At 49.6% G+C, this 57,671-nt stretch carries 42 protein-coding genes and 2 pseudogenes (2 of these 44 running past the window's edge); 30 read left to right on the top strand and 14 right to left on the bottom strand.

Features of this window, described 5'->3' with window-relative positions:
• The 3 genes in view from serS to CFREI_RS12675 are tightly spaced (at most 59 nt apart) and all read left to right on the top strand, a layout consistent with a single transcriptional unit that may run on beyond the window.
• A protein-coding gene (serS, locus tag CFREI_RS12685) for a serine--tRNA ligase (protein WP_027012881.1) crosses the window boundary here: on the top strand, positions 1 to 691 show its 3' portion. Its footprint begins 578 nt before the window's first position; the window shows 691 of its 1,269 coding nt (coding positions 579-1,269); its start codon lies beyond the left edge, outside the window; the stop codon is at positions 689 to 691.
• A 56-nt stretch (positions 692 to 747) separates the two neighbouring features.
• A complete protein-coding gene (locus tag CFREI_RS12680; RefSeq protein WP_027012882.1) occupies positions 748 to 1,575 on the top strand; it encodes a Cof-type HAD-IIB family hydrolase in 828 nt (275 codons plus the stop codon).
• 59 nt (positions 1,576 to 1,634) lie between these two features.
• Complete coding sequence (locus CFREI_RS12675) at positions 1,635 to 1,898, top strand: hypothetical protein (protein ID WP_027012883.1); 264 nt, start codon at positions 1,635 to 1,637, stop codon at positions 1,896 to 1,898.
• 13 nt (positions 1,899 to 1,911) lie between these two features.
• Here the strand turns inward: CFREI_RS12675 and CFREI_RS12670 are convergent, their stop codons facing one another.
• A complete protein-coding gene (locus CFREI_RS12670) occupies positions 1,912 to 3,765 on the bottom strand; it encodes an N-acetylmuramoyl-L-alanine amidase (RefSeq protein ID WP_027012884.1) in 1,854 nt (617 codons plus the stop codon).
• Positions 3,766 to 3,916: 151 nt separating this feature from the next.
• Between CFREI_RS12670 and glf the strand changes: the two genes are divergently transcribed.
• The 11 genes from glf to CFREI_RS12615 all read left to right on the top strand — a co-directional run bounded on the left by glf (position 3,917) and on the right by CFREI_RS12615 (position 22,502).
• Positions 3,917 to 5,083 (top strand): UDP-galactopyranose mutase, encoded by a 1,167-nt coding sequence (gene glf, locus CFREI_RS12665; protein ID WP_027012885.1) that lies wholly within the window; start codon positions 3,917 to 3,919, stop codon positions 5,081 to 5,083.
• Positions 5,084 to 5,653: 570 nt separating this feature from the next.
• Complete coding sequence (locus tag CFREI_RS12660; protein ID WP_027012886.1) at positions 5,654 to 7,597, top strand: glycosyltransferase; 1,944 nt, start codon at positions 5,654 to 5,656, stop codon at positions 7,595 to 7,597.
• Positions 7,598 to 7,611: 14 nt separating this feature from the next.
• The gene (locus CFREI_RS12655; RefSeq protein ID WP_027012887.1) at positions 7,612 to 8,097 is read left to right on the top strand and encodes a phosphatase PAP2 family protein; all 486 of its coding nucleotides are present in this window, start codon (positions 7,612 to 7,614) and stop codon (positions 8,095 to 8,097) included.
• The gene (locus tag CFREI_RS12650) at positions 8,098 to 9,045 is read left to right on the top strand and encodes a decaprenyl-phosphate phosphoribosyltransferase (RefSeq protein WP_027012888.1); all 948 of its coding nucleotides are present in this window, start codon (positions 8,098 to 8,100) and stop codon (positions 9,043 to 9,045) included.
• Between the two features lie 129 nt (positions 9,046 to 9,174).
• Positions 9,175 to 10,197: an alpha/beta hydrolase gene (locus CFREI_RS12645; protein WP_027012889.1), complete on the top strand. Its 1,023-nt coding sequence runs from the start codon at positions 9,175 to 9,177 to the stop codon at positions 10,195 to 10,197.
• A 343-nt stretch (positions 10,198 to 10,540) separates the two neighbouring features.
• Entirely contained in the window at positions 10,541 to 12,466 is a 1,926-nt protein-coding gene (locus CFREI_RS12640) for an alpha/beta hydrolase-fold protein (protein WP_027012890.1), read from the top strand.
• Positions 12,463 to 12,945 carry a DUF732 domain-containing protein gene (locus CFREI_RS12635; RefSeq protein WP_027012891.1) on the top strand — a complete coding sequence of 161 codons (483 nt, stop codon included), beginning with the start codon at positions 12,463 to 12,465 and terminating at the stop codon, positions 12,943 to 12,945. The genes CFREI_RS12640 and CFREI_RS12635 overlap by 4 nt, the downstream gene beginning before the upstream one ends.
• Before the next feature lie 5 nt (positions 12,946 to 12,950).
• Positions 12,951 to 13,859: a cutinase family protein gene (locus tag CFREI_RS12630; RefSeq protein WP_027012892.1), complete on the top strand. Its 909-nt coding sequence runs from the start codon at positions 12,951 to 12,953 to the stop codon at positions 13,857 to 13,859.
• 73 nt (positions 13,860 to 13,932) lie between these two features.
• Positions 13,933 to 15,783 (top strand): FadD32-like long-chain-fatty-acid--AMP ligase, encoded by a 1,851-nt coding sequence (locus tag CFREI_RS12625; protein ID WP_027012893.1) that lies wholly within the window; start codon positions 13,933 to 13,935, stop codon positions 15,781 to 15,783.
• 395 nt (positions 15,784 to 16,178) lie between these two features.
• Positions 16,179 to 20,957, top strand: coding sequence for a polyketide synthase Pks13 (gene pks13 / locus CFREI_RS12620; RefSeq protein WP_027012894.1), 4,779 nt, complete (start codon positions 16,179 to 16,181; stop codon positions 20,955 to 20,957).
• Positions 20,958 to 20,960: 3 nt separating this feature from the next.
• Positions 20,961 to 22,502, top strand: coding sequence for an acyl-CoA carboxylase subunit beta (locus CFREI_RS12615; RefSeq protein WP_027012895.1), 1,542 nt, complete (start codon positions 20,961 to 20,963; stop codon positions 22,500 to 22,502).
• Positions 22,503 to 22,749: 247 nt separating this feature from the next.
• Here CFREI_RS12615 and CFREI_RS12610 read toward each other — a convergent pair whose 3' ends face one another.
• From CFREI_RS12610 to trmB, 5 genes are read right to left on the bottom strand one after another with little or no spacing between them, the layout of a single operon-like run.
• The gene (locus CFREI_RS12610) at positions 22,750 to 23,106 is read right to left on the bottom strand and encodes a DUF3054 domain-containing protein (protein ID WP_027012896.1); all 357 of its coding nucleotides are present in this window, start codon (positions 23,104 to 23,106) and stop codon (positions 22,750 to 22,752) included.
• Between the two features lie 3 nt (positions 23,107 to 23,109).
• Positions 23,110 to 24,198 (bottom strand): lysylphosphatidylglycerol synthase transmembrane domain-containing protein, encoded by a 1,089-nt coding sequence (locus CFREI_RS12605; RefSeq protein ID WP_035112202.1) that lies wholly within the window; start codon positions 24,196 to 24,198, stop codon positions 23,110 to 23,112.
• Positions 24,195 to 26,495, bottom strand: a complete 2,301-nt coding sequence (locus tag CFREI_RS12600; protein WP_027012897.1) for an MMPL family transporter — start codon at positions 26,493 to 26,495, stop codon at positions 24,195 to 24,197. The genes CFREI_RS12605 and CFREI_RS12600 overlap by 4 nt, the downstream gene beginning before the upstream one ends.
• Positions 26,496 to 26,498: 3 nt before the next feature.
• A complete protein-coding gene (locus tag CFREI_RS12595; RefSeq protein WP_027012898.1) occupies positions 26,499 to 27,164 on the bottom strand; it encodes an NYN domain-containing protein in 666 nt (221 codons plus the stop codon).
• A complete protein-coding gene (trmB, locus tag CFREI_RS12590) occupies positions 27,165 to 27,932 on the bottom strand; it encodes a tRNA (guanosine(46)-N7)-methyltransferase TrmB (protein ID WP_027012899.1) in 768 nt (255 codons plus the stop codon).
• Positions 27,933 to 28,285: 353 nt separating this feature from the next.
• Between trmB and CFREI_RS12585 the strand changes: the two genes are divergently transcribed.
• On the top strand, positions 28,286 to 30,115 hold the full coding sequence (locus CFREI_RS12585) for a phosphoenolpyruvate carboxykinase (GTP) (RefSeq protein ID WP_027012900.1): 1,830 nt from the start codon (positions 28,286 to 28,288) through the stop codon (positions 30,113 to 30,115).
• Between the two features lie 35 nt (positions 30,116 to 30,150).
• Here the strand turns inward: CFREI_RS12585 and CFREI_RS12580 are convergent, their stop codons facing one another.
• Positions 30,151 to 30,867: a class I SAM-dependent methyltransferase gene (locus CFREI_RS12580; RefSeq protein WP_035112203.1), complete on the bottom strand. Its 717-nt coding sequence runs from the start codon at positions 30,865 to 30,867 to the stop codon at positions 30,151 to 30,153.
• Between the two features lie 29 nt (positions 30,868 to 30,896).
• On the opposite strand from CFREI_RS12580, the gene CFREI_RS12575 reads away from it, so the two are divergent.
• Positions 30,897 to 31,991, top strand: coding sequence for a glycosyltransferase family 4 protein (locus CFREI_RS12575; RefSeq protein WP_027012902.1), 1,095 nt, complete (start codon positions 30,897 to 30,899; stop codon positions 31,989 to 31,991).
• Here the strand turns inward: CFREI_RS12575 and CFREI_RS13455 are convergent.
• Together CFREI_RS13455 and CFREI_RS12570 are read right to left on the bottom strand one after the other, a co-directional pair.
• Positions 31,969 to 33,249 (bottom strand): annotated as a pseudogene (locus CFREI_RS13455) (MmpA family trehalose lipid delivery protein); the annotation flags it as partial. The gene CFREI_RS12575 and the pseudogene CFREI_RS13455 sit on opposite strands and share 23 nt — an antisense overlap.
• Positions 33,246 to 33,842: a DUF3068 domain-containing protein gene (locus CFREI_RS12570; protein WP_027012904.1), complete on the bottom strand. Its 597-nt coding sequence runs from the start codon at positions 33,840 to 33,842 to the stop codon at positions 33,246 to 33,248. The pseudogene CFREI_RS13455 and the gene CFREI_RS12570, both read right to left, overlap by 4 nt.
• Positions 33,843 to 33,866: 24 nt before the next feature.
• Here CFREI_RS12570 and CFREI_RS12565 point away from each other — a divergent pair, with 24 nt between their 5' ends.
• The 3 genes from CFREI_RS12565 to CFREI_RS12555 all read left to right on the top strand — a co-directional run bounded on the left by CFREI_RS12565 (position 33,867) and on the right by CFREI_RS12555 (position 36,520).
• Entirely contained in the window at positions 33,867 to 34,919 is a 1,053-nt protein-coding gene (locus CFREI_RS12565) for an acyltransferase family protein (RefSeq protein ID WP_084170767.1), read from the top strand.
• 9 nt (positions 34,920 to 34,928) lie between these two features.
• Complete coding sequence (locus CFREI_RS12560) at positions 34,929 to 35,495, top strand: ABC transporter ATP-binding protein (RefSeq protein ID WP_027012905.1); 567 nt, start codon at positions 34,929 to 34,931, stop codon at positions 35,493 to 35,495.
• Between the two features lie 341 nt (positions 35,496 to 35,836).
• The gene (locus CFREI_RS12555) at positions 35,837 to 36,520 is read left to right on the top strand and encodes a hypothetical protein (RefSeq protein WP_156907768.1); all 684 of its coding nucleotides are present in this window, start codon (positions 35,837 to 35,839) and stop codon (positions 36,518 to 36,520) included.
• 926 nt (positions 36,521 to 37,446) lie between these two features.
• On the opposite strand, the gene CFREI_RS12550 is transcribed toward CFREI_RS12555, so the two are convergent.
• Both CFREI_RS12550 and CFREI_RS12545 read right to left on the bottom strand, forming a co-directional pair.
• Positions 37,447 to 40,323, bottom strand: coding sequence for an alpha-(1->3)-arabinofuranosyltransferase domain-containing protein (locus CFREI_RS12550; protein ID WP_035112205.1), 2,877 nt, complete (start codon positions 40,321 to 40,323; stop codon positions 37,447 to 37,449).
• A gap of 17 nt (positions 40,324 to 40,340) precedes the next feature.
• On the bottom strand, positions 40,341 to 40,538 hold the full coding sequence (locus CFREI_RS12545) for a DUF2613 domain-containing protein (protein WP_027012909.1): 198 nt from the start codon (positions 40,536 to 40,538) through the stop codon (positions 40,341 to 40,343).
• A gap of 259 nt (positions 40,539 to 40,797) precedes the next feature.
• Between CFREI_RS12545 and CFREI_RS12540 the strand changes: the two genes are divergently transcribed.
• A complete protein-coding gene (locus CFREI_RS12540) occupies positions 40,798 to 42,423 on the top strand; it encodes a VanW family protein (RefSeq protein WP_027012910.1) in 1,626 nt (541 codons plus the stop codon).
• Between the two features lie 19 nt (positions 42,424 to 42,442).
• Here CFREI_RS12540 and CFREI_RS12535 read toward each other — a convergent pair whose 3' ends face one another.
• Positions 42,443 to 43,951 carry an HAD hydrolase family protein gene (locus CFREI_RS12535; RefSeq protein WP_035112206.1) on the bottom strand — a complete coding sequence of 503 codons (1,509 nt, stop codon included), beginning with the start codon at positions 43,949 to 43,951 and terminating at the stop codon, positions 42,443 to 42,445.
• A gap of 222 nt (positions 43,952 to 44,173) precedes the next feature.
• Here CFREI_RS12535 and CFREI_RS12530 point away from each other — a divergent pair, with 222 nt between their 5' ends.
• The 9 genes and pseudogenes from CFREI_RS12530 to CFREI_RS13400 all read left to right on the top strand — a co-directional run bounded on the left by CFREI_RS12530 (position 44,174) and on the right by CFREI_RS13400 (position 54,936).
• Positions 44,174 to 45,898: a glycerol-3-phosphate dehydrogenase/oxidase gene (locus CFREI_RS12530; RefSeq protein ID WP_035112207.1), complete on the top strand. Its 1,725-nt coding sequence runs from the start codon at positions 44,174 to 44,176 to the stop codon at positions 45,896 to 45,898.
• A 5-nt stretch (positions 45,899 to 45,903) separates the two neighbouring features.
• Positions 45,904 to 46,644 carry an MIP/aquaporin family protein gene (locus CFREI_RS12525; protein WP_027012911.1) on the top strand — a complete coding sequence of 247 codons (741 nt, stop codon included), beginning with the start codon at positions 45,904 to 45,906 and terminating at the stop codon, positions 46,642 to 46,644.
• Between the two features lie 21 nt (positions 46,645 to 46,665).
• The gene (gene glpK / locus CFREI_RS12520) at positions 46,666 to 48,201 is read left to right on the top strand and encodes a glycerol kinase GlpK (protein ID WP_027012912.1); all 1,536 of its coding nucleotides are present in this window, start codon (positions 46,666 to 46,668) and stop codon (positions 48,199 to 48,201) included.
• 792 nt (positions 48,202 to 48,993) lie between these two features.
• On the top strand, positions 48,994 to 50,823 hold the full coding sequence (locus CFREI_RS12515; RefSeq protein WP_169719159.1) for a VaFE repeat-containing surface-anchored protein: 1,830 nt from the start codon (positions 48,994 to 48,996) through the stop codon (positions 50,821 to 50,823).
• Positions 50,824 to 50,853: 30 nt separating this feature from the next.
• Complete coding sequence (locus tag CFREI_RS12510) at positions 50,854 to 51,426, top strand: hypothetical protein (protein WP_027012914.1); 573 nt, start codon at positions 50,854 to 50,856, stop codon at positions 51,424 to 51,426.
• A 5-nt stretch (positions 51,427 to 51,431) separates the two neighbouring features.
• A complete protein-coding gene (locus CFREI_RS12505; RefSeq protein ID WP_290246092.1) occupies positions 51,432 to 52,064 on the top strand; it encodes a lanthionine synthetase LanC family protein in 633 nt (210 codons plus the stop codon).
• Positions 52,065 to 52,078: 14 nt separating this feature from the next.
• Positions 52,079 to 52,975: an ABC transporter ATP-binding protein gene (locus CFREI_RS12500; RefSeq protein ID WP_169719160.1), complete on the top strand. Its 897-nt coding sequence runs from the start codon at positions 52,079 to 52,081 to the stop codon at positions 52,973 to 52,975.
• 43 nt (positions 52,976 to 53,018) lie between these two features.
• A complete protein-coding gene (locus CFREI_RS12495) occupies positions 53,019 to 53,708 on the top strand; it encodes a hypothetical protein (protein ID WP_156907770.1) in 690 nt (229 codons plus the stop codon).
• A 7-nt stretch (positions 53,709 to 53,715) separates the two neighbouring features.
• A pseudogene (locus CFREI_RS13400) lies at positions 53,716 to 54,936 on the top strand (cysteine peptidase family C39 domain-containing protein).
• Between the two features lie 387 nt (positions 54,937 to 55,323).
• On the opposite strand, the gene CFREI_RS12485 reads toward CFREI_RS13400, so the two are convergent.
• On the bottom strand, positions 55,324 to 56,925 hold the full coding sequence (locus CFREI_RS12485) for an ATP-binding cassette domain-containing protein (protein WP_156907771.1): 1,602 nt from the start codon (positions 56,923 to 56,925) through the stop codon (positions 55,324 to 55,326).
• 342 nt (positions 56,926 to 57,267) lie between these two features.
• Here CFREI_RS12485 and CFREI_RS12480 point away from each other — a divergent pair, with 342 nt between their 5' ends.
• On the top strand, positions 57,268 to 57,615 hold the full coding sequence (locus tag CFREI_RS12480) for a hypothetical protein (protein ID WP_027012920.1): 348 nt from the start codon (positions 57,268 to 57,270) through the stop codon (positions 57,613 to 57,615).
• Here the strand turns inward: CFREI_RS12480 and CFREI_RS12475 are convergent.
• On the bottom strand, positions 57,612 to 57,671 hold the final stretch of the coding sequence (locus CFREI_RS12475) for a metalloregulator ArsR/SmtB family transcription factor (RefSeq protein ID WP_205618463.1). 687 nt of this gene lie beyond the right edge of the window; the window shows 60 of its 747 coding nt (coding positions 688-747); its start codon lies beyond the right edge, outside the window; the stop codon is at positions 57,612 to 57,614. The genes CFREI_RS12480 and CFREI_RS12475 overlap by 4 nt on opposite strands.

Here is a 57,671-nt window from a genome sequence, read left to right as displayed (position 1 = left end):
TCCGCCGGTATTGGTTCGTCCAGAGGTTATGGCCGGCACTGGATTCCTTGGCGCACATTCGGATGAAGTGTATTACCTCCCAGAAGATGATTTGTATCTTGTGGGTACTTCTGAGGTGGCCTTGGCTGGCTACCATCAAGGCGAAATTATTGACCTTTCTGCTGGGCCAAAGCGGTATGCAGGGTGGTCTTCATGTTTCCGGCGTGAAGCGGGTTCGTATGGTAAGGATACTCGCGGTATCCTGCGTGTTCATCAGTTTGACAAGGTGGAAATGTTTACGTGGTGTAAGCCGGAAGAGGCCGCCGCTGAGCATCAGCGTTTGCTAAATATGGAACGGGATATGTTGGCTGCCGTAGGCGTGCCATATCGGATTATCGACGTCGCGGGCGGCGATCTTGGCTCCTCAGCTGCACGTAAGTTCGACACCGAGGCTTGGGTGCCTACCCAAAACACCTACCGAGAACTCACCTCAACCTCGAATTGTACGACGTTCCAGGCGCGGCGTCTGCAAGTGCGGTACCGCGATGAGCAGGGGCGTCCGCAGGTGTGTGCGACGCTGAACGGTACCCTGGCCACCACACGCTGGTTGGTCGCGATTCTGGAAAACAACCAGCAAGCTGATGGTTCTGTTGTGGTGCCTGAAGCGTTGCGTCCGTTTATTGGTCGGGAAATCCTGGAGCCAATCAGCTAGTAACCGCCCAAACACCCCGCCGGGATTTAGGTGTGGTGTTTGGTGAAGGAGGAGTCTTGGGTTCTTCTGAGTGTACGGTTCCATTGCTGGTGGCGAGCGATATTGATGGCACGCTCATCGACGATAATGAGCGTATCCCACGGCGCGTTCGGTCTGCTGTAAACCGTATGATTCGCGCCGGCACCGTCATGGCGTTGGCTACCGGGCGCCCCGCCCGCTGGATGAAGCCGGTGCTGGACCAACTCACTGTGCGGCCAGTGTGCGTTTGTTCAAATGGTGCGGTAATTTACGACGCCGCGCGCGACCAAATTCTCCAACAACATGTTTTGCAGCCACATATTATGCGGCGGATTATCGACGCCGCGCGCTTAGTCACCGATGTTGGTATTGCGGTCGAACGAAGCGGCGAATCTGCTTTTGCTCCGGAGCATGAGCTTTTTATTGTTGCTCCCTCATATGCTCATGCCTGGGATGCTGATGAATATGGTCACGCTTCGGAAGTTGAAGTAGTAAGCCAACCTGCCGTAAAACTTCTACTACGCAATGATGCCTTAACCGCCGCCCAGCTTTACGCGTTGATTAAACCACTTGTTCCAGAGAGCATGGCTCATATTACTTACTCAATGAACGAAGGGTTGTTGGAGGTCTCGGCCCCCGGGATTAATAAGGCAACTGGTGTGGCTGAGCTGGCTAAATATATTGGTGTTTCGGCGTGTGAAGTGCTGTGCTTTGGGGATATGCCAAATGATATTGAAATGGTGAAGTGGGCGGGACATGGTGTTGCCATGGAAAATGCCCACCCTGATTTAAAAGCGGTTGCCAATGAAATCTGCGGTTCGAATAATAATGCGGGTATCGCCGATGTATTAGAACGCTGGTTTTGATATAAGTAGTGCTACTTTGGGTCTAGTTTTGGTGTGCCCCAACTATTACGCTAAAGGATGTGACCAATAGTTTTTTACGTATCCTCGGCTGGGTAATGGTGGGGTTGGTTATGGTGGCTTCTATCCAGCTGACGATAACCGTCTACGAATCCGAGAATGAAAGCTGGTTTTGGCAGTTTTTGGTTATTGCGTTATTCCAGGCAATAACTTTTTTTCTGCTCCATCACATTGATAAAGTAACTGGGGCACGTCCGATATTTTCTAACGCATTAATGCTGTCTTCGATTTGGTTGATGATCTTTATGATTGTTACGGAACTGTAATTCCGAAAGCACTTTATGCAGCGTGTATTTCCACATTCCCATCGACTGGATTGAAGGTGATATAGCCGCCTTGAAAATCCACTCGAATAAGATCTCCGGCTAAATATTCTTCACTGATCGGTAAACCTAGATGCCCAGAATCAAATCCTTGCGCGGCCCAGGCATCGCCGATTTTGCCCCAAACTGCGTGCGTACCAGCCTCGGGTGAAGAGACGATCATACCGTTCTCAAAGGGCACATACTCAACTGCGGAATTACGTTCGCCAACGGGGGTTGCTGTGTGTACGCCTCCACGCGGCTGTCCCAGTATCGGCCCGACAGCGTCTGTTACTTTTCTCCAGGTAGCCGCGAATTTATCATCGCCAGCAAGGTTAATAAGTGTTTGCACGGTGGCAGGTATGTCCTTGAGTTGCAGCCCCTGAATGATATCGATGTTCCCCATTTTAGTGACGTCGCTAGGCAAACGTCCTTCAGCAGCCAACAAACCAACACCGGCAGCCAGGAGTGTGCCTAAAGCATTCGCGGTATTTTGCGATTTCAATACGTTGGCGAGTGGCGCGGCTGAAGGAGCTGCAGAGGCGGCTTCCGCAGCGGGTTCAGCTGCTGCAGTTTTTGATGTAGTGGCAGCTGTAGTTGTGGTTTGCGTTGCAGTTGTGTCTTTTGTGTCCTTGGGCGCGTTTGCGTGGGTGGTTGCTTCGGTGGTTAAGGCATCACCACTTACGTTTCCAATGGAATCGTACTTGCGCTTGGCAATGTCGCGAATAGTATCCATTTTTGCGTATGCGAAAGAGCCAGGGCACGCAGTATTACCGACGTCGCGGTGCGCAAAAATATTCGGAAGGGTTACGGATTGGCCGTACGGGTATTTGGAGAAGCTGGTCCCTTCGGAATAGTGAAGATCTTGTCCAGTCGGATCAAAGTCGCCTACTTTTGCTCGCCATCCGGCCATTTCGCCTACGGCATTGATCATGGCTCCAGTGGGTTCCACTTCCTCATAGTTGCCCAACATTGAGATCGCCCAAGTGTTCTCATTGAATCCACCTGCATGAGCACCTTGAACGGGTTTACTTAGGCCTCCAAATCGACCTTCGTAAATAGTCCCGTACTTATCCACCAGCGAGTGGTAGCCAATATCGCACCAACCTAATTGTTGAGCATGATACTGGTAAATGCCACGAACAATGCCAGCTGCTTCCGCTTGCGTGTAATTGTTCGAACCTGCGGTGTGATGAATGGTAATCGCATTTGTTTCACTATCGTATGTGGGTGAGCCGCAGCGAATGGACTCATCAGCGCGCCATCCAGCACGGGTCACAACATTTGGCATCCCATCACTTTCGGCAGTTAGTGCGATACCGCCTTCATCGGCTTTGCCGTCGATAAACACTGCCTCGATGCCGGCAGGATCTCCGACATTATGTACTGCTACCTGTACTTTCTTTGTGGCTTCCAGGTAGATCGGTTCAGTACCGGTATTTGCGCCTATGTTTTCATTGAGTGGTTCGGCATCGTACCACGGTCCCCATGATCCATCATCTTTTTGGGCGCGGAAAAACGCGGCGAGGTTTCGATCGCCTTGCCAAGAGAGGGCAAAAATAGAAAATGGTTCTTCACGGGAGAATTCTTTGACACTGCGTGGTCCAGCGGTTTCGCCTTGCGCAATGATTGCCGAATCTTCGACGACGACATTATCTCCACCGTCGAAACTTGTTGTGTTGATATCGGCTGAAATTGGGCTTTGGCCAGCATCTTGAGTTTTTTGGATGCCACCGACGCTGAGCACTACGGATACAAGCAGGGTAACTGCAAGGATCGCAGCAAGGGCTGGTCGGTGGGAGACCGCTAATAAGCGGCGGCGTTGCAGCATGTGGAGACACTCCCTGAGATTGAAACAATGTTACGTTATTAAACTTTAGTGGCTAATGCTATCAGTGGTACAGGTGTTGCAAAAGTGAATATTGCGGCGTGTCTTAAAGAATTGCCGTGCGCTGGGAGAATTCACGCGATACTCTCAACACATGACCGAACAAAAATATGACTTGATTGTTGTTGGCTCCGGGCTTTTTGGATTGACCATTGCTGAGCGCACAGCGTCACAGCTTGGCAAACGAGTGCTTATACTGGAAAAGCGCCACCACTTGGGTGGAAATGCCTACTCAGAAGCAGAACCGACTACCGGTATTGAAATCCACAAGTACGGGGCACACCTGTTCCACACCTCAAATAAGCGCGTGTGGGACTATGTTCGTCAATTCACCGACTTCACTGGCTACCAGCACCGTGTTTTTGCCATGCATAAAGGCACCGCATACCAGTTTCCAATGGGTTTAGGTTTGATAAATCAATTTTTTGGAAAGTACTACAGCCCTGATGAAGCCCGAGAGCTAATCCGTCAACAAACTGATGGCCACAATCCAGCTGATGCCCAAAACCTCGAAGAAAAAGCCATCTCTTTGATCGGTCGTCCCCTATATGAAGCATTTGTTCGAGATTACACGGCTAAGCAGTGGCAAACGGATCCGAAAGAGCTGCCTGCCGGAAATATCACTCGCTTGCCGGTCCGATATAACTTTGACAACCGCTATTTCAGTGACACTTATGAAGGCCTCCCGGTAGATGGCTATGCGGCTTGGCTAGAACGCATGGCGGATCATGAGCTTATTGAAGTCCGCCTTAATACTGATTGGTTTGAAGTCCAAGATGTAATCCGAGCCGAGAACCCCGATGCTCCAGTGGTGTATACCGGCCCCCTGGATAGGTATTTTGATTATTCTGCTGGCACGCTTGGTTGGCGTACCTTGGATTTTGAAACAGAGGTTCTGGAAACGGGTGACTTCCAGGGAACTTCAGTAATGAATTACAACGATGCAGATGTTCCCTATACTCGTATTCACGAGTTTCGGCATTTCCATCCAGAGCGTACCGAGTATCCCGATAATAAAACGGTAATTATGAAGGAATATAGCAGGTTCGCAACTGGGGATGATGAGCCATACTATCCAATTAATACGCCTGCAGACCGCGATATGCTTTTGAGGTATCGCGAGTTAGCCGAAGCTGAAACCGCTGAGCGTAAGGTTTTCTTTGGAGGGCGGTTAGGTACTTATCAATATTTGGATATGCACATGGCAATCGCATCAGCACTCAGCATGTTCGACAATAAATTACGGCCCATTTTGGGTTAAGTCACCTACGAAGTTTCTCGACGCCGCGCTTTGTGCAGGTCTTACACAATTAGCGAGGTATGAGCTGAGTCTCATGTGATACAAAAAGGGGCAACTTTTTCCAAAAGTTGCCCCTTTTGTATCAACCAGCAATTTTTGACCTGGGGTTTTCGGAACCCAAATGATACAAAATGGAGGACTTTTAAAAAAAGTAGCCCTTTTTGTATCACCTGCCTAAAGTTGACTTAGGTTTTCGGAATCACCTAGTAGCTAAACTTATATTCCGTGCGTTGGCTTTAGGGCGTGATTGGATAAGTGGTTGTGATCTCCTGATTTATCCGGGTGAAAGCTTCACCACAGCTAGGCTGCGTAGCACAGGAACGTTGTAGGGTTTGTGTTGTGTCATCATTTTGGAAGTTATAAGGGTTGCAGAGGCTACGGGAATATTTTTGTAACCGGCTTTTTGGCGAATCATTAGGTTTTCGGTGGGGTGTTGATTGTTCCAGCCCCACTTTCCTGGGTGGCTTAAGTACTTTATAGCTTTATGGCGGCTACGCTGAATGGGTAACTTAACAGAAAGGCTGATTTAGGATGAGTAAGGCGATCGAGCAGCTGCAGCGTGTGTTGCTGCCTAAGCGTGGTGAACCACATGATGTGCGGATGCTGTACTTGATTGAGGCGGATCGCAATAATGCTCGTGCTCGTTGGGTTGATCGCACGAGTGTAACTATTCCTAGTGGCTGTGAAGTGAGTTTTCAAACGTATTTTAATGCGTTTCCGGCGAGTTATTGGCGGCGGTGGTCGCAGTTGAATGCGGTTATTTTGCGTGTCGAGGTCGAAGGTGCGGCTCGTGTGGATGTGTATCGTTCGAAAATCGATGGTGCGCGTATTGGGGTGCAAGGTGGTCTTGTTGAAGATAATGCCATTGAGTTTGAGCTTTCATTAGATCCTTTTGAGGATGGCGGTTGGTATTGGTTTGATATCACTGCTGAAACGGATACCACTATTACAAAGGCTGGTTGGTTTGCTCCGGTCACTCCGGAGGCACAGACGTTGCCGAATGGTGATCAGGTTGGTCCGTTTGAGCCGCGTGTGACTGTTGGTGTTCCTACGTTTAACCGTCCCGCCGATGCTGTGGCGGCATTAGAGGCCCTGGCAAGTGATCCAGAGGTCGATGCTGTGATTGACGCTGTGATTATGCCGGATCAGGGTACAAAACATCCTGCCGATGAGCCGGGATATTCTGATGTGGCTAAGCATTTTGAAGGACGGCTATTCGAGTTCCGCCAAGGAAATCTTGGTGGTTCGGGCGGTTATTCTCGCATTATGTGGGAGGCGTTGGGGGATGGTTCTGCTGGCGCGAAAGAGTCTCCATACATTCTTTATATGGACGATGATATCGCCATCGAGCCCGACTCCATTCTCCGTGCTCTCCAGGTAGCGCGTTTTGCTAAAACCCCGATGCTTGTTGGTGGCCAGATGCTGAATCTGCAGGAGCGTAGCCACTTGCATTCCATGGGGGAGGTTGTGGATCGTTCCATATTTATGTGGACCCATGCACCACATGTGCATTATGACCATGATTTTGCCAAGATGCCGCTGGATTATAAAGGCAAAAAAGACGATAAGCCGAAGGATAAGAACTCCAAGGATCTGCACCGTCGGATTGATGTTGATTACAACGGTTGGTGGATGTGTATGATCCCGCGCCTTGTAGCTGAAGAAATCGGCCAACCATTGCCACTGTTTATTAAGTGGGATGATGCTGAGTATGGTTTGCGTGCTGCAAAGGCTGGTTATCCAACGGCTACTTGGCCGGGTGTGGCTATTTGGCATATGGCGTGGTCTGATAAGGATGATGCCATTGACTGGCAGGCGTATTTCCATTTGCGGAATCGTTTGATTGTGGCGTCGATGTATCACGACGGTCCTGTTGATGGGATTGTTCGTTCGATGCTTAAGGCGACGATTAAGCATTTGATGTGTTTGGAGTATTCGACCGTTCGTATTCAGAACGAGGCGATGCGTGACTTCCTTGCTGGGCCCGAGCATCTTTTCGATATTTTGGATTCTTCATTGCCGCGTGTTGCGGAGATTCGGAAGCAGTATCCGGATGCTGTGGTGCTGCCTACGGCGGCGGAATTGCCGAAAGCGACCGGAATTCCAGGCGTTCCCACAAAGGATATTGGGGGTCGGCTTGGGCCGTTGAAAAAGGCATTGTGGCTGGCAAAGGGGTTAAAGCATTCGTTTGGTAAGGAAAATCCGGCGCATCATAAGACACCACAGGCGAATTTTGCACCGATTGAGGCGCGGTGGTTTAGTCTTTCGCGTGTCGACGGCGCGACCGTTACTACCGCTGATGGGCGCGGTGTTGTGTATCGCCAACGTGATCGTGCGAAAGCCAAGGAATTGTTCTTGGAGTCGCGGGAGTTACAGCGCCAGGTGAAAGAGCGCTTCGATGAAATGCGGGAACGGTATCGCGCAGCGCATCAAGAACTAACCAGCCGTGAAGCTTGGGGAAAGGTATTTCAGTGACCAAAGGTGACCCTTTGCATGAGGCACGGGTACTTATATGTCTGCAGCGTATAGTGCCAGAAGCCACACTTCCGATTGCTCGCGGCATGAGTTTTTTTGGTGAGCACGCGGCGGGCTGGCTTGCAATGGGCCTGGTGGGCGCGGTCGTCGATAAGCGACGGCGTGGTGCATGGTTGCGTTTAGCTGTGGCTGCGTTTGTAAGCCATGCGGCGTCGGTGGTGTTGAAGCGCATTGTGCGACGTCCAAGGCCGGATAACAGCGAAATTTCCATCGGAGTTTCCACTCCCAGTAAGCTCAGTTTCCCAAGCTCTCATGCGACCTCAACTACGGCCGCACTGGTGAGCCTTAGTAAGCTGACGGGCTGCCGCGCTCCACTTATTGGAGTGCCGTTAATGATGCTTTCGCGGATGATCCTGGGTGTGCACTACCCCACGGATGTGGCAGCAGGTGCGCTTTTAGGTGTGCTTACCGCGAAATTGGTGCAGGAAAGGCAGAAGTAAATGACCCAGCCGATCGGCTCCGAACCACATACCGAAGGCCTGGACACACATACGAAAAAGAAGCCTCCGAAAAATCTTTTGGATGGCATGGTGAAAGCCCTGCGGCCAAAGCAGTGGGTGAAAAACGTTTTGGTGTTGGCGGCCCCGGCAGCCGCTGGCAGCTCAGCATTGCTCAACCCGACCACTCTTATCGACGTCGCGATCGCCTTTGCTGTGTTCTGCATGGCTGCATCATCCATTTATCTTGTCAATGATGCACGCGATGTAGAAGCCGATCGGGAACATCCAACAAAACGTTTCCGCCCTATTGCTGCGGGCGTTCTACCCGTACCTATGGCGTACTGTATGGCAGTTGCACTCATTGTTGGAGCCTTAGGTGTGTCATGGTTGGCCACTTCCGGCAGAGATCTTTGCGTGGTGGTGGGAATCTATATCGCGCTGCAATTGGGATATTGCTTTGGTTGGAAACATCAACCAGTAATCGACATTGCGCTTGTTTCCTCAGGCTTTATGTTGCGCGCAATGGCTGGTGGTGTTGCGGCTGGAATCATGCTTTCGCAATGGTTCCTATTAGTAGCTGCTTTCGGTTCGTTATTTATGGCTTCAGGAAAACGTTATGCAGAGATTCTGCTAGCTGAACGTTCCGGCGCAAAAATCCGTAAGTCTCTTGAGGGTTACACAGCTCCCTATCTACGATTTGTTTGGACTTTGTCGGCTACAGCCGTGGTTATGTCTTATGCATTATGGGGTTTTGATATGCACGGGGGTGTTTGGTACCAAGTGTCGATGGTGCCCTTTACCGTGGCAATTCTTCGCTATGCAGCTGATATAGATCGGGGTGACGGGGGTGCCCCTGATGAATTGGCACTTTCAGACCGTACTTTGCAGGCATTAGCCCTGCTGTGGGTGGTTTGTATAGTCCTTGCCGTATATGTGAATCCGGCTTAAGACACCCCGTAAAAACACTTGCATCTAGCTTTGTGTGAAATAAGGATGTAACATTTTGAAAAAGCTGGGGCGATAGTCCCAATGTCAATGCGCAATCGAGTACTGGGAAAAACCCGACCGAGGAGAACCATGACCATCATGAACCGACTTCGCGCAGTCGGCCGTGGCGCCACCGTAGCTGCCATGGCCATAGCTGCAGCAGCAGGACTCGCCGTCGCTGGCAGTGGTGTCGCACAAGCCGATACACGCGGCACACTCCGTCCTGATGCAACAGGAACTTGTGACTGGGATGCAGCACAGCACTGGGTACAGCGCTGTGACGTCTGGTCTGAGTCGATGGGCCGCAATGTGCCTGTCCTGGTGCAGCCCGCTCGCGCAGGTGGTAACGCTGGTTTCTACCTTCTGGACGGTATGCGGGCTGACGATAACTTCACAGGTTGGACTGTTTATTCAAACGCACAACAAGCTTATGTGGACTCCAACATCACCTTAGTGATGCCTGTGGGTGGCGCTGGCTCTTTCTACTCTGACTGGGATAACTCAGCAGCGTTCTCTTCGGAGCCAGTCACGTATAAGTGGGAAACCTTCCTAACCTCCGAACTGCCAGGTTACCTGCAGCAACACTTTGGAGTTTCCCCGACCAATAACTCCATCGCGGGTCTTTCCATGGGTGGCACAGCTGCCCTCAACCTTGCTGCACGTCATCCAAACCAATTCCGCCAAGCCCTTTCATTCTCTGGCTATTTGCACACCACTGCGCCAGGTATGCAAACCCTCCTGCGTCTCGCTCTTTTGGAGACCGGTGGCTTTAACCTGAACGCAATGTATGGCAGCATCACCAACCCACGCCGTTTTGAAAACGATCCTTTCCTGAACATGGAAGGCCTCCGTGGCGCTGATGTCTACATTTCTGCTGCTACCGGTTTCTGGGGCCCAGAAGATGCGAACCTGCCACTTGACCAGCGCTTTATGGGAGCGGGTCTGGAATTCCTTTCGCGGAATACTACCCTTGAATGGGAAAAGCAAGCGCGCTCCATTGGTTTGAATCCAACGACGCACTACCCACCAACCGGTGTGCACAACTGGCGCCTTTGGACCGACGAACTATGGCGTACCCGTGACCGTGTTCTGGATGTTATGAACGCACGCTAACAAAACCTATTTTGTTATAAACCGCACCTTTGGGTGCGGTTTTTGCGTTTGTATGGCTGTGGCGATCCTTGAAAAGGGCGAATAGCAGTATTGCGGATAAGAGATGTGATCAAATTCTTAGAAAGTATTGAGTCTGCGACCCGCCTCAGTACGAACTTTCGGTAGCGTCAAAGAATCCTAAGGTTATTGTGGGCAATTAGATGGTGCGCTGAACACCTGTGTCACTTAAATTTAAAAAATTAACGTTGGATACCGTGTGTCACACCAACAACAACTTTAAAGTTGTACTTAAACTAGGTCCCATCGTGTGCAAGTAATTTTTCACTTAAAGGACACCATTTTTATGCGCCACTCACGCTTTGCTCGTCGTATATCTCGTATAGCTGCTCTTTTGGTACCTCTTACGCTCTTGGCGCCAACCCCAATTGCGGCCGCACAAACTTCTGCCCCAAGCGCAAACTTGGCCCCTAGTGATGGCATAACTGGATACCTTGAAGGTGGTGAGGCGCCGCAACGGACGCCTATCCGTACTGATCATCCAGATATTGGTGGTTTACCAAGTGGTGTTGATGTTGACCGAGTGGAATGGCTTACTGATCGAAGAATCGCGGTGTATATTAAGTCTGCCGCAATGCCGGAAAAACCGATACAGGTCCAAATACTCTTAGCTAGAGACTGGCATTCCAATAAAAACGCTAACTTCCCAGAAGTATGGGCACTTGATGGTTTGCGTGCATTGGAAGAAGAAAACGGGTGGACCCTCTACACAAACATTGAAGAATACTTTGCGGATAAAAACGTGAACGTTATTCTGCCTGTTGGTGGCGAATCTTCCTTCTACACTGACTGGGAAAAGCCAGATAATGGCAAGAACTACAAGTGGGAAACATTTCTGACCCAAGAACTCCCTGCAGTGTTAAAGAATGGTTATCGTTCGAATGGTCAACGAGCGGTATTTGGCATTTCAATGGGCGGTACGGCGGCAATGAACTTGGCGCAACATCGCCCAGACATGTTTAACTTTGTTGGTTCATTCTCAGGTTATTTGGATACAACCTCATCGGGTATGCCTGCAATGATTGATGCAGCGATGAAAGATGGCGGTGGATATAGCGCTGAAGCTATGTGGGGTCCATATGGCTCCCAACGTTGGATTGACAATGATCCTAAGCAAGGCATCGAAGCATTAAAAGGAAAGACCGTATATGTTTCGGCAGGTTCTGGTCGCGACGATTATGGTGAGCCTGGTTCTGTAGCTGATCGCCCTGCGGAAGTATCTGGTATGGGCTTGGAAGTAATTTCACGCATGACCACGCAAACATTTGTCGATCGTGCGAAAAAGGCGAACGTGCCAGTTACCGCTATGTTCCGCCCATCGGGTATCCATAATTGGCCTTATTGGCAGTTTGAATTAACTCAAGCATGGCCGCATATTGCCGATAGCCTTGCTATCGAAGAGAAAGATCGAGGCGCAGAATGCACCGCTGGTGGTGCTATCGGTGAAAAGACAAAAGATGGTGCTTTTGGTTCCTGTCTGAACAATGAATACGACGTTCCAGGTGGTCGTGCACAGGACTTTAGAAATGGTCGAGCATATTGGTCCGATAAAACCGGTGCACACGTTCTTATTGGCCGGATTGCTGCTCATTATTCCGAAATTGGGGCAACGGAATCCTGGCTAGGGTTCCCAGTAACTGGCGAGCTGACTGCGCCAGATGGTGTCGGCCGCTTTGTGAATTTTGAGCATGGGGCTATCTATTGGACGCCGGAAACCAATGCGCATGCCATTCCAACCGATATGAAGGAAGCTTGGGGTCGGTTGAAGTATGAGCAGGGTGTGTTAAAGTACCCGACCTCTGATCCAAAAGATATAAGTGGTCATTTGGTGCAGCAATTCCAAGGTGGTTACGTGATCCGTACCAAGGATCAAGATGCTTTTACCGTTCAAGGTATTATTGCTCAAAAGTATGGCGAACTTGATACTGTGAATTCCCAGCTTGGCGCACCAAAGTCCAATGAAAAGCCAGTGAATGGTGGCGCAATGCAAGAGTTTGAACACGGAAAGATGTACTGGAGCCCGGAAACTGGCGCGCACTTTGTGCTTAATGGCGATATTCAAAAGGCTTGGGATGCCAAGGGTGGCGAGCAAGGTGAGTTTGGGTTCCCGATATCGGATCAAGAAAAGATTCCTGCTGGTGGCGAAATGGTGACATTCCAGCGCGGGGTAATCAAACAGGTTAATGGCCGTATCGTTGAGGAGAAAAAGTGACCAAGCGTTTTGCCATCGTGGTGATTGCCGCTGCGGGTTTACTCGCAGCATGTGGCGGCGCCACTTCAGATGAGACAACTTCCGCTTCAAGTACGACATTGAGCCGGGCCTCTACAAAGCCGTCGGCATCTTCGTCGGTGCCAGATGAGTCCAAAGATTCCAGTGCGCAGTCTAGTGAGCCGAGTGTTCAGGACCGCGCGGCTCAGGAAATTTCTTCCTTGCCCGAGATCACTCCAGAGCGTTCTTCTGAGGATAAGGATTACTTGGGAACCTTAAAGGATAAGAACGTTAAGGTTGAAGGAATTGAGGATCAGCTGATTGCTGCGGCGACAGAAGTATGCCGCGCAAATGAGCTTGGGCAGCAAAGTTTTACTGTCGACGCCGTGGCCGGTCAGCTTATTGAGCAGGGTCGAAGCTCTCAGTCACCTGAGGAAGTGGCGAAGATAATTGCGGATGCCGCGAAAAGCGCGTACTGCTAGAGCTCATGAAGAAAGTCCTGCCTACCGTTATTGGGCTGATTATCCTAATAGCACTAACGTTGCTTTTAGTTCGGTATCTCGTAGAGCGGCCGAAAATCGAACCGCCTGCTCCACAACCACCTGAAGTGATTCAACCTGAGTGGTGCCCAAGCGTCGAAGTGATAGCTGCGCCGGGCACCTGGGAATCCAGCGCAACGGATGATCCAATCAATCCGATGGCAAACCCAACATCGTTTATGTTGACAGTCACGCAGCCTTTGCAGGAGCGTTTTTCTCCTGATGATGTAAAAGTTTGGACTGTGCCATACACTGCGCAGTTCCGAAATATTAATGCGATGCATGAAATGAGCTATGACGCATCACGGAATGAGGGAAGCGCGCGTGTAGAGGAAGAAATGCGGAAAACCCATGGGGAATGCCCACTCACTGATTTCGTGTTAATTGGTTTTTCTCAAGGGGCTGTATTCCTTGGAGACATTACGTCTGTAATTGGTACGGGCGCCGTTACGAACATTGTGCCAGCTGAACGTATACGTGGTGTGGCATTGGTTGCGGATGGGCGTCGAGAAGCAAATGTTGGGCAGCATATTGGTAATCCTGTAGGTGGCGTTGGGGCTGAGGTTGCGTTACACCCTGTAAATGCCTTGGTGCAGCCAATTGTGCCTGATGCGACGATGCGTGGGGCGCGCCCAGGCGGTTTTGGATCTATTAATGATCGAACTGTGGAAATTTGTGCTCCTGATGACCATATATGTGATGCACCATTGAACGTATTAAATGCATTTGAACGTGCCCAAGGGCTTATCGCGGCAAATGGTATTCACGCTCAATACGCAACAAACCCAAATGTTATTCCCGGTACCACAACTTCTGCATGGTTAGTTGATTGGGCAACTGATTTGATCAACAAATAAGCGAATTCCCTTGTATGTTCACTAGGGAAAGCATTAGACTTCACTAAGTATCTCAAAAAGACTTAGGAGCAACATGGATCTTCATGGCGTAATTGGCCAGTTTTTCGATGAAAAAGGCCAAGTGGCCCTGCCTCCGCAAATGACCATTGCGGGACTGTGCGAAACCCTCTACCAAGCTGAAGCAATGCAAGGAGGTGGGGATCGGCACTGCATGCGCTTCTGGGACTATTCTTCTGACCGCAATGGTGTTGCCGTTGAATACACCCGCACCGAGGTCAATACGCGCATTAAAGCGGTATCCGCCCGTCTCCAGCAAGTAGGCAAACTTGGTGACCGTGTTGCAATCCTTGCCGGCAATAGCCCCGAATACATTTTCGGATTTATTGGTGCTCTATATGCCGGAATGGTTCCAGTACCACTGTATGACCCAAACGAGCCAGGGCATGCCGATCACCTAAAAGCTGTGATCGCAGACTGTAAGCCGACCATTGTGCTTACTCACACCCCAGGTGCACCAGCCGTCCGTAATTACTTTGCGGAGCTACCAGCCGCAGAGCGCCCACGCATCCTGTCGGTGGATTCTCTCCCGGATTCTTTGGCGGAATCTTGGGTTAACCCAATGACTTCCCCCGAAGTTCAGGCAATGATGGCGCAATCCACCCAATCGCCACTAGATATGGTTGCATTCCTGCAGTACACATCCGGTTCGACCCGCACCCCAGCTGGTGTAGTACTTTCAAACCGCTCAGTAATGACTAACGTGTTGCAGATCTTTACAGCTGCCCAGCTAAAGACTCCGCTCCGTCTGGTTACCTGGCTCCCATTGCACCACGATATGGGAATTATCCTTGCGGCATTTGTCACCATTCTTGGATTGGAAATGGAAATGATGACGCCGCGGGACTTTATCCAACAGCCGTCCCGCTGGGTCAAGCAACTTAATAACAACAACAGCCAAACGCACGTGTATACGGTAGTGCCGAATTTTGCCCTGGAACTCGCAGTGCGTTACGGATTGCCAGCAGAAGGCGAAGAACTCGACCTTTCTGCCATGGATGGTTTGATTATCGGCTCTGAACCAGTAACACCAAAGGCTGTGAACCAATTTTTTGCCGCATTTGAAAAGTACGGCCTGAAACGCACAGTAATGCGGCCATCCTACGGCCTGGCGGAAGCTTCATTGCTGGTGACAACTCCACAGCGACCTGATCGCCCGGTTATTACCTATGTGGATCGTACAAAGCTGAGCGAAGGTTTCGCAGAAATCGTGGACGAAGACAGCGAAAATGCTGTTGCGCTCATGTCCAATGGTTCTGTTGTTCGCCCGCAAGCACTTGTGGTTGTTGATCCGGAAACACGTACTGAATTAGCAGACGGTCAGGTCGGGGAATTTTGGGCCCATGGCGAAAACATGGCTGTTGGTTACCTAGATCGTCCAGAAGAAACAGCTGCAACGTTCTTAAACACTTTGATTGCACGTCTCCCCGAGAACTCACGGGCTGAGGGCTTTCCGGATGACAACCGTTGGATGGCTACAGGCGACCTTGGTGTGATTATTGATGGTGAAACCTACATTACTGGTCGACTCAAAGACTTGATTGTGGTGGCAGGCCGTAATCACTACCCACAAGACATTGAATACACTGTGGATCATGCTACTGATCACATTGAGCCAGCAGCGATTGCAGCATTCGCAATTGAAGGCGAAGACGTAGAAAAGCTCATTATTTTTGCAGAGCGGGATCGCCATAAGGATGCTTCCGGTGACGCCGCTGCAATCGAGGCTATTCGGACCGCTGTATCGAAGAACCATGGCGTTGTTCCTCACGAGATTCGTATTGTTGAGCTCGATGGAATTCCGCGTAGTTCTTCCGGAAAAATCGCACGGCGCGTATGTAAGAATGCGTATTTAGCAGAAAAGTAATATCTTTCATCTGAGAAAGTGCTTTAAGTATATAGTCCGCGGGACGAGTACTCGTCCCGCGGACTTTTGCTTGGATGCTGTAATCTTATGCTAAGAATCCCCCCTCTGTGGGGGTGATTGTGCAAACAAAAGTGACACTTATGCAAAACATGTTAGAAACTGCTGTGTCTCAAAATTACTTCTATAGTGCCCCAATTTCTTATGGGATTGACGGGTTTGTAACAGAATATCGTGGGGAAACGATAAATTTGTGAACGTAAAAGTCCTAATAGCTTATGAGCTTGCGGTATTTTACCTTTAGGTTTCAATGGGCTTAAGGTAAACGTTTCTCGCTTTGTGCGGCGGGTAACCTTGAGGGGTTAGAACTTATTCATAGAACTTGTAAAGGTGTTGTTATGGATCGACGTCAAATGACCGTTGCGGAGCTCAAAGCTTGGCTGCGGGCATGGGTGGTTACCGCTACGGGTCTTCCGGAAGAGGAGATCACCGACGATAAACCTATGGAGAGTTTTGGGTTGTCGTCTCGTGACGTTGTTATCCTTTCGGGTGAGTTAGAAAACCTTCTTGACGTGCAACTTGATGCCACGATTGCATATGAGTACCCTACAATCGCTGGTCTTAGTCAACGTCTGATTGAAGGGCCTTCGCATAAACCTAAGAAGGCAGTTCGCCGTGATTTTACGGTGATTTCAGATAGTCCTGGTACTCACGATATTGCAATCGTGGGTATGGCAGCACGCTATCCAAAAGCCCTCAACCTTAATGAAATGTGGGAACTCTTAATTTCCGGTAGGGATGGAATTTCGGAACTGCCGGCCGGTAGGTGGTCCGAATACGCTGCCAATGACGTTATGACCGCGAAAATGTCGTCAGTGTCCACACTTGGGGGTTATTTAGACGATATTGCTAGCTTCGATGCAGAGTTTTTTGGGCTGTCTCCTGTGGAAGCCGCGAATATGGATCCGCAACAGCGTATTGCATTAGTCCTTGCTTGGGAGGCATTGGAGCATGCGCGAATTCCAGCACATAGATTGCGTGGGAGCAATGTAGGTGTGTATATCGGATCCTCCAATAATGACTATGGAATTATGATCGCTTCAGATCCGGCGGAAGCGCACCCGTATGCTTTAACAGGTACTGCAAGTTCGATTATTCCGAACCGTGTTTCTTATGTATTCGATTTCCGGGGGCCTTCCGTAAGTATTGATACAGCATGCTCATCTTCACTAGTCAGTGTGCACCATGCGGTACGCGCTTTACGTTGTGGGGATGCTGATATTGCGCTGGCTGGTGGCGTTAATATTTTGGCTAGTCCGTTTGTCACCACGGGGTTTGGAGAATTAGGGGTGTTGAGCCCCTCCGGGAAGATTCATGCTTTTTCCGAAGACGCCGATGGGTTTGTGCGCTCTGATGGAGCTGGTTTAGTGGTGCTAAAACGTGTCGATGATGCAATCGCCGACGGCGACAATATCCTTGCTGTAATCAAAGGCACTGCGGTGAATTCTGATGGTCGCTCAAATGGTTTGACTGCCCCGAATTCCGATGCACAAATTGCGGTATTAGAACGCGCTTATATGGATGCCGGTATTGATCCACTTTCGGTGGATTATGTGGAGGCACACGGTACCGGAACGATTCTTGGGGATCCCATTGAAACAACGGCGCTTGGTCAAGTGCTGGGCCGCGAACGTGAACTGCGCGAACCATTGCTTTTGGGTAGTGCAAAAACAAACTTTGGTCATACAGAATCTGCTGCAGGCGCGGCCGGGCTTATTAAAGTGGTGCTGAGTATGCAGCACCAAGTATTGCCGCCTTCAATTAATTATTCTGGACCAAATCCTTATATTGATTTTGATACTGAGCGGCTTGAAGTGGTACAAGATCCACGTGAATGGCCTAAGTACTCTGGTAGAGCCATTGCAGGTATTTCGGGATTCGGCTTTGGTGGCACCAACGCGCACGCGGTGATCTCAGAATTTCATCCGGACGATTACACAGTCGCTGCTTTGCACTCACCTGCAGAACTTGATTCAGAACAATACCTATTGCCGGTAAGCGGGTTGCTGCCATCGCGGCGTCGACAAGCAGCAGCGGATCTTGCGGACTACCTTGAAGGAAATGCCGACCTTGAGCCAGTTGCTCGTTCGCTTGCCCGCAGTAACCACGGACGCTCTGCCGCAGTAGTGACCGCCGCAACCAAAGAAGAGGCAATAAAACGCCTGCGTATTGTGGCAGAGGGAAAAAAGAGTGCTGGTATTGCGGTAGCTGACGCTCCGCTGAATCTGGGGCCGGTGTTTGTGTATTCGGGATTTGGTTCTCAGTACCGGAAGATGGCTAAAGATCTTTTGCATACTTCGCCAATGTTCCGCGAGCGCCTTACTGAACTGGATGCCGATATTATTTTTGAATCCGGCTGGTCACTTATCGAACTCATTGAAGATGACTCGCGCACCTACAATACCGAAACAGCCCAAGTGGGTATTACCGCGATTCAAATTGCGCTCACTGATCTGCTTGCATATTTTGGTGCTAAGCCAGCAGCGGTAGTTGGCATGTCAATGGGCGAAATCGCCGCCGCCTATGCCGCGGGAGGTCTTAGCGCGAAAGACGCTATGCGGGTAGCGTGCCACCGCTCTCGGCTAATGGGTGAGGGCGAAGAATCCCTGCCTGAAGATCAATTGGGTGCCATGGCCGTGGTTGAATTTTCTGCGGCAGACCTCGATGCATTTATTGCCGAAAACCCCGAATATCAAGGCGTTGAGCCAGCAGTTTATGCGGGTCCTGGCATGACAACAATTGGTGGACCCCGCGAAGCAGTAGTCAAGCTGGTAGAAAAACTTGAAGCGGAAGAAAAATTTGCCCGCTTGCTTAATGTAAAAGGTGCTGGGCACACCAGTGCGGTAGAGCCATTACTTGGGGAGCTTGCTGCAGAAACTGCCGGTATCGAACCGCGACCACTTGAAGTCCCGCTTTTTAGCTCCGTGGATAAAGGCGTGGTGTATCCCGTAGGTTCTATTGTCCATGAATCTGACTATTGGTTGCGTTGCACCCGTGGCTCCGTATGGTTCCTAGAGGCAATTACGGCGGCATTTGCAGCGGGGCATGAAATGCTTGTAGAAATCTGCCCGAATCCAGTTGCGATTATGGGCATGATGAACACCGCTTTTTCAGTTGGTAAAGCCGATGCTCAATTGCTGTTTACGCTAAAGCAAAAGCTTTCGCCTTCGGATACCCTGCGTGATTTATTGGCAAAATTGTATGTTGCAGGTGCACCAATCCAACTCGACCGCGTCCTTGGGGCTGGCGACTATGCCGAAATACCAGGAGTGACCTGGAAAGAGCAACGTTATTGGACTGCCGCCCGCCCCGCTTCTCAGAGTGTGGCATTGCCAGGGCATCGCGCATATCTCCCCGACGGTACCGTTGTCTTTAGTGCCCGAGCAGAGCATGTGCCTTCTGCTGAAGCACTTATCGACGCCGCGGCCGCTGCAGCATTCCCCGAATCCAGCGTTGTGGCAGTTGAGGAATACATTGCGCTTCCTCCAATAGGCGAAATAACTACGCTTGTGCGAAAGAATCTTGGTGGCGTGGCAATTTCCGTATATCGCGTGACTGGGGAAGTCTTCCCGCTTCTTGCTGAAGGATTTGCCAGTGTTGCAGGTTTGCCGCAACCAACACCTGTACAGCAGCAAGTAAGTACGCCATCGTTTATCGAACTCGATGAAGAAATTGAAGCGGTGTACTGGGATCCTGAAAGTGGTGAGTCTGTAGAGCAACGGATGCGCTCAATTGTGTCTGAATCTATGGGATACGATATCGACGATCTCCCTGGTGAACTGCCGCTAATCGATTTGGGGCTTGACTCCCTTATGGGGATGCGTATTAAAAACCGAATTGAGCACGATTTCCAGATCCCGCCCCTTCAAGTTCAAGCATTGCGTGACGCAAGTGTTGCGGATGTAGTCACGCTTGTGGAGGATCTAGTAGCTGGCAAAACCACTGCAGTCTCCGATGAAATAGTTCCTGTATCCACTGCAGTAGCACTTAAGGCCACTCCTGAGTCTTCAACCCGGTCAAATATTGTGCAGGTGGCACCACGCGATGCTTCGGAACGTTTAGTTTTTGCAACTTGGGCATCGATCACTGGTGCGGCGGTGCCGGGTGTGACCAGTGAATTACCAGAGGTTACTGAAGAGCATGCTCAAGCAATCGCAGAGCGCTTGACTGAACGCGCTGGTATTGAAATCAAAGTTGAAGATATCCACGAGGCAGCTGCGTTAGAAGACCTAGCTAATATTGTTCGAAAAGGACTGGAAGTCGAAGTGGAAGGAAATATCCGCGTACTTCGTGAACGTCCAGCAGGCTCGCAGCAACCTGCGGTATTCCTCTTCCATCCCGCTGGTGGATCCTCGGTAGTTTATCAACCACTAATGCGCCGACTACCAGAAGATGTTCCTGTTTATGGTGTAGAGCGCCTTGAAGGAACCCTGGAGGAACGCGCTGCAAGCTATCTCGATGAAATCCGAACATATGCGGACGGGCATCCAGTAATCCTCGGTGGTTGGAGTTTCGGTGGTGCACTTGCCTATGAAGTCGCCCATCAACTGGTAGGTAGCGATGTAGATATTGCCCTCATCGTGTTATTGGATACTGTCCAACCAGCCGAGGCCATTCCAGACACCATGGAAGAAACTCGTGCTCGTTGGGAACGTTATTCTGCATTTGCCAAAAAAACCTATAACCTCGACTTCCCGGTTCCATATGAATTGCTGGAAACTCAAGGTGAAGATGCATTACTTACCATGATGGCTGAGTTTTTATCGAGCACCGATGCTTCGGCGCATGGTCTAGCTGCCGGTGTTCTCGAACACCAGCGCGCATCTTTTGTGGACAATCGGATTCTTGATCGAGTACAGCTTGAGCATTGGGCAGATGTTCGTGTGCCAGTTATGTTATTCCGCGCAGAGCGTATGCATGATGGTGCAATCGAATTGGAACCTCGGTACGCCAATATTCACGCTGATGGTGGTTGGTCCGCTATCGTAGAACAGTTAGATATTATTCAGCTGCGGGGTGACCACCTCGCCATCGTGGATGAGCCAGAGATTGGCACGGTAGGCGCACACCTGACCAAGCGTTTACGTGAAATCGAGGCTCATCTAGAAGGAAACTAAGGAATGACAACGGCAGAAAAGCTCGCTGACCTGCGCGCCAGACTTGCAAAAGCGCAAGATCCTGGTAGCGAGCGTGCCCGGGCAAAGCGTGATGCTGCCGGCCTGACAACTCCGCGTCAGCGTATTGAACGGCTGTTAGATCCCGGCTCTTTTGTAGAAATCGGCGCTCTGGGACGTACCCCAGATGACCCAGAGGCACCGTATGGAGATGGCGTAGTTACTGGGTATGGTCGCATTGGTGGCAGGCCAGTTGCTGTCTATGCTCATGATAAAACCGTCTACGGCGGTTCCGTTGGTGTGACCTTCGGCCGTAAAGTTTGTGAAGTCATGGATATGGCCATAAAAATCGGTTGCCCAGTGATCGGAATCCAGGATTCTGGTGGCGCACGCATTCAAGATGCTGTGACATCTTTGGCCATGTATTCGGAAATTGCGCGCCGCCAGTTGCCGCTATCCGGTCGGAGCCCACAGATTTCCATTATGATGGGCAAATCTGCTGGTGGCGCGGTATATGCGCCCGTAACTACTGATTTTGTGATCGCCGTGGACGGCCGCGCAGAAATGTATGTCACCGGTCCGGACGTAATCCGAGAAGTTACTGGTGAAGAGATTACCTCTGCCGAGCTAGGCGGGGCACATCAACAAGCACTTAACGGCAATGTGTCCTATGTTGCGGATTCGGAAGAAGAAGCCTTTGCATATGTCCATGATCTTCTTGATCATTTGCCTTCATCGTGCGAAGAACCTAGCCCAGAGTTTTGGGCTCCAAGTGATGAAGTGACCGATAGGGATTTAGCGCTCGATCACTTTATGCTGGATGACACAAACTCTGCCTATGACATGATGGACTTGCTTAAGCAGATCTTTGATAATGACGATGTGCTTGAAGTCCAGCCTGACTACGGGCCCAATATGATTACTGCGTTTGCGCGGGTAGATGGCCGGTCTGTGGGTGTTGTGGCAAACCAACCGTTGGTGTACGCCGGATGTATCGATGCGGATGCTGCCGATAAAGCCGCTCGTTTTATCCGCATCTGTGATGCCTACAATATTCCCCTGATTTTCGTGGTAGATACACCTGGTTACCTTCCTGGTGTGCAGCAGGAGAAACAAGGCTTGATTCACCGTGGTGCAAAGCTTGGTTTTTCCGTTGTAGAGGCTACTGTTCCAAAAATTTCATTAATTGTGCGTAAGGCCTACGGTGGAGCGTATGCGGTCATGGGTTCGAAGAACCTAACAGGGGATATTAACCTTGCTTGGCCTACTGCGCAGGTAGCAGTTATGGGAGCTGCCGCTGCTGTGGTTATGATCCAAGGGCGCCAATTAGCTGCGGCGCCGCCAGAGCAACGAGAATACCTTAAAAAAGTATTTATGGATTTCTATGATGAAAACATGACGAGTCCATATGTTGCGGCGGAGCGTGGCTATATCGACGCCATGATCGAACCCAACCAAACCCGAGTGGCTCTGCGCCAAGCGCTGCGGCAATTGGACACCAAGCGGGAAGTAACGGTACCTAAAAAACATACGATCATGCCTATGTAAGAAGTTCCGGCTACACTAAGGCAATTATGAAAAACACTGACACTGCCACTCAAGGAGACTTAACTATGCTGAGCTCTGCTCTGGACCTTTTCGGCGACATCTTTGGCACGATCGGCGTCGCTTGGTTTAATTTATTGCAGGCATTCAACCGCTAAATCTCTTGAATGAGCCCATATAGGCTCGTGTACACCTCCCGTAGCCATAAGAACCTATCGGGAGGTGTATTTTTGTATTCTGTAGTAATTACTTATGGCTGTGGTTGTGACCGGCTTCGTTTAAATTTTGCTATTCCTCGCCAGCCAAATAGCAAAATAGCAGACATCGTTGATGCCACGAGGATAAAAGACCAATGGGGGAAGGCATTGTGACGTATTGCCCAGATGCCAAGGCCAATAATCACCGTGGTAACCCAAATGACGGCACCAGGTGCTATACGGTTTTTGAGCAAGATGGTGAGCCCATGCCCTAGTAATACGCCAAGGGCAAACGGCCATGTGGTGTCTAACCAGCCTAGAAAATTAAAGGGCATATCGGGTGTTTGGTGAGCTGCGCGGGCTAGCAAGCCAAATAGTGCGATAGCGATAAGGTCGAGGGCGAGTGTCATGTTTTAAGAGTGTACCTTCACGTGATATTGAGTTTTCCGCCACGGGCTGAACAGGTAGACAACCCAGCCAATCGCTGTGATCAGCACTAATGATATAAACCGGTAGAGAATGACCGCTCCAAGGGCTTCGGGGCTATGGGTTCCAGTTGCCATAAGCGTGCCAATAAGAGCACCATCGACAGGGCCAAGGCCCCCTGGAGTAAGGTTTGTAGAACCGACAATTTTTGAGGTAATAAAAGCCAAAAGAATGATGCTTGGGTCTGGAATCGTGTTGGTGAGTGCCCAAACTGCTAGACCGAGGGTTGCGGCGTCGAAAAGCCAATTATGGAGGGAACATACCGCAGCCCAACTAAAGCGGGTGGGGGTGAGTTCTACAGCCTCCAATTGATATACATGTTTGATTATTCCCTGTGTACCACCACCAGGTGGGTGTTCGACTATCCGTTGGTGCCAGCGTCGTAGTTTTTCGCTAAGTTTTGCACACCAGCGTGGCAGGGAGTTTGCACACCACAGCAAAGAGTTGCGGAATCCGCGCCCTAATGGCGGCAAAATGCGCTTAATGGCGGCTGCTAACGTATCCGGGTTATGCGTTGCCCACCAAACTATGCCGGCAAGGCTCAGGGTTCCTAAAAGTGGAAGTGTGAGTGACCATAAATTAAATTCTGCGCCGTGTAAGAACACTGCGCCTATACCGAGTGCAATCAGCCAAATTGTGGAGAGCGCCCCCGAAAACACAATAAACCAGGAAATAAGCAGTGTGCTGGCATGCCATCGCCGCATAACCTGAAATTGCGTGACCGTGGAGATTGCAGCACCGCCCGGAAAACTTGTGGAAAGAGCATTAGCCGCAAATGTCAGGCTTGCCGTCTGGCGCAATTTAACGTTTGTGCCGCCGGCGCCGAGTAAAACCCGCATCACCTCCGCCATTGCAATAAGCGAAAGCAAGGCCGTACCTAGGCCGAGAATAAGAGGAATCGGTTGGGCATGGCGGAGTTGTGTAAACGCGGCGGCAAAGTCGAGTTCATTGCGGAAAAACCATATTGCTGCCGCGATTACAAGAACGGGTAGTGCTCGACGTAGGTAGCGCGCTATTGTCGTTCCTCCTCGTATCGGGCGATTAGGACACTAAATGGAATGAGTTCGGCGTCGTCTTTGCTATTTCGGCCGCCACGCATTGCAGTGGATTCATCAAGTGCAGCGCTATGAATCGGCACCTCTTCTTGCGTATCGACGGCGCGGGGCATAGGTACTTCCTTAACCTCACGCGCAGTGGGGGTTCCAGCATGTCCAAGGAATTCGGCGGCCTTTTGAATAGGCTTCGGTGCCCACCAGTTATCATCCCGCAAAAGGTGCATGACCGCTGGCACCAATAGCATTCGGATAATAGTTGCATCCAGGAAAAGAGCAACAATCATACCAAATGCTATGTATTTCATCATAACAATATTGGAGAAGCCGAACGCTCCACACACCACAATCATAATGACCGCAGCGGCAGTAATAATCCCGCCCGTATGTGCGGTGCCATACCGAATGGCATTATCTGTAGTAGACCCTCGATTTCTCGCCTCTACCATACGAGATACCAGGAAGACCTCGTAATCCGTAGACAGGCCATACACGATTGCCATAATCAAAACCAATACCGGGCTCATTAACGGGCCAGCGGTAAACCCAAGAATGCTTGACCCTAAACCATTGACAAAGATCAATGTAAGCACGCCCAAAGTGGTGCCAAGGCCCAATATTGTCATAATTACCGCTTTAGCTGGCAGAATAATCGAGCCAAACACCAAAGCCATAAGAATAAATGTGGCCACAATAATGTATAGCGACATCCACGGCAAAGTATTGAGTAATGCTTCAATCGATTCCACCTCAAGGGCAGGGGTTCCACCAATATAAATCTTTGCGTTTTCTGGTGGGGTGATTTTCCGTAGATCCTCAACAATGCGAGCATAATCTTCACGGTTCTCAATACCTGTGGAAAGGACCGTTGTGCCATCTTTTGTGGGGCGGCTCGCCCCAAACACACCAGTAAGTCCTTGAATATCCCTAGCTTGCTGATGCACATGAACAACACCCTGCTCATCTGCGCCGGTAATTACTAACTTGATTGGTTCTGTACGGATATCAAAGTTAGCGTCAAACTTTTCCTGTGCAATGCGCGCTTCGTTCTTTGGAGGAAGATATGTCTCATTAATGCCGCCGAACTTCACCCCGGCCAACGGTAATGTAAATAAAATCAGACCAGCGATACCAGCAAATGTTACCTTTTTAGAATGCTTCATTGCCCAAGTGGGGATTTTCGCCCAAATGGTGTCTTCCCAATGGGTATTCCGGTTTTTCGGCTTACGAATCATTCCCTTATCAATATTCGTGCCAAGCAACCCAAAAAGCGACGGCAACACAGTCACCGAAAGTAAAGCCGCAAGCCCAACTGCACTAATAGCGCCATACGCAACAGACTTTAGAAACGCTTGCGGGAAAAGCAATAACCCCGAAAGGGCAACTGCCACCATTGCTGCCGAAAATACAACCGTTGTACCAGCAGTAGCAGTAGTGGTAGCTACGGCTCGATTTACTGGAGCGCCCGAATCCAGTTCCTCCCGAAAACGGGAAACCATAAACAAGCCATAGTCAATGGCAAGACCGAGCCCCAATAATGTGACTACAGATTGCGCAAAAACATTGACCTGGGTTTGAGTGGCCAGTATGGAAAGGACACCCAGTGAACCCAAAATAGATAACACACCCACAATCAGTGGCATGGTTGAGGCAACAAGTGAACCAAAAACAAATAGCAGAAGCAGTGCAACTGCAGGGAGGGCATAGAGTTCTGCGCGCTTAATATCGCCAGCCATGCCCTCGTCGAGGGCGTCGGCAATAGCCGTGGAACCTGCAACCTCAATATGGGTGCCTTCCGGCAGCTCAACATCGGTTAGATCTGACTTAATCTTCCGAAAATTCTTTAGGACCTGTTCGCCTTCTCCTTTCAGGCCCACTGCAGCGAACGCCATACGGCGATCCTCCGTGGTCAGTTTGCCTGTCGGAGTAGCAAAATAACTATCTATCTGGGCGATTTCATTAGGGTGCTCCGCAAGCAATGATTGCAGATGCTTTCCAACAGCAGCGTAGGTTGCCGGGTCATCAACAGATTCGGCCGAAACCAAAAGCAAGACATCGCCGCGGTTATCGCGGCCAAAAACCTCCTGCTCAATTTTTGCGGCTTGAGTCGAAGAAGAACCAGGATCATCCCAACCCTCTTGACTCATGCGCTCACTTAGCTTCGTGCCAGCCAGAAGGTACAGAGTAAGAATGAGACCGATAACTATAAAGGGCACAAAATGGCGGAATCGGTAGGCAAAGCGCCCCCACGCAAGAAACATGCGTTACAGGTCCTTCCTCCCAGATAACAAGGCAGATAGAGGGCGGAATGGCTGAAGCCAAGCACCGCCTTCTGGAAGCGAGTCCAAACTGACACGAGGCAATGGCTCCCGGAAAACTCCAGGAATATCCTCTAAATCCGTAAATTCTAAAGCTTCAGAGGCAACTGCCCAAGCAGAGTGCTCATGAAAGCCAATGACACGAACTGGAATATTGACCGCAAGCTCTTCAAGTAACTCGCGGAAATTCTGCCCATCTGCGCTGGCAACAATTAAGCCTTCAAGGGTGCCTTCAGCATGACGGCGTCGAATGTGCTGCAGCATATCTGGATCAACGTCAGACTCCTCGTCCAACTTTGGTTTAGCAAACACAGCAAAACCAACATTCCGCAGCGCCTCCACCCATGGGCGGATCGCGTCAGCCCCACCAGGAGTGACATTGGTAAAGACCGTGGCCTCAGGAACAATATGATCGCCAAGAGCCGCAGATTGGTCGAGTAACCACCGACCAATCGCATCAAAACGTGGACGGTGTACGGTGGTAGGACGACCACCAATAATTGCGCCTAAACCCATATCAAGATTTGGGGCATCCCAAACTAGCAGTAAACTTGGCGGTCCTTGAATATCACTCAGGCCGTAGTTGTGGGTTATAAAAGCATTCTCAGACAATTAGGGCCTCTTTCGCCATAAGAACTCGGTAATCACATGGTCTTTGTCTAAGCCTTTTCCTTCAAACTTAGTAATCACCTGACGATCAGTAAGCTGTGGACAATCTTCCCATGGCCAGCCCATATACTCCAGTTTTGGTTCAATGTTTACTAGTTCCTTGATCCACTCTGCATAATCAGCATGATCTGTTGCCACATGTAAAACACCACCAGGCTTAAGCCGAGAGGCAATAAGCCGCAAGGTTCCCGATTGGATTATCCTGCGTTTATGGTGGCGAGCCTTGGGCCAAGGATCAGGGAAGAAAATTCGGACGCCATCAATTGAATTTTCTTCAAACATACGGTTGAGGACTTCGACACCGTCACCGCGAACCATGCGAATATTAGAAATTCCATTGCGAACGGTGGTGCCTAATAGTTTCGCGAGACCGGGTTTATACAACTCAACCGCAATAATATTTGTATTTGGCTCTACCGAAGCCATTGCAGCAGTTGAAGTCCCGGTGCCCGAACCTATTTCTACAATTGTTGGGGCCCCTGTTCGGCTAAACCATTTCTCAATGTCAATATGTTCATCGGAGAGTACGCACCCCAAATGTGGCCAGTGCTCTTTCCAAAGCTTTTCCTGGTTGTCGGTAAGTGTTCCACGCCGAAAACTAATACTTCCTAAACGTGGGTAATTTAGCCCGTCCTCAAAGGTTGATTGAAGGGGGCGTCCAGCTGGGAGTTCGCCAGTGGAGAAGTTGTGAGAATTATCAGAATTAGACATCTGCACTATTGTGCCCCGTTGGTCCACTTGAACTCAATACGGTGCAGCTATTTCTAACTGGATAGAACCGGTTGGGTGTAGTGAAGACCAAAAATTAATATGTGAGCAATTTATGTTGGTGTCCGAACATGTTTTAGTTGTGGGGACAGGCGCAGAAAATCACCCCCTTGGGGGTGATTTCCCACGCTAATTCTCAGAAAAACACGTCGTGCACATGATATTTCCTTGGGGAAGGGGACTGGTTATTACTAAGTGTGGCGCGTTTCTCACCGAACCTAGGGACGTCGAGGACTGATCAACGTTATTGTGGTTGGTGTTAAGTCTGTCGAACGACTTTTAAGTCAGGAGAGCCAATGTCCGTTCCGGAAATCAAGGGTCTTGTTGGTCCTGTTCCTACCAAGAACAAAGAACTGCTGCAGTGGATTGCTGATGCAGTCGAATTGTTCCAACCCGAGGCCGTAGTATTTGCAGACGGCTCAAGTGAAGAGTGGGACCGCCTGGGCGCTGAGCTTGTAGAGGCGGGTACTTTTATCAAGCTCAATGAGGAAAAGAAGCCAAATAGCTTCCTTGCTCGTTCAAATCCTGCGGATGTTGCACGTGTGGAAACCCGTACTTTTATTTGCTCGGAAACCGAAGAAGGTGCTGGTCCGACAAATAACTGGGCTGACCCAGTGAAAATGAAAGCAGAAATGACGGAGCATTACCGTGGCTCCATGAAGGGCCGTACGATGTATGTGGTCCCATTCTGCATGGGTCCAATTACTGATCCAGATCCAAAACTGGGTGTGCAATTAACCGACTCTGCTTATGTAGTTATGTCCATGCGGATTATGACTCGCATGGGCCAAGAAGCATTAGACAAGATCGGTGAAGATGGGGACTTTGTCCACTGTCTGCATTCGGTCGGTTATCCACTTGAGCCAGGTCAAGAAGATGTTCCTTGGCCATGTAATGACACCAAGTACATTACGCAGTTCCCTGAAACTCGTGAGATCTGGTCATATGGTTCTGGTTATGGTGGTAATGCCATTTTGGCTAAGAAGTGCTATGCCCTGCGTATCGCTTCTATTATGGCGAAAGATGAAGGCTGGATGGCTGAGCATATGCTTATCCTGAAGCTGACATCACCAGAGAAAAAGAGCTACTACATCGCAGCGGCCTTTCCTTCAGCATGTGGTAAGACTAACCTCGCTATGATTCAGCCCACCATTGAAGGCTGGACCGCAGAAGTGGTTGGTGACGATATCGCCTGGTTGCACTTCGGTGAAGACGGTCGTTTGTACGCCGTAAACCCAGAAAATGGTTTCTTTGGTGTTGCTCCTGGTACGAACTACTCCTCCAACCCGAACGCCATGTACACCATGGAGCCAGGTAATTCGATCTTCACCAACGTTGCCCTTACAGATGATGGTGACGTTTGGTGGGAAGGCCTTGAGGGTGAGCCACAGCACCTCATTGACTGGAAGGGAAATGATTGGACACCAGAGTCCGGTGAGCTTTCTTCCCATCCGAACTCCCGCTACTGCGTACCAATTAGCCAATGCCCGGTAGCTGCACCAGAGTTTAACGACCCCGCTGGTGTTCCGATTTCGGCGATCCTGTTTGGTGGCCGTCGTGCAGATACTGTTCCATTGGTGACCCAAGCTCATTCCTGGAACCACGCGACCATGATCGGTACTTTGCTGGCATCTGGCCAGACTGCTGCTTCCGCTGAAGCAAAGGTTGGCTCTTTGCGGCACGATCCAATGGCTATGCTGCCGTTCATTGGCTATAACGCTGGTGATTACTTCCAACACTGGATTGATATGGGTGTTAAGGGTGGTGACAAGATGCCAGCAGTATTCCTGGTGAACTGGTTCCGCCGTGGTGAAGATGGTCGTTTCTTGTGGCCAGGTTTCGGTGACAACAGCCGCGTGCTTAAGTGGGTTATTGATCGCATTGAGGGCCGCGTTGGTGCTGATGAAACTGTTGCTGGTTACACCGCACGTGTGGAAGACCTTGACCTCACCGGTTTGGATACCCCAATCGAGGATGTACGTGAAGCTTTGAGTGCTCCTCCGGAGCAATGGGCAGCCGACGTTGAAGACAACGAAGCTTGGCTGGCTAAGCTGGGTCCAAAGGTCCCAGCTGAAGTTCTGGAAGAATTTGAAGCATTGAAGAAGCGTATTAGCGAAGCTAAGTAGTTTCTTTCTCTTCCTTACCGAATTACCCTGCCGTTTTAGAAATGAGGCGGCAGGGTTTCCTTTTGCAGCACCACCACAAGATTGCTTACAAGAAATTCTCGAACGCCGGGAATTTTTACAAGCCACCATGCCCACCAAGGATGGTAACGGGGGAATTCTCGTACGATCTTTGCGCCTTGAACAGAACGCGCCCACTGGAGTCCATCGGCACAGGAAACATCAAACAGTGATTCTCCGAACACGTTTTTTGGTGGGCGACCATGTTTCCTGGTGTAGCGATCCCGCGCATATTCGCCTCCAATATAATGCTGCCAAAGGCCAGTTTCATGTCCGCCAAACGGCCCCAGCCAAATTGTGTAGCTGACAATAGTAAACCCGCCCGGTTTTGTTACCCGTAACATTTCTTCACACATTTTCCATGGATCAGAAATGTGCTCAACTACATTCGACGAATATGTGATATCGAATGTGTCATTGTGGAAGGGAAGTGCGTGGCCGGAGGCTTTAACATGGGATTTTTCGAACGGATCTACGCCGATATACCAGGCTTTCCGCCGTGCGAACGCGTCTACAAAGTAGCCTGGTCCGCCACCAACATCAAGGACTCGAGTTCCGGAAAGCGGAGCGAATTGCTCGATAAGCCGAGCAGTGTCTTCAGCAAGGTTGCTATAGAACTCATCTGGATTGCGTTGTTCATTAGGGAATGATGTGAGGAGACTCAATGAACGTCGCAGAGTGGCAAAGTGGCGCATGATAGGGGATTGTATAGGCTAGGTCCGGTATGAAAATTGTTCTGATGTGTTGGCGAGATACCACCCACCCACAAGGAGGTGGCAGTGAGCGGTACCTAGAACGTGTAGGTAGCTATCTTGCTAGTAGGGGGCATCAGGTGGTGTATCGCACGGCAGGGCACGGTAAAGAGCTGCGTGAAGGTATTTTATTTACTCGCGGTGGCGGTAAGTTTACGGTGTATCCCAGGGCTTGGATTGCTATGGTTCTAGGGCGTATCGGTATCGGAGATTTGGCTGGTGTTGATGTGGTGATAGATACCCAAAATGGAATTCCATTTTTCGCCCGAATATTCGCAGGTTGTCCGACAGTAATTTTGGTACATCATTGTCATAAGGAGCAATGGCCGGTTGCAGGGAAGGTATTGTCGCGGCTTGGATGGTTTTTGGAATCAAAAGTGAGTCCAAAAGTACATCAGGGTTGTCGCTATATTACGGTTTCTGAGTCGAGCCGTAGGGAATTGCAGAGTTTAGGCGTCAGGGATATTACGGTGATCCTCAATGGTGTAGACCCAGTTCCTGAGTTTGCGCCATTAGCGGCGGATGGAGTGCATTTAGTGACGCTCTCTCGCCTAGTTCCGCATAAGCAAATCGAACATGCAATGGATGTTGTTGCAGCATTACCTAATGTGGTTCTTGACGTGATTGGCTCGGGGTGGTGGGCGTCGAAATTACGTGTGTATGCGCGGGAGCTTGGAGTCGCTGATCGGGTGGTTTTCCATGGTCAAGTTTCGGAGCAACGTAAACATGCATTGCTTGATCGTGCAAAGGTGCACCTTATGCCATCGCGGAAAGAAGGGTGGGGGCTCGCTGTGACTGAAGCTGCACTTCATGGTGTTCCTACGGTGGGTTATCGCAGTTCAGGAGGCCTTCAGGATAGCGTGCAATTGGGAGCGTTAGCCGATAATAAAGCCGAACTTATTCGGCTTACCGCAAAGCTTATCGACGCCCCGCGGGCTACTCCATTAAGCCCGAACGCTTATTCTTGGCACGCCACAGGGCGGGCAGTAGAGAAATTATTGGAAGAAGTAACCAACCAAGACTCAATCCAAGACCCATCCACCAAGGCCAGCCACGACGAGGTGTGACGTCTGGGATTTTAGTAATAGAATCGCCATCAACTACTACTCCTACCTGCAAGGATTGTAATTCCGAGATATCTCCGTCGCGCCATGCTTGCATAGCTTTTGTGTATCGAGCAGAGGGCGCGTCGATGAGTAGTCCATCGACTTTAAGGGCACCAGATTCTACACTTGGAGACGCCTTCGTGCGGGGATCAAGTGTTGGTGGTAGATCGGTGAATAAGACATCTTGGCCCTCGCCATAACTTTTGATAATTACATTAGTGGGTTTGATCTGCCACAATGCTGCAGGAGCATCGGGGATTTGCAGTAGTGTGAGGCTCACAAGCAACCAGGTTGGGCGTGCGTATTGTGCTAGAAAGACCATGGCAGGAATGGCAAGAATAACCCATTTTTGTCCATCGCGAAGAAGCCCACCGCCAGGAAATTGCAGGATATATTCGAGAATGCCTGGGGTGAGCCAGCCTAGGGATGCTAAGCAAAAACCGACCCCAGCGAGCGTCAATAAGCTGTGCGGAACGTGTCTAAATGCGCTGATTAACAGAATAAATAACGCCACTCCGGCAAGTGCAAAGCCCATATGACGTGATGGGGGGACCGCTTGTGCGTTCCAAATTCCCCCTAAACCTAGTAGTGCGCCGAGTGTGCCAACATACGTTTCGGCCCGCGCAGCAAACATATGTGCGCCGCCAACCGTAGTGTGGGAATGCATAAGCGAAGGAATAATCCACGGCAGGGCGCAGGCTAACCCAAAGCCGCATAATCGGAGTCTATCCGTACGAGTAGTAAGTGCCACGGCGACCGCAGCCACCACGCCCGTCGGCGTTAATGCGCATACCCACATTGCTATATAACGCCGGATTCCAAACGTAGGTGTGGCCACAATGGGGAGGAGCCAAGCGGCAATCACCAATGACCAGTGTCCTTGCAACAAACGTTCAATTATAAATGGATTAACAAGCAAAATCAGCGCAGCTGCGGGATGTGTGCGAAAACTCCAACAGGCCCAAATTGCTGCACCAAAGATTGCAGCCCGCGCTACCCAGGATGCTGGAACAATCTTGCCTAACAATGCCAGCGCACCGTCTTGTGGTGCGTTTCTTGCAGGTAGATCGCCGAAACCGAATGCTCCTAATGAAAGCGCCAGATTATCCAGTACCACCATATCGCGGTGAATAAGCTGTCCCGGAAGTATAAGCGGAAACAGCAAAACACATGGTAGAAGTATTGGAATGATAAGCGTTAGTTGGGCCGGAAATCTCATGAGCGCATTTTTCGCACCACGCCAGTAATGATGAGACCTGCGGCAATGAGGAATCCGAAGTAGCGGGTAACGTCGAGGATTTTTAACGCCCTAATATGCGGGTAAGCGACGTCCCATTGGCGTTGTTTTGTGGCCTCATCCCAGCGTGCGCCATGAGTGTGTAAGTCTACTAATGTTCCGGACTTTGGTTCGACCCAGACGGAAGTTTGTTCGTTGGCAAATTTATATACTTTGACGTCATTGATATATTCCGCATCAACGTAATCTACCGGTTTTTCATCTGACCAAGGGTACGAACGTCGCTCAGTATTTGTGGGGAACATGTACTCTAAACCTCCGCCTTCTGCAGGGTAGGCGTTGGCTTGCAATAACTCGACGGTCTCACTAAATCCATCGGAACGGGAGACGTCTAATTTTATCCGCCCTTTTTTACTTGGCTCCCCTAAGGTTATGTTCGTTTCCAGCGATCCCTCAGGTCCTACCAGCACTGAGTGCATCACAGGTTCGGCACGGTACACTTGGTGCACTACCGTGGGAGCGATGGCGAGGCAACCCAAAAGTGCCGCCCCAGCAGCGAGAGTGCGGTAGGACATGCGTTTTCCTCTAAACTTCGGGTAATGCGGGCCCCTCAATCCTACAACCCCCAGCTTCAAGCGTTGCGCGCCGTGGCGGCGGTGGGCATTGTATTTACCCACGCGGCCTTTCAAACCGGCACTACAACAGGCGTTTTGGATCGTTTCGATTTCTTTGTGCCGGTCTTTTTTGCCCTCTCGGCTTTTTTATTATGGCGGCCCCCAACACCAGGCTATTATCGACGCCGCGCCTCCCGCATCCTGCCCGCTTACGTAGTACTGGTGTTCGTTGTGTTGTTGTTATTGCCGGAGGCGTATGGAGCTTCGATTTCCACGATTTTTGCGAATCTTACATTAACCCAATTGTATGTTCCTCAGGCGTTGCATCCAGGCCTCACGCATTTATGGTCGCTGTGCGTTGAAGTCGCCTTCTACTTAGTGCTTCCGTTTTTATATCGATTGGGATGGAAATGGGTTCTAGCACTCACTTTGCTTAGTTTGGGTTGGCCGTGGTTCCCCTTTGTGCAATCCATTGAATCCATTAACGTACAGATCTGGCCGCCCGCATTCCTTTCGTGGTTTAGCGTTGGGATCTTTGCCGCAGAGTTTCAACATCGCGGTGTTCCGTGGCAAATACGACGCCTTATGAAAAAACGATTACTGTGGTGGTGCTTAGCGGCACTTACTCTTTGGGTTGCAGCCCAGCCATGGTTTGGTCCTCCAGGATTGATACATCCGAGCCCAATTGAATTCCTGCGCCGCGTTTGTGCTGGTGCTGTATTTGCTGCGTGCGTTGTGCTGCCTTACACCTTATCTCCAGGTGCTTGGGCACCGAAGTTTCTTGAGCAACTTGGTGAGTGGTCTTACTCGTTTTTCCTCTGGCATTTAGCTGGGCTTTCAATGGTATTTCCAATTCTTGGTATTAGGCATTTCGACGGTCACTTCTGGCCTGTGGTGCTCCTTACCATCGCCCTCACTATTCCTGTTTCTGCTGCAAGTTATATCTTGGTGGAAAAACCAGGGCGTAAATTCACAATCCCAACGGATTTGTGGGTTCGTCTCCAACCGGAGAAGCTTCATAGCGCCGATACCCACTAGTATTGCAGTATGTTGCAGGTAGATTGCGTTTTCGGACACCACGGGGTGCCAGTCGGTGAAGTGCACCAACGATTTCACAATGGTCACCTGTATGCAATTGCTGGCCCTAATGGCTCCGGAAAATCAACTCTATTACAAACCATTTCGGGTGAATTGGAACCTGTAAGTGGTGGTGTCTTTTTATCTGGTAAAGAGCCCGCTGTCGGTTTTTCTATTCGAATAGCAGAGCCTGTGTTTCTCCCAGACCTTACGGTGGGTGAACATCTTATATTGCTCGCTAACAGGCAAGGACTGGATTATGAATACACTATAGAAACCTGGAAACTCAAAGATTTAGTAAACAGATTCCCAACAACACTTTCCAGTGGGCAACGCCAACGTGTCTACCTTGCGAGCCAATTTGAAAATAAAGCTGACTTCCTACTGCTTGATGAACCAGAACGTCACCTGGATTCTTCATGGGTGGAGTTCCTTGCAGAAAAACTAGCCGAACGTGCACACGAAGGAACACTGATAGTTATTGCAACACATTCTGCGACACTGCTTGCTGCTTGCGACGCTGTGGTTAGTCTATGATTCGGCAAGTTCTCGTCCGATTATCTGATCTATTGTATTGGGTTTTTGCTCTACTTTGGATCGGTGGAGCGTTCGCCAGCTTGATCCTCTGGTTAAACAAACAATCGAATCAGGTCTTTAGCCCTGCGGAACTTCCTATTGCTGTGTTAGCCCTGCTATTGGTGGCCATACTCGCTTCCTGGGTTACTGAATTTCTTTTTCCGCTGCGGGCAAGGTCTGAGCCCCAGTGGATTTACAAACACCGTCCAATGAAATCCTTACGTGCGTTCGATAAAGACTCCTGGATTCAACTTGTTCTTTTTACTCTGTTTGGTTCACTCTTGGGGGCTACGGTTGATTGCTTGCTTATTGGCGCTGTGATTACAGCGGGGATTCGATTGTTATTTTGCTTCCGTGTAAAAGTTGCCTTACCTCCACTTTTACGGGCAGGCCGTACTCGCTTGATTTCTTCGGCTCTATGGAGTGTGCCAGACTCTGAATTAATCTCAGATGGTCTGGCCGCGAATTGGAGGGAACAGAAAACCCAAGACAACCATTCGCCAACTTCCTCAATTTGGAAATTATTCTTTCGACGAGCTTTTCGACGCTCCTATCTTTTGGCCATTGGTCTGATCCAGTTACTTTTGATCGTGGTGCTGGTTAGGTTTTGGCCTGGTTTTACGGTGATTTTTCTTGTGAGTTGGGGAATACTTGGAGCAGGTTTTTACCGGTGTGCTGATTTTCGCCGAATTGGCATCAATACTTGTTGGCCTCATATAGTTCTAGTCGTACATTCTTTTGTTTCTGTATTGGTGGTTATTTTTCTTTTGGATCCCACCAATCTGCTGATGGCTTCGGTCAGTGCCTTCCTTGCGACATTTCAGATTGGCTATCGGCGGGCCCAACCTCGAATTCGTGAAAATCTCAGCGGGCAAGATTTCGATACGGGCATTGGCATTATAATTCCACAGGACGTTCTGATGTATCACCTGTTTGGCCTGCGTCTGGGAATTTTCTTGGGGTTCGTGTGCTGGTGGTTTCTGTGATTTTGTATCGCAATTTGTCTTGTATGCGAGCATCCACCTGGGGACTGTCACATATTCCATTTTTTAACGAAAATTAATGGAATTTGTGACAAAATATGGCCAAAATTGTCGCAAATTCCATAAAAATCTTCAATTTAATGGAATTCGTGACAGATCCCAGGTGAATGGATGTATGCAATCTAATTTCTTGTCGCAAATTCCATCAGAACGGCTTCGAAAAATGGAATTCGTGACATCTCTCCACTTCAGCTAAGCTTTCAGTGGATTTTGGCGCATGTAGATCGGTTCGGTTTGCCCAGGTAATCACGATCGAGGGGGAATGTAAGAATTTTGCCCTGAAACGAGTTTACTAAATTATATATTGTTACAACAAATAGCAAGCGGCAGTTAAAGAACTGAATTAAACAAGCGCAATAAATAGGAAAGGATTAAAAATATGAAAACAGTTCGGAAACTCGCGCCAATTGCGGCACTAGTAACACTATTGTTTACGACCTGTGGAACAATCCAGGACTCTAAAAGCATCCTCACAAGATAAAGCGACAGAATTAGCAAAAACGTCCAGTTCTGAAATAGCGTCGAGCGTATCGGAAACGCTGAAGGAGGTGGACGTCGAACGATGTGATGTGTGCAGGCACTGCAGATGATAAATTCGAATGTTCGTCCGCAGGTGGTGTATTTATGATCAGTGGCAAGGATCGGCGGGTTTCCTTGACAAGCCCGGTGACTGACTACAAGCCGGGAGGGGGTTCGAATAACTCGAGTGATGCAAGTAGCTCAATTTCTACAAAGAATCTCGCAGCATCTGCCACACAATGCGGCACGATGAATACTGGCGATAAAGTTGAGATCAGGTCGGGGGGACATTGAATGCGACGAGGCGATTGCACAGCTTGAGCATTACGTCTCGTTCCGCTTTCGTCTAACTAACCCTTCCTCCACTTCCACTTCGGCAGGTTCACAGGCGCTAGTGCTCCGAGGGAGATACAGCAGGCCCAGGCGAGGAAGTTGCGGTCGCCAGCGTATCCGATTTCTGGCCAGGGGGCGTGGGCTAGCCAGAGTCCGGCGAAGCCGATACCAAGCAGGGTGAAGTATCGGTTGCGGGCGAGTGATCCTGCAATTGAAGCTAATGCACCCACGGGTCCGGCGGTGATTCCGGCGACTGCGGCGGAGAGGATCCAGAGGAACCTGCTGTGTCGCCAAGGGATAATAGCTAGGGGTGCCAGCCGCTTTCTTCGTCTGTGGAACCAGTACAAAACAGCCAGTACAACCGCTGCGAGTGCGCCTCCACCAGCCAGCCCGTATCGGTAGGGTTTATCGCCGGCGAATTCGAATCTGACATCTTCGGGTTTGCCGTGTTCGAGTTTGAAGGCTTGGGTGGCGGCGTCGATTTGTATGGGTGTGAGTTCTTTGTCACCAAGGTAGGCATGCATGCCGGGGTTGTATGCGCGGCCGGTGATTAAGAGTCGTGGTCCGGGTTCAGGGGAAAAGCCTGGGGTAGTAAGTGTGACCCAGTCGCTATGGGTTGCAAGATCGTGTTTACCTTGTTTGAGCTGGATCGATGAGCCGCATTCGTGTTCTACGCCGTCCAAGGTTATTGGGTGTTTACAGTCAAGGTTTACTTCCATATCGCGCGGTGCGGTAAAGCGGCGCAGGATCATACCGGTGGGTACGAATACTCGCTGGAACACGAATTGTTGTACATCCGGTGAAGTATCGGGTACCACAACACGGTGGGTGGTTTCTTCGCCCTCAATGCTGAATTCGGCGATGCCGCCGTGCGAGACGTCGACACGCACAGTGGAAATTTCGCCCAGGAGTTGGATATGTTCGGTTTTCCCTGCGCGTAAGATTTCGGGTTTGCCGTTGACTATTACTTCCATTCGGCGTGTGCCACGGATTTTTACTATGGGGTCATGGAAATCGCCGTGTAGTGCAATCCACCCTCGACCTATGGGGAACCATGCCGTACTTTCTTGCTTATCGACGGCCGCGCTCACCGACCTTGCTGGATCGGCCCAGCCTAGCTGGTGGATACTGTCCCCCGCCGAGGATGCGGAGATTTTTGGTCCAGTAGTTTCCAATATTGTTCGTGGCCCGGCGGATACATAATCGCGAACCCTTGCGTTTTTGGTTAAGGGCGCGGAGACGGCGCCTTCCACGCGGCCAAAGTTCCGTTCAACCAGCATTGGGGTGTCCGTAACAATGTCGGCGTTTTCGGAAACCAGTTCACGTGGTTGGTAGCCGTTAACTTGATCAAGAAGAGCAAGGACTTCGCCACCGCCAGCCACCTTGACAGGCTTTGTCTCGGTGACCTGCATGTCTGCGTTTCTATCAAGTTCAACAATATCGATTTTTCCGAACTTGTGTACCTTTAAACCTTTGTAGTCCGGAAGGTTATGTTTGCCTAGCAGGTCTTTCCGAATCACCACAATGCCCACGCCGAGGCGTCGAGCAGCAGTGAACGGATCCTCAACACTACTTATGCCATCCAAACCGCGAATTGCTTCCGGTGGTACTAGGGGAATAGCGTCCCGTACTACCCACGGCACTTCCAAGAGTGGTTGTAGCGGCTCATCGCGGGTATTTCCCCAGTTAAATCGGGCGAATTGTGCGGAAGGGAGGATCATGGTTCGGGTATCTTGGGCGTTTTTATTAAGCCAATCTGCCGCTTCGCTCCAGTATTCGGGGACCTTTGGGTAAGAGCCTTCTGGTAGTAATCGAAACGCCGGAGCCAGGGATGTGGCGACGCAGAGTACGCACATTAGGTACGCGGCGTCGCGACGCGACTCCCACCGGACTGCAAAAGGAAGCGTAGCCAGCCCCAAACACAATGGTAGGCGCACTAAAAGATCAAATTTATGTACGTTGCGCAGTGCCACTAGTGGGCCATCGAGCAGGGCGGAGGCATGGAAACTGCCAGCCAATACCAATACGCCAATAAGGAACATTACCCGCCATACTGGGTGTAATCGCCGCAACCCAAACATTCCCAGTCCGGCGACTGCGCAGGTGAGCAAAATAAACTCTGCGGAAACCGCAAGCTGGTGCCCCGCAATCCGTTCGGTAGACACAAACGGTGTCCAACTCGTGGTGCCGCGAAGTACCTCTGTAAGATTCAGCCAGCGCGTGGTTACCGCAGCGTTTTCAATATAGTCGGTAAATGGTGGTGCGTATTTTCCCAGGACAAGCAGCGGAATAATCCACCAGAGGCTCACCAAACACCATGGCACCCACACAAAAAAACGGCGTTGCCAAAGTGCAATTATTCCGGCAGGAATGCATGCTGCCAATGTTGCCGTAGCATTTACCGCGCCCATACAAGCGACGGCGAGTGTCGCCACCCAAGGGTTTCGGCCAAGCACACCTACTACAACCCATGGCGCCAACATGGTCGGCCACGTTTCTGACGATATTGCACCAAGTGTGGTGAGTGTGTGGGGTGAGAGTACAAAAGCCGCGGCGCCAAGGAACCTTCCAAGTTGATTGCCCTGGTCTAGGGTCTCGCAAAGTTTTAAAAATCCAGACCAACCTATACATAATGCCAACGACCACCAAAGTCGCTGTGCAATCCAATCAGGAAGGGGGTCTGTGAGTAAGAAAAAGAGCCCTTGTGGGAACAGATAGCCATATGCCTGGTTTTGCACTTGTCCGAGGGGAAAGGTATCCGACCATGCAGAAAGCGCACCTGCTAAAAAACCTGCCGGGTTTGCTGCCAAATCATGCTTGGTATCGGCGGCCGTTAGTCCTGGTGACTGCACAAAACACAAGAGGGTCAGCAGCACCCAACCAAGGCGATGCATAGAAATCGTATTGATAGCTATTTCCGCGAACCGTACTCCGCGCCGCCGAGGAGTGGATCCTTTACACTTTCACCACTTTGCAGTGGTACGGCATTGGGTTGAGAAAGCTCAGCTATTCCGGCGATGGCTGCCACCCCGAGTACCACGCCAATCACTGCGCTGGCAAGCGCCGGCCCGATGGATCGACGAGTTAGAGAATCAGAATCAAATGCCATCACGCTCTCCTTCCTAGCCTTTTAAGGTGATGTTGGGCGGGACGCTCAGCTTCCGTCATGATTTGGAGGATTATTTAACATTATCCGTTGAGTTGGTTTGGAACAATGCATTGCACGGTATACATAGTAAACCTGCAGTGTATATCCCTATTTGGTGGGGTCCTGACAAGAATACCTGAGGCCTTTCTATATTGGTGGAAGTTTTTTGGGGGGTGCCAGATTCTTATGTCATCTCAGCTTACGCGGTACTGTTGTTTCTGTGCGTGCATCGAAGACCTCACTCATCGTGTTTGGCCTCTTGATCGGACTTTTTGTGTTGTCCATCCTTGTTTACGGGGCGGATTTCCTGCTGTCACGTGGCACTATTCCACGTGGCGCGACCGTGGCTGGCGTGAGTATTGGCGGCTTAACCCCAAGCGAAGCTGAGAAGCGGCTTCAGTCTGCTAAAACTCCAACCAAGGTGGAGGTTAAGTCCAATGATATGAAAGCAACTTTCGCGCCGCCTGAGGCTGGGTTGGAGCCTGACTGGAAAAAAACGATTGAGTCGGCTGGTACGCGGGGATTCAATCCCTTTCCCTTTGCTCATGAAGTTCCCATTGTAAGTAAGGTCAATAAGGAGCTTTTCGACGTCACTGTGGCTCGGCTCTCCGATGAGCTCTCTCGTGACCCCGCCGACGGTGTGATTGTCCTCGAAGGCGGAGAAGTGAAAGTCACTGATCCAATTATTGGTCAAAAGACCAGTGCCGAAATGCTTCAAGTTATTCAAGAAGACTGGGTGAATCCAGCTGGTGTGACCATAAAAGCTCCTACCACGGATCCAGCAATTACAAAAGATATCGTCGATGCTGTTGCAGCAAAAGAAGCAAAAAGTGCAGTTTCGGGCCCGGTAGTGCTCAAAGGCCGCGATGCTGAAGGCATTATTCCACCAGATAGGATGGGGGAAGTGGTGACCTTTGTGCCGGAAGGGAAGACCCTTAAAGGCGTGGTCAATCCAGAAATCGCGCGAAATATTTTTGCTGAAGGGATTGGTAAATCCGAAAAGCCTAAAAAGAATGCCCAAATTACACCTGGAGGGGTTGTTCCTCATGAGGATGGTGTGCGGATCGATTGGGATATTGCGCTTAAAGACCTGGATAAACGAATTCTTGCGAATGGTGAGCGAGAGTTTGATGCCGTATATATCGATGAACCAGCTACATTCACTACCGCGCAAGCTGAAAGCGCCACCTTTGATGAGGTTGTTGGAGAATTTACTACCGGTGGTTTTTCAGCTGCATCGGGTGTAAATATTCGCCGCACGGCTGAAATAGTCAATGGTGCCGTGGTCGCGCCTGGCGACGTATTTTCACTGAATGAATGGACGGGTCCGCGAGGCACAGCCCAAGGTTTTGTGGAATCTGGAATTATCCTTAATGGTCGGGCTGATACCGCAGTTGGTGGTGGCATTAGTCAGTTTGCTACAACACTGTATAACGCATCCTATTTCGCTGGTATGGAGGATGTAACTCACACACCTCACAGCTACTATATTTCCCGCTATCCAGCGGGACGTGAGGCCACCGTATTTGAAGGGCAGATCGATCTGCAATTCCGTAATACATCACCACATCCTGTGCTTATTCGAGCAAGCGCGGACGCTTCGAACGTAACAGTCCGACTGATGGGTGTGAAGACAGTTCAAGTGGAATCAGTTCCAGGTGGTCGCTGGGCGCAGACTTCACCCCATACGGTGAAGGTTTCTGGGCCAAAATGCTCACCTTCAGAAGGGGCGCCGGGGTTCACTACCTCCGATACACGAATTATCCGCGACCTTAATGGTGCGGAAATTTCCCGCCAAACAACACAAACAAAGTACGATCCTTCACCGATTGTTCGGTGTGATTAAGGCAGCTAGTTAGCCGAAATTATTCTTCGTTCGGTAAGACGGGTTCTATAACTTCGGCTATGCCGTCTTCATCATTGGTGCCAGTCACCCATTTTGCGGCACGGATTACATTTGGGTCGGCATTGCCCATTGCAATGCCAGTCCCTACATACTGCAGCATTTCGATGTCATTTCTACCATCACCAAATGCGACGGCGTCAGACGCGGGGATGCCTAACTTTTCAAGAACCCACGCTACACCTGTGGCTTTTGTGGCATCTGCAATGGTTTCCGTTTCACCACTTGCTAAGGTGCTTAAGGTCCCATCGCAGGTCACAGTGTGAACTGGAAAGTCCAATGTAATGGGTACTCGCACAAAACCTGTAGCGAAGATAATGGCACTGCCAGCATTATGGGCGCGTTCTAATGCAGAAAGCGTAGCTGGGGAGATTTGACCTTCAGAGGTGAGCAGTGTGCCTTCAAGGTCGCAAATAATCGCCGCTGGCAGTGTATGTAGCCGTTTTCTATGGGGCAGCCTGGATAGGATCAAGCGAGCCTGTGCGGCAATAGGTGCAAGATCAGATGGATTGATTTGAGCAGCGCTTGTTTTGATTTGTTCCACTGCTGCAACGATCTTTTCTTTGCCGTCGCTGACTCCGAGTGTGACTTCGTTGGAAAGTTCCTCCATGGTGTTTTTGATCCACGCGATTATTTGCGGATCTTCTTCAGTTTTTCCGGATCGCGGCAAAAGAGCTTTTATTTGGGTGTTTAATGCGGCAAGATCTTCGCGTAACTTTCGGATTCGGTGGCGTTCGGCCTCCACTACGCAATCCTCCGTTTGTGCTTCTTGCAAGGTAGGGGCACCTCCACCAAACCGTGCTGGCACCCACAAAGCGCCAGCTGGAAAAGCGCCATGAGCTGCTTGGTATTCATTCCAAATAGCTTCTAAACCTTGTTTCATGGTTTCGCTGAGCTTTATTGTTGCCGTTTCCGGCGAACCTTGAGGGATCGAGGGTTCTAAAACTTTAATGTGTATAGGAGTATTTGTCCTACCTAGGTTTTTCTTTTGTCCTTTGGTCCAAATCCGCTGTGAACCGAAGATAATTACGGGAATAATTGGCACATTGGCTTCTTGTGCCATACGTACGGCGCCACTGCGCATGTCTTTGATTTCAAAACTGCGGGAGATTGTGGATTCTGGGAAGATTCCCACCAGTTCACCATCACGCAACATTTGGACTGCGCGTCGGTATGAGTCTTGCCCGTCGATTCGGTCGACAGGAATGTGGTTCATGGCGCGCATAATAGGGCCAACAAGGCGATGCTCAAAGACTGATGATTTCGCCATAAAGCGAATCAACCTTTTATATTTGCGGAATGGGACTCCAGCAAACATGAAATCTAAGTAGCCGGTGTGGTTGGCAACAATTACCGCACCGCCTTTTTCGGGCACATGTTCTAACCCAGTCATGGTGATTTTTAGCCCCTGAACCGCGAAAAGGGTGCGAGTCAAACCAACAACTGACGTATAGAAAATATCCCTTGGCATAGTGGCTATCGTACTCAATAACGTGCGTAAACTCACTATTGCCCTCGCTTGGGTAGTGCGCCACATAATTTTTGGTGTTACTGTTGTGAATATAATGAGTGATTGCCAGTGTTCATTTGCGGATAGCCTTCGATCAGGATAACGACTCGCCTGAACGTGATACAGCAATCGTTAATTCCCGGTAAGTGATAATTGTAAAATTTATTTCTAGGAGGGTAAATCGTGGCCACGGTCTCTACGCGGGCTTTTAATCCCAACTATTTCAAGGATGCTTGGGAAAAGTTTGGAACTGAACAGTTTGATCTTGTCATTATTGGTGGCGGCTCGGTCGGTGCTGGAGCGGCGCTGGACGCTGCTACGCGGGGCTTAAAAGTCGCAGTTATTGAAGGTAGGGATTTTGCCGCTGGTACATCCAGCCGTTCCTCCAAGATGTTTCACGGCGGATTGCGCTATCTGGCTATGTTGGATTTTCGCTTGGTGGCGGAATCGTTGCGTGAGCGCGAGCTTTCCATGTCTACGCTGGCGCCGCATTTGGTAAAACCATTGCGGTTTATTTTCCCCTTGACTCGCAGGGTCTGGGAACGCCCATATATGGCTTCAGGATTTATGCTCTATGACCTTATGGGAGGTGCAAAGAGCGTTCCCATGCAAAAGCATCTGTCGCATAAAGGCACGATGAAAATCGCGCCAGGGCTTAAGGATGATGCCCTCGTTGGAGGTGTTCGCTACTACGATACGCTTGTCGACGACGCGCGCCACACCATGATGGTTTTGCGTACAGCTGCAGAGTTCGGGGCATTAGTTCGAACTTCGACACAGGTGGTTGGATTCGAAAAAGAAGGTGATCGCGTAGTCGGTGCGAAAGTCCTCGACTCCGATACCGGAAACACGACGACGATCCGCGGCTCGGTATTTATTAATGCCACTGGTGTTTGGAATGACGAAATTGAGAAACTTGCTGGTGTACAAGGCAAATTCTCTGTGCATACATCCAAGGGTGTCCATATCGTTGTTCCCAAATCATGTTTGGATGCGGATGCGGCACTATGCTTTGTCACGGAAAAGTCTGTGCTGTTTGTGATTCCTTGGGGTGAATACTGGATTATTGGCACAACTGACACGGATTGGACTATGAATCTTGCCGATCCTGCACCAACTCGTGCTGACATTGACTATATTTTGGACCATGTTAATGCCAAGGTACGCCGGCAGATAACTCATGGTGACATTGTTGGTGTTTTCTCTGGCTTGCGCCCACTGGTTGAAGGCTCTTCAGACTCCACTACAAATCTTTCAAGGAACCATGCGGTTGCACGAGTCGCGCCCGGGTTTGTTTCAGTAGCCGGTGGAAAGTACACCACGTACCGCGTGATTGGTAAAGACGCTGTTGATAAAGCCGCGGAGGACATTCCCTTTACGGTTCCTGATTCAGTGACGGAATCCACACCGCTATTGGGAGCCGATGGTTACCATGCACTTGCGAATCAAGTGGCACCTTTGGCAAAGCGACTTGGTTTAACCGAAACCCAGGTTGACCACTTATTGGGTCGCTATGGATCGTTGATTTTTGAAGTTTTGGAACCAGCAGAATCAGATCCTCAATTACTCCAGCCGGTACCTGGTGCTGAAGGGTACATCCTGGCAGAAGTTCGATACGCAGTAACGCATGAAGGTGCAGTCCACCTTGAGGACATTTTGCATCGACGTCTTCGCATTGCCATGGAGTATGCGGATCGTGGGGTTGAGGCAGCAGAAGCTGTAGCTACACTTGTGGCTCCATTACTGGGCTGGGATGCAGCGAGGATTGGGCAAGAACTCAAAGTGTATCGTGATCGCACAGCGGCCGCACTAGAGGCAGAAAAGCAACTTACAGATAGCGATGCGAATGCTGTAGCTACGGCTGTGGTTGATACTCGACCTGACATTGATACGTCACAGGATCGGTGATTATGCTGACGTTTTCTCAAGCCTTCTGGTGGGAATTCCTGGGAACCGCAATGCTTTTGCTTTTTGGTAATGGCGTATGCGCCGCAAACGCACTTCGGACTTCTGCGGCGCGTGGTTCCGGTTGGTTGGTTATCGCTTTAGGCTGGGGCTTGGGCGTGTTTTTAGGGGCTTCCGTAGCAGATGTTTCCGGTGGGCACTTAAACCCAGCAGTCACCATTATGGCTGCGGTGGCTGGCGACATCCCGTGGCGTATTGTTCCCGGTTACATTCTCGGCCAAGTATTAGGAGCGATGTTTGGTGCGTTACTTGCCTGGGCAGCCTTTAAACAAATGTTTGATGCTAATAATGTGGATAGCACTGGCAAAGTAACACGAGCGAATCATGCTACTGGAACAATTTTCTTTACCCAGCCAGCGCATCCGCACAATGGATGGAACATCGTCACCGAGTTTATTGGAACCTTCGCGCTTCTCGCCTTTATCGTGTTTGGTCCGACAGGTGGTGCAACACTTGGGCCAATGAAGTACTTTGCGGTGGCCTTTATTGTGGTGGCTATTGGTCTTTCCCTTGGAACTCCGACCGGCTATGCCATTAATCCGGCTCGTGACCTTGGTCCCCGTCTTATGTATGCGTTTGTATTGCCAATTAAAGACAAAGGGTCCCCGAATTGGTCATATGCGTGGGTGCCCATTGTCGGGCCAACGCTCGCAGCAATAACTGTCGGCCTGATAACACTCGCACTGTAAATACCTCAAGGAGAAAATACTGTGGCCAGCTTTGATAATAAGTACGTAGCGGCAATCGACCAGGGGACCACCTCAACTCGTTGCATTATTTTTAATCACGATGGAAATATCGTTGCGGTTGGGCAATTCGAGCACGAGCAAATCTTTCCGCAAAAAGGTTGGGTTGAACATGACCCGCTGGAAATTTGGGACAATACTCGCCGCGCGGTTGGTGCCGCCTTGGCTGATAGCGACGTCGCTAGGGAAGACATTGTTGCTCTGGGTATTACGAACCAGCGTGAAACCACTATTGTCTGGGATAAAAACACAGGTAAGCCGGTGTATAACGCCATCGTATGGCAAGATACCCGCACGAATAAGATATGTGATGAACTCTCAAAAGATCATGGTGTAGATCGTTGGCGCGCTACCACTGGTCTTTTGATCAACTCCTATCCCTCTGGGCCGAAAATAAAATGGATTCTAGATAATGTTGACGGCGCTCGGGAACGCGCAGAAGCTGGTGACCTACTCTTTGGAACTATTGATACTTGGCTCCTTTGGAATCTGACTGGTGGCGCGGAAGGCGATCAAGGGGAACCTGCACTGCATGTGACAGACGTTACTAATGCCTCTCGAACATTACTTATGGATCTTCAGACACTTCGTTGGGATGAAGATATTTGCAGCGAGCTTGGTATCCCCATGTCGATGCTCCCAGAGATACGTCCGTCAGTTGGAGACTTTGGGCAAGTACGTCAACGCGGTACATTATCATCCGTGCCAATCCGCGGTGTTTTTGGCGATCAACAAGCCGCAATGTTTGGACAAGCATGCTTCCGGCCCGGAGACGCCAAGAATACTTACGGCACGGGATTATTCCTATTGCTTAACACTGGAACGACACCAAAGTGGAGCGATCATGGCCTTATAACTACGGTCTGTTACCAGATCCAAGGGCAAAAACCGGTGTATGCTCTTGAAGGTTCGGTTTCGATGGGTGGCTCACTTGTGCAGTGGCTGCGCGACAACCTACAGATCATTCCAAACGCCCCTGCTATTGAAAATATGGCACGATCTGTTCCCGATAATGGCGGTGTATATATCGTGCCAGCATTCTCTGGTTTATTCGCGCCAAGGTGGCGTCCGGACGCACGAGGCGTGATCGTAGGATTGACTCGATTTGCTAACCGTAATCACTTCGCCCGGGCTGTACTTGAAGCTACCGCATACCAAACCCGTGAAGTAGCAGACGCAATGGTCGCAGATTCGGGAGTGCCGATTACTGACCTCAAAGTAGACGGTGGCATGGTCATGAATGAGCTCCTTATGCAATTTCAATCGGACATCCTTGGCACAAACGTGGTGCGCCCAAAGATCATTGAAACTACTGCGTTAGGTACTGCATTTGCAGCTGGATTAGCAGTTGGTTTCTGGGATTCATTGGAGCAGCTTAAAGAGCAAGGCGGAATTGATCGCGTATGGAAGCCGAAAATGGATAGCGGTGAAGTAGAACGTCTTTACACTGAATGGAATAAAGCCGTGGAGCGTACTTTGAATTGGGAGGAGAACGAGTAGAAGTAGCGTTCTTGCTGATAGGGGCACCTATATCTTATTCGGGATGTTAGGTGCCCTTTTTTCTGATGTTCTCTCACGCATCTTGAACATACGATCAATTTATTCAGCTAAATGAGCGTTTTAGGACCTTAACTTCTTGCGAAAAACCTACCGGTATATTTGGCCCTATGGATTAATGCTTGATCTAATTTTCCTTATTTACGATCGCGAAAATGCTACGTAACTATTCACCTTGCAGTGAATTTGATGTAGTTGACATGCGAACACATTAAGAAAATGTAAGCTTTCAGGGTGGGTAATTCATAGAAATAATTCGTTGATAATGTAGCAAAACGGTAACCAATTGGCTCTTAATGAAAGTGTTTAGGGCGCTACTCTGCAGGTCTGGCGCCCCTAATAATGGGGCTATTAAAGTGCTTTTCTGGTTGCGTGCGGCAATCATTGGAAGCGCATGTCCTATCATGTAATCGCAGTACAGAGGGGGATATACGTAGCCCCAAAAAGGGGATGCGCGCTACTGAATGTATGTAGTAATCTGGCGACTTTTGCGAGCTAGAACGCTTGCAGCCTTGGGTAACTAAAAAATAAATATTGTGACTCCTGCCTAATAGTTGCTTTAGAGGATAGGGACCGTGCTACCGTCAGCGGGTGAGGCGGGTTCGAAATGTGATACTGGCGATTTTCTTAAAGAATGAGCTGGTTTTTTAATTTCTCATAAAGTGCTCGTTTTCAAATTAATTCGATCCACCGTAATGCGTTTTAACGTGTTGCTAATCGAGAATGATGGGCCAAATGCTTTTACATTTAAAGAAGAGTCGCTACATATTCGCATTCCTGTCAGCGCTGGCATTAGTGCTTGGCGTTGTCACCGTTGTTCCTGCCGCACGTGCGCAGGAGCTGGGTGCTCAGGTCAAGGTATCCGGCGGTCAGGAAGGCCTCAGTATTAGCTGGGGCAATGATCGACGTATCATGACGCGCCTATTTAATATTGAATCTGGCGGTACCACCCGCGAGGCATATTGCATCGAGTACAACGTCAATGTTGTGTACTCCGATAAGGCAAAGACTGTAAAGTGGGATGAATTCCCAGGCAGTAATAAGTTTAAGACTGATGAAGCTATCCGGCATAAGGTGAACTGGATTGCGGCAAACAGCTATCCTGCGGTTTCTATTGATCAACTTCGTGCAACTGTCGGGGCATCCGCAGAGGAGCTTACAGAGCAAGCTGCTATTGCTCAGACCCAAGGCGCAATCTGGAGCCTATTGGCCGATGAGTTTGAGTATAAAGGTATTGCAACTGACAATGCCGCTCTCAAAGCTGGTGAGTTCAAACTCTATGAATATCTCACAGGCGCAGCAAATGTTGGTCGTGCTGAAACGTCCACACTTGATCTTTCCATCCAAATGGATGACTCCAAGGCTACCCGTCAACCAAATGGTGTTATGGGACCATTGAAGTTCGAGACCAACGCTGCTGCCTTAAAGATCACGACTGATAATGGAACGATCGTTGATGCTGACGGCAATCCAATAGAAGCTTCTGATATCCGTCCGGGCACCGAATTCTATTTGAAAGTTGATGAGTCTGAGGGAGAAGCAAAAATCACTGCATCGTCCGAAGGTGACGCAATCTCAGGTGCACTTGTTGTGACGCCAAAGGATGACGGGACACACGGACAAACCCTTATTGTTACTCACAATGATGTTGTTCGTAAGACAGAAGAGTTCACTGTACGTTGGGAAGGCACAAACGTATCCATTAAGACTTCAGCCTCAGATCAACGTGATGCTGATAAAGTCCTAGCGCCTGAAGGCGGCACCATTGTTGATGTTGTTGAATATTCTGGCCTAATTGTGGGCAAGAAGTACATCATCAAAGGCGAGCTTATGGATAAAGAAACCGGTGAAGGTACCGGAATCAAATCTGAAAAAGAGCTCGTACCGACAGCTCCTGATGGGCAGGTTGAAGTACAGTTTGATGTTCCAGAAGGCTACTCCGGAAAAACCCTCGTAGTATTCGAATGGGCATACGACGAAAACGGCAATCTGATCGCAGAACACACCGATATCAACGATCGGGCACAAACAGTTCGTGTTGCCAATGAATGGGAACGTCGAGCAGGCGGCGGCGGGGGCTTTATCGGATCCCTCGATTTTGGCAGCAGCGGTGGAAATGGAGGGGGATGCGAGGAAGGCGCTGGTAGCTCCGGCGGTGGTTGTGGTACTGGTGCAGCACTCGTAACCCTTGCTGCAGGTGGATTATTGCTTGGTGCTTTAGCTGCAGCAGGCTCCTCACAAACTGGATCTGCAAGTGGGAGCAACGATCCCGCTCCAGAAGGCCAAGGCAATGGAGATCCAAAAGCAGCTGACCCAGCTCCACAAGGCCAAGGCAATGGAGATCCAAAGGGTCAAGGCAACGGAAATCCAAAAGCAGCTGACCCAGCTCCACAAGGCCAAGGCAATGGAGATCCAAAGGGTCAAGGCAACGGCGCGGTCCCGAATGCCAAAGCAGCACCAACCCTTGCAAATACGGGTGCCAGTGTTATCACCTTGGTGCTTGTAGGTTTAGTGATTACTGCAATCGGTGCGATTATCGTAGTTCGTAAACGCCGTTCCGAATAGGCCAATCGGCGTTTAAGGTGCCCAGCTTTAATGAGCTGGGCACCTTTTGTTTTGTTCTATCTTCGTGCGAATGGATGTTTAGATGAAGGGTTAACCCTCGAATCTGCTACAACGAACATCACTAATCAACTCGAAGCAGACTTAATTCATTTACCAGTGGACGATAGTAGAGCGTGGATTTCTGTCACGGTTGATATGGATGAAAATGTAATAGTTGCGACGATCCCAAATGATGTATGCATGGGTACAGCTGGCGTGGTCAAAGCTCTGCGCAAGACAGGTCTATTAGCTCGCGAAGATGTGGATTGCTATGCCGATTTGCTTCAAAATGCCGTCCGTGATCAATTGAATAATCCCAGTGATCTGCAAGTCGGGTACTATAAAGGACTTTTTGGTGTACTCGGTGAAGTTGCGGCTTTGGGCAGGCTACAGGCACAAAAATACTTTGAAGTTGCCGATATCCTTGAAGATTTAATGGATACATGCAATTCCAACTTCGGCAGCTGTGCAGATTCGTTGGACATGCTGACAGGGACTCCAGGTATACTTTTCGCTCGCGCAAATTCACCGAGCAAAGGCGTGGAAAAGCTGGCGATAACATGATTTCGATGATCTGCGATTCGGATATTTCTAAACTCGTCAAGCAAAAATATTTAGTTGGGAACGTGAGTTTTGCACATGGCGCTTCGGGGGTCATTGCGACTCTAGCCCAGTACGAGCGATTCCACCCCGGAACTCCCTATATGGAAGAAGCGATACTGAAACTATTGCAGTATGAAGAGGAAATTGGCAAAGGCTGCCTTTTGGACGTTCGCTTCGAGCAAGACGTAGATTCGCTACAATGGTGCAATGGTTCGGGTGGCGCGCTCATCGCTAGAGCTATTGTCGCTCAAACCACACTCCGCAGTGCAGAAGCGGTAGCGTTAAAGGATCTGCGGCGACAGATCCCCAATTTGATACGCAATGAGAATACCTTGGGGAATGATTGTATTTGTCATGGTATTTCGGGTTCGATTTTGATCTTTGAATTTCTCAGCGATCATTTGAGATCCCATAAACATGAACTTGCCTACACTGCCCAACACTTTAAGCAATCACTGGCAGCCCGCTTTTCAGTCGAAGATATGAAAACAGCCACGGGAATATCGAAGCATTCTAAGGGTTTACTTGTTGGATCCGCTGGTATTCTCTGCGCACTAGGAACTCAAGGCTACAACGGAACGATCATTCCTGAATGGTAAAGGAATACGATTTTATGGCTTACGCACTTAACATCAATTCTGTTTCTAAAAAATTTGGTAAGCATTCTGTGCTGCAAGATGTGAGTATTTCCATCCCGGAAAAAACTGTGTACGCGCTGCTAGGGGTCAATGGAGCGGGTAAAAGTACACTCATGAAGGGGCTGGTAAACATTATGAATTTTGACACCGGCTCCTTTAACTATGTTTCTCCAAATGGGCAAGAGGGAACTCTCGAACGGGTCGGCTCGCTCATAGAAAATCCGAAATTTTATCCTGCCTTGAGCGGCCAAGAGAATCTTAGTTATTTGGCGGCTATTTTTGGGATTCCTGAACAGGATTACGGTGCGCTTTTGCGGGACGTCGGGCTTGACCCCTCAATAACCAGGCCTCTTAAAAATTATTCGCTGGGAATGAAGCAACGTTTTGGTATCGCAGTGGCATTAATGGGGGATCCAGCGTTTCTTATTCTAGATGAACCTACGAATGGTCTAGACCCTCAAGGCGTCGTGGAAATGCGCCACCTTATACGAGAACTACCAGGTAAACGTGATGTTACGGTAATGGTTTCAAGTCACATCCTTTCCGAGATGCAGAATGTGGCTACCCATGTCGGCATACTTGATTCTGGAAAAATCTGCTATTCCGGACCGATTCAGCAGTTATTGGCTGATGAAAAGTTCATTGTTGAAACCTCACACCCAGAACAGTTGATATCGCTGCTTCAAAATTCCCATGTTCAGTTCAGTGAAATTGCTCGAAATAAGTATTGGATCCAGCACAATGTTGATGTCTCGGCTTTCATTGCTGAGCTGACGTCACGAGGAATACCAATCACTGGCGCTTATGTAAAAGCACCGTCTTTAGAAGAAAAATTCTTCGAACTCACGGCGGGAGGACACAGTGCTCACTAAACAAGCATTCCGTATACGAAAAGGACTCGTCACCACTGCGATTTTGATTGCTGTGTCTGCGGTTTGGATGGGGATCGCCAATGTTTACTTGCGTAAAAGTGACTTTCCACATTCTGACACCTCTCAAGCGATGATTAATCAAAGTGCCGTAATGGTGTTAATTGTTCTTCCTCTGGTCGTTTTTACGTATGTGCAGATATTTCTCACAGAAGAACAAGAAAATGGAATCTGGAGCTTAGTTCATGCTAGGAAGGGAAAAATTTCACAGCTTTTAGCTGTGAAATTAGGGATTTGCTTTCTGTGGTTGGCGTTGTGGGCTATTGGTTACACGCTGGTGGTAGTGGTGATGGTTTCCGCATTTTATTCGATTGCAGAGGCGGCCCCACTGCTAGTTGTATTCACTGCGCTTATTATTTCATCACTGTATACTTTATTTGTTATTTCATGCGTGCATTTGATGTTAGGTGGCTTGGTGCCGTCGGCCGTTGCGGCTGTTATTCTTTTAGTGATCAGCTTCGCTCTGAATATCTCGTTTTCCCTAATATGGGCGCTGCTTCCGCCGGGATCATTGCTTATTAGTCGACCTTTTTATGACGTCGATTTGAGCCAAATAGAGCTTGGATTTCAGCCGAATCCAAATGCATTGTGGGGGTTGTTGCTTTCATTGGTTGTAGCGCTTGCATTTTCGACTGGATTGTTCGCTTTGTTGCGGTCCCGGATTGGGAAGGAATAGATACGTTATGCGTTTTTACTGGTTGGAAATTAAAAAGGCACGTCCGCTTTGGGCTTACTTCGTAGGTTTTGCACTGTTGGGGCTCGTAGCCTATGGCACGGGATATAGTTTCATAGGCACAAATGGCGATATAATAGACCAACAGCAAGTCGCCCAAAGCACCTGGATATCAGCATGTACACAATTGTACTGTTTAATGCTTGGCCCGATCATAGTTTCAATTTTGGCTGCTGGGTTAGCAAAAGCTGAGATCCAGGGTGGTGTGGTGCAGCTTTATAAATCTCGCGGACGTTATGCGCAACGCAAAATCTCGGCACTTATCGTTGTTTTTGGGGTTTTTGGTGCAGCTCTTTCAGTAACGCTTTTGGCTGGGTGGCTCGCAGCTCTTGGAAGTCATGGCGCGATCTTTGGAAACTCGTTTCCGCCGGTAGCAATTTTTGCGTTTCGCAATGTTCTTGCGGTTATTGCCTGGGGCCTTATTCGTTTTGCTATCTATGCATGGATCCGAGACACTGGTGTAGGTTTCACTGTTTGTTTGGGAATTATGCTGGTGGGGCTCGGTATTTTGGTCAGTTCTTCAAAAGTAGCCCAATACAATCCCATCCTGCCGTTCGCAGGAGCGGTGGGGTATCCGTTTCCGGATTATTCGCTGCTGAGCTGGCTGCCATTGTTGATTGGCTTAGGCATTGGTTTTGTCGCTGTTTCGATGAGTTGGAAGCATTTATTGGCGCGTCCAGAGAAGGAAAATGAGATGTTGTCAACGCCAAAGACGGTGTACCAGCAAACCGGAAGAGATTGCCTTTTAGCGTGCTATACCTCAGTTCTTGATTCCTTGAGTAAGCAGGTGAATGTTGCTCAACTTATCGATTATGACCGTCTCAACGCCGACGGGTTTGCCTTCGCTGAACTGCGTAACTATGAGAAGGACCACGGCGTTGATATCAATGGTTTTTAGGCACCTCCTGAAAAACTGCACAAGCTGAAGCAATTAGGAACCTTGCTTATCGCGCATCAACGCAAAGGGCACTTTATTGTGCTGCGAGTTGGTTTGACTAAAAGCTACGTGATGGACCCTGCGCGTGGGCCGGTGACCCTAAACAACCGCGAGATCGCAGCTAACTTAAGTGGTGCTTTTATTCAGGTCTCCGCGCGTCAGCAATTATCTTGGTTGGAGCGGCTGCGGCCGAATATACCAATTGCCACAGCGCTGAAAAGATGTCCCCGATAGGCGATAAGGCCGACTATGGCAACCGCGCCCAGCACACTAACAATGTTTCTTGTGCTTCCATCGTGGCAAAGGCAGAGAAAAATTAAGCAGAAAAAGACTCCGGCCATTTTTGGAGTTTTTAATCCGCATACAATAGCGATTAGACTGACAAATATAATACTGGGGCGGGAGTTTCTAAAGTTCTCATCAAGAAGCAAGAACACAAATAGGCACGCCAGAGAGACCATAGGTAAAGAGTCTTTTGCCCGGATTAGAGTGCTCATATACAGGCTCATACTTTCGAGGTGGATTCTTGAAAGTTATCAGAAGTAATGAATAAATTTACATTTTCTCTAATGGCAGGAAGTATATCATTTTTGCTGGAAATAGTGCTTTGGCTTTATGGATCTAGCCTGCTAATTCAATGTGCTGTGCGCCATGCCAGTGCTTAATCAGCCAAGGGTCATGAGTTGCTAGAACTAAGGTCCCACCCCAATCCTGAAGTGCTGATTCCAAGGATTCAATAGCATCAAGGTCAAGGTAGTTTGTTGGTTCATCGATAATTGCAACACTTGGATTATTGCGAAAAGCCGAAGCAAGTTGCAGTCTCCGTTGATTGCCGTTGGATAACTTAGCAAACGGCACATTCCAAAATTTTGGATGGAGGAAACCCTTCTTTTGTTCATTGGTAAGTTCATTTTCTAGCCCCGAAACAGGCAAACTTTGAGGCATATATCCAATAGTCCCTGCAATAAACATGGAACCCTCTGCTCCCAATGGTTGCCGGCCTGTAGCCAGCCAGCGCAATAAAGTAGATTTTCCGGAGGCATTTGGGCCTGTAATTAAAAGATGCTCACCATCAGCTAATTCAAAAGAAACAGCCTGGAGTCGCTTGGGCACATAAACCTCTCGTACGCTCACAGCAATGTGTTCCCCAACAGAAGGTGTTGGAAGCTTAATGGTGGTCTCTGTGTATCGTGGTTTACGCACCTCAAGCTGGCTATGGCGATCTAGTCGCACGGCGTCGTTAAGCAAACGCCTTGTGGAAGCCTTCTGGTTGCGGTCCGCATAAAACTTCCTACTCACCCTGCTTTCTGAGCGTGGTTTCCAATCCTTATGGCCGATAGTTTCGGAAGCATGGATATGCCAGATCAGCTGCTGTTTATATGCCTGCTGTGCACTATAAATTTCAGTATGGGCCTTTCGTGCGGTTGTCTTCCACAGCAGAAACTCATAATAGTTTCCCGCGCATTGAAACACGCCATTATCAAGTGGGTTGCCTTGGGCAAGAAGCAGTGCAGCCCAAGGCTCAGTATCTAAATCAAGGATGCTGGTTGCCACTGAATTAATAAAATCCCGGTCGTGGCTTGTAAATAGCACAGGGCAATCCGTCTTTAGGAGTTCTTCAATTAGAAATGCTCTGGATTTTTTATCTGCATGGTTTGTGGGTTCATCCAATAGCATTAGTGCTGGACGTGACAGAAACAATGTGGTCAATTGCAGGCGGGCTTGTTGCCCAGGGGAAAGCGAAGAAACATTGCGGCTAGGGTCAACCTCCGAAAGCCCAAAAGAATGTAAAAGCCGTGCCAGATTAGACGGTAGATCCCAGACATCTAATGCATTCATTTGGGTTAGCGCAGTATCGTATTCATCGGCGATTTGTTGTTGCGCAATGGAATCCCCTGAAGCAAGTAGCGCGGTAAGCTCAGAAAATCTTTGTTGTACCGCTAATTGCTCTTTGCAGGAATAATTCAGCACTTCTTGCACTGTGCAATCGGTGTGGTCCGCAGGATAATAACCAATCACCCCATCCGGCCTGGTAATTACGCCAGAATCAGGTTGTAGTAGGTTAGCCGCCAACCTAAGGAGGGTAGTTTTGCCAGCACCGTTTGGGCCAATAACGCATATTCGTTCGCCGGGCCCGCAATGAAACGAAACCTGTTCGAAAACCCGGGCGGCTAGGTAGCCAAAAGTAACGGAGGAAAAACGCAAACAAGACACAGCACTCACCAAAGCGAAAATAGGAGGAATGGGGATATGAGCTGTGCTAGTTGAACATGTGTTTAAAATACCATAGCGTTTCGGCGCTAAGCGTCCATTTCAGTGCCGAAGTCTCTGTTAGTACTTTAAACAAAAACCCCTGCCGCGAAAGTTTTCGCTGGCAAGGGTTTGTTTTTCGTGGACCAAAGATGGTCACGATGGATACAAAGTTCGGGTTGGGTTCGGTTGGTTGCCCGGTGGGTGCATAACTAGCCGTGCTGGGTGCACAGTTCGAGCCAGTGGGTGCATGCCGTCCGGGAGACGGGAAACTCCAGGACGGGAGCGCTTTGGGTGAAGGATCCTGTTGAGTAAGTGTGTTGCATCGTTGTTGAACGTGATGGCGATAGTGCCGTCGGAGTGAATGGTGGCGTGGCCGATGAGGACTTGCGAGGCTTCGGGTGTGTAGATGATTGCGGGGTGCTGAGTGTGGCGGCAAGGCCTAAAGCTTTTGCTGCTGCTAAGCGACGCAATGCGGGGAACAGAACTGCTAATGAAGGAAATGTCAAAGCTACATGGGGGCTCCGCCAGGAGCTTTTTACCGGCTCCATGCAGCTCTTGTTAGAGCTTCGGAAGCTGCGCGAGAGCAATAAAAACATGGTCCCGGCGACCTTCCTAGTTGCACCAAGATTCTTTGCAGCCAGAGAGGCTCATGGGGATTAGTCTTGGGAGACTGTGTCAAGCAGTTCCTGGACGCGTATTCTGATCTGGTCAATGAT

The sequence above is a fragment of the Corynebacterium freiburgense genome, assembly GCF_030408815.1.
GTDB classification, from domain to species: domain Bacteria; phylum Actinomycetota; class Actinomycetes; order Mycobacteriales; family Mycobacteriaceae; genus Corynebacterium; species Corynebacterium freiburgense.
Note: the sequence above shows the minus strand (reverse complement) of the source record. Positions and strands in the feature narration are given on the sequence as shown.

Excerpts from the sequence above, each read along its gene's own strand:
- CFREI_RS12565 (WP_084170767.1), top strand. The coding sequence starts at position 33,867 with ATGCGGGCCCCTCAATCCTACAACCCCCAGCTTCAAGCGTTGCGCGCC.
- CFREI_RS12585 (WP_027012900.1), top strand. The coding sequence starts at position 28,286 with ATGTCCGTTCCGGAAATCAAGGGTCTTGTTGGTCCTGTTCCTACCAAG.
- CFREI_RS12640 (WP_027012890.1), top strand. The coding sequence starts at position 10,541 with ATGCGCCACTCACGCTTTGCTCGTCGTATATCTCGTATAGCTGCTCTT.
- CFREI_RS12510 (WP_027012914.1), top strand. The coding sequence starts at position 50,854 with ATGAGCTGGGCACCTTTTGTTTTGTTCTATCTTCGTGCGAATGGATGT.
- CFREI_RS12610 (WP_027012896.1), bottom strand. The coding sequence starts at position 23,106 with ATGACACTCGCCCTCGACCTTATCGCTATCGCACTATTTGGCTTGCTA.
- CFREI_RS12670 (WP_027012884.1), bottom strand. The coding sequence starts at position 3,765 with ATGCTGCAACGCCGCCGCTTATTAGCGGTCTCCCACCGACCAGCCCTT.
- CFREI_RS12505 (WP_290246092.1), top strand. The coding sequence starts at position 51,432 with ATGATCTGCGATTCGGATATTTCTAAACTCGTCAAGCAAAAATATTTA.
- CFREI_RS12580 (WP_035112203.1), bottom strand. The coding sequence starts at position 30,867 with ATGCGCCACTTTGCCACTCTGCGACGTTCATTGAGTCTCCTCACATCA.
- CFREI_RS12575 (WP_027012902.1), top strand. The coding sequence starts at position 30,897 with ATGAAAATTGTTCTGATGTGTTGGCGAGATACCACCCACCCACAAGGA.
- CFREI_RS12615 (WP_027012895.1), top strand. The coding sequence starts at position 20,961 with ATGACAACGGCAGAAAAGCTCGCTGACCTGCGCGCCAGACTTGCAAAA.
- CFREI_RS12545 (WP_027012909.1), bottom strand. The coding sequence starts at position 40,538 with ATGGCATTTGATTCTGATTCTCTAACTCGTCGATCCATCGGGCCGGCG.
- CFREI_RS12570 (WP_027012904.1), bottom strand. The coding sequence starts at position 33,842 with ATGTCCTACCGCACTCTCGCTGCTGGGGCGGCACTTTTGGGTTGCCTC.
- pks13 (WP_027012894.1), top strand. The coding sequence starts at position 16,179 with ATGGATCGACGTCAAATGACCGTTGCGGAGCTCAAAGCTTGGCTGCGG.
- CFREI_RS12500 (WP_169719160.1), top strand. The coding sequence starts at position 52,079 with ATGGCTTACGCACTTAACATCAATTCTGTTTCTAAAAAATTTGGTAAG.
- glf (WP_027012885.1), top strand. The coding sequence starts at position 3,917 with ATGACCGAACAAAAATATGACTTGATTGTTGTTGGCTCCGGGCTTTTT.
- CFREI_RS12645 (WP_027012889.1), top strand. The coding sequence starts at position 9,175 with ATGACCATCATGAACCGACTTCGCGCAGTCGGCCGTGGCGCCACCGTA.
- CFREI_RS12550 (WP_035112205.1), bottom strand. The coding sequence starts at position 40,323 with ATGCATCGCCTTGGTTGGGTGCTGCTGACCCTCTTGTGTTTTGTGCAG.
- CFREI_RS12660 (WP_027012886.1), top strand. The coding sequence starts at position 5,654 with ATGAGTAAGGCGATCGAGCAGCTGCAGCGTGTGTTGCTGCCTAAGCGT.
- CFREI_RS12630 (WP_027012892.1), top strand. The coding sequence starts at position 12,951 with ATGAAGAAAGTCCTGCCTACCGTTATTGGGCTGATTATCCTAATAGCA.
- CFREI_RS12515 (WP_169719159.1), top strand. The coding sequence starts at position 48,994 with ATGCTTTTACATTTAAAGAAGAGTCGCTACATATTCGCATTCCTGTCA.
- CFREI_RS12560 (WP_027012905.1), top strand. The coding sequence starts at position 34,929 with ATGTTGCAGGTAGATTGCGTTTTCGGACACCACGGGGTGCCAGTCGGT.
- trmB (WP_027012899.1), bottom strand. The coding sequence starts at position 27,932 with ATGTCTAATTCTGATAATTCTCACAACTTCTCCACTGGCGAACTCCCA.
- CFREI_RS12650 (WP_027012888.1), top strand. The coding sequence starts at position 8,098 with ATGACCCAGCCGATCGGCTCCGAACCACATACCGAAGGCCTGGACACA.
- CFREI_RS12600 (WP_027012897.1), bottom strand. The coding sequence starts at position 26,495 with ATGTTTCTTGCGTGGGGGCGCTTTGCCTACCGATTCCGCCATTTTGTG.
- CFREI_RS12625 (WP_027012893.1), top strand. The coding sequence starts at position 13,933 with ATGGATCTTCATGGCGTAATTGGCCAGTTTTTCGATGAAAAAGGCCAA.
- CFREI_RS12535 (WP_035112206.1), bottom strand. The coding sequence starts at position 43,951 with ATGCCAAGGGATATTTTCTATACGTCAGTTGTTGGTTTGACTCGCACC.